The organism is Vibrio sp. J2-4, assembly GCF_021728155.1.
GTDB classification, from domain to species: Bacteria; Pseudomonadota; Gammaproteobacteria; order Enterobacterales; family Vibrionaceae; genus Vibrio; species Vibrio diabolicus.
Map to the genome: position 1 here is coordinate 57,672 of NZ_JAKKCN010000004.1, position 57,671 is coordinate 115,342.

The 57,671-nt window shown below is 45.1% G+C and carries 46 protein-coding genes and 1 other annotated feature (1 of these 47 only partly in view); of the genes, 21 read left to right on the forward strand and 25 right to left on the reverse strand.

Annotated elements, in window-relative coordinates; all coding sequences use genetic code 11:
* The first annotated feature begins 2 nt into the window (after positions 1-2).
* A complete protein-coding gene (fldB, locus tag L3V32_RS14840; protein WP_005397338.1) occupies positions 3-521 on the forward strand; it encodes a flavodoxin FldB in 519 nt (172 codons plus the stop codon).
* Between the two features lie 85 nt (positions 522-606).
* On the opposite strand, the gene brnQ is transcribed toward fldB, so the two are convergent.
* Positions 607-1,917: a branched-chain amino acid transport system II carrier protein gene (gene brnQ / locus L3V32_RS14845; protein WP_006742676.1), complete on the reverse strand. Its 1,311-nt coding sequence runs from the start codon at positions 1,915-1,917 to the stop codon at positions 607-609.
* A 330-nt stretch (positions 1,918-2,247) separates the two neighbouring features.
* Between brnQ and L3V32_RS14850 the strand changes: the two genes are divergently transcribed.
* Together L3V32_RS14850 and srmB are read left to right on the forward strand one after the other, a co-directional pair.
* Positions 2,248-2,967 carry a tRNA1(Val) (adenine(37)-N6)-methyltransferase gene (locus tag L3V32_RS14850; RefSeq protein WP_237284619.1) on the forward strand — a complete coding sequence of 240 codons (720 nt, stop codon included), beginning with the start codon at positions 2,248-2,250 and terminating at the stop codon, positions 2,965-2,967.
* 107 nt (positions 2,968-3,074) lie between these two features.
* Positions 3,075-4,298: an ATP-dependent RNA helicase SrmB gene (srmB, locus tag L3V32_RS14855; protein ID WP_005396291.1), complete on the forward strand. Its 1,224-nt coding sequence runs from the start codon at positions 3,075-3,077 to the stop codon at positions 4,296-4,298.
* Between the two features lie 109 nt (positions 4,299-4,407).
* Here srmB and yaaA read toward each other — a convergent pair whose 3' ends face one another.
* The gene (yaaA, locus tag L3V32_RS14860; protein WP_005396292.1) at positions 4,408-5,184 is read right to left on the reverse strand and encodes a peroxide stress protein YaaA; all 777 of its coding nucleotides are present in this window, start codon (positions 5,182-5,184) and stop codon (positions 4,408-4,410) included.
* 111 nt (positions 5,185-5,295) lie between these two features.
* The gene (locus L3V32_RS14865; protein WP_005396293.1) at positions 5,296-6,729 is read right to left on the reverse strand and encodes a sodium:alanine symporter family protein; all 1,434 of its coding nucleotides are present in this window, start codon (positions 6,727-6,729) and stop codon (positions 5,296-5,298) included.
* A gap of 721 nt (positions 6,730-7,450) precedes the next feature.
* On the opposite strand from L3V32_RS14865, the gene L3V32_RS14870 reads away from it, so the two are divergent.
* On the forward strand, positions 7,451-7,636 hold the full coding sequence (locus L3V32_RS14870) for a DUF3545 family protein (RefSeq protein WP_005396294.1): 186 nt from the start codon (positions 7,451-7,453) through the stop codon (positions 7,634-7,636).
* Positions 7,637-7,871: 235 nt separating this feature from the next.
* Here the strand turns inward: L3V32_RS14870 and L3V32_RS14875 are convergent, their stop codons facing one another.
* From L3V32_RS14875 to nfo, 3 genes are all read right to left on the reverse strand, one after another.
* Positions 7,872-8,423 (reverse strand): hemerythrin domain-containing protein, encoded by a 552-nt coding sequence (locus L3V32_RS14875; protein ID WP_005396296.1) that lies wholly within the window; start codon positions 8,421-8,423, stop codon positions 7,872-7,874.
* Between the two features lie 112 nt (positions 8,424-8,535).
* The gene (gene ung, locus L3V32_RS14880) at positions 8,536-9,216 is read right to left on the reverse strand and encodes a uracil-DNA glycosylase (RefSeq protein WP_005396298.1); all 681 of its coding nucleotides are present in this window, start codon (positions 9,214-9,216) and stop codon (positions 8,536-8,538) included.
* 283 nt (positions 9,217-9,499) lie between these two features.
* Complete coding sequence (gene nfo, locus L3V32_RS14885) at positions 9,500-10,387, reverse strand: deoxyribonuclease IV (protein ID WP_046873969.1); 888 nt, start codon at positions 10,385-10,387, stop codon at positions 9,500-9,502.
* Between the two features lie 326 nt (positions 10,388-10,713).
* Here nfo and grcA point away from each other — a divergent pair, with 326 nt between their 5' ends.
* Positions 10,714-11,091, forward strand: coding sequence for an autonomous glycyl radical cofactor GrcA (gene grcA / locus L3V32_RS14890; RefSeq protein WP_005381814.1), 378 nt, complete (start codon positions 10,714-10,716; stop codon positions 11,089-11,091).
* A 92-nt stretch (positions 11,092-11,183) separates the two neighbouring features.
* Here the strand turns inward: grcA and L3V32_RS14895 are convergent, their stop codons facing one another.
* The 5 genes from L3V32_RS14895 to thrL form a co-directional block, all read right to left on the reverse strand.
* The gene (locus L3V32_RS14895; protein ID WP_237284620.1) at positions 11,184-11,843 is read right to left on the reverse strand and encodes an NADPH-dependent FMN reductase; all 660 of its coding nucleotides are present in this window, start codon (positions 11,841-11,843) and stop codon (positions 11,184-11,186) included.
* Between the two features lie 115 nt (positions 11,844-11,958).
* The gene (gene thrC, locus L3V32_RS14900; RefSeq protein ID WP_006742682.1) at positions 11,959-13,239 is read right to left on the reverse strand and encodes a threonine synthase; all 1,281 of its coding nucleotides are present in this window, start codon (positions 13,237-13,239) and stop codon (positions 11,959-11,961) included.
* The gene (gene thrB, locus L3V32_RS14905; RefSeq protein ID WP_041852994.1) at positions 13,236-14,192 is read right to left on the reverse strand and encodes a homoserine kinase; all 957 of its coding nucleotides are present in this window, start codon (positions 14,190-14,192) and stop codon (positions 13,236-13,238) included. The genes thrC and thrB overlap by 4 nt, the downstream gene beginning before the upstream one ends.
* A gap of 20 nt (positions 14,193-14,212) precedes the next feature.
* On the reverse strand, positions 14,213-16,672 hold the full coding sequence (gene thrA / locus L3V32_RS14910; RefSeq protein ID WP_047009098.1) for a bifunctional aspartate kinase/homoserine dehydrogenase I: 2,460 nt from the start codon (positions 16,670-16,672) through the stop codon (positions 14,213-14,215).
* Positions 16,673-16,725: 53 nt separating this feature from the next.
* Positions 16,726-16,845 (reverse strand) — a sequence feature (Thr leader region).
* Complete coding sequence (gene thrL / locus L3V32_RS14915) at positions 16,781-16,858, reverse strand: thr operon leader peptide (RefSeq protein ID WP_074192076.1); 78 nt, start codon at positions 16,856-16,858, stop codon at positions 16,781-16,783. Its footprint overlaps the feature before it by 65 nt.
* 424 nt (positions 16,859-17,282) lie before the next feature.
* Here thrL and L3V32_RS14920 point away from each other — a divergent pair, with 424 nt between their 5' ends.
* Positions 17,283-17,753, forward strand: a complete 471-nt coding sequence (locus tag L3V32_RS14920) for a ribonuclease regulator (RefSeq protein WP_065645163.1) — start codon at positions 17,283-17,285, stop codon at positions 17,751-17,753.
* Here the strand turns inward: L3V32_RS14920 and L3V32_RS14925 are convergent.
* The gene (locus L3V32_RS14925) at positions 17,750-18,232 is read right to left on the reverse strand and encodes a putative 4-hydroxy-4-methyl-2-oxoglutarate aldolase (protein WP_005396309.1); all 483 of its coding nucleotides are present in this window, start codon (positions 18,230-18,232) and stop codon (positions 17,750-17,752) included. The two genes, L3V32_RS14920 and L3V32_RS14925, sit on opposite strands and share 4 nt — an antisense overlap.
* A gap of 55 nt (positions 18,233-18,287) precedes the next feature.
* Complete coding sequence (locus L3V32_RS14930; RefSeq protein ID WP_046873976.1) at positions 18,288-18,695, reverse strand: DUF3293 domain-containing protein; 408 nt, start codon at positions 18,693-18,695, stop codon at positions 18,288-18,290.
* Between the two features lie 361 nt (positions 18,696-19,056).
* Here L3V32_RS14930 and arcA point away from each other — a divergent pair, with 361 nt between their 5' ends.
* Positions 19,057-19,773, forward strand: coding sequence for a two-component system response regulator ArcA (arcA, locus tag L3V32_RS14935; protein WP_005381824.1), 717 nt, complete (start codon positions 19,057-19,059; stop codon positions 19,771-19,773).
* Positions 19,774-19,856: 83 nt separating this feature from the next.
* Here arcA and L3V32_RS14940 read toward each other — a convergent pair whose 3' ends face one another.
* The 4 genes from L3V32_RS14940 to L3V32_RS14955 all read right to left on the reverse strand — a co-directional run bounded on the left by L3V32_RS14940 (position 19,857) and on the right by L3V32_RS14955 (position 25,647).
* The gene (locus tag L3V32_RS14940) at positions 19,857-20,306 is read right to left on the reverse strand and encodes a hypothetical protein (RefSeq protein ID WP_006742686.1); all 450 of its coding nucleotides are present in this window, start codon (positions 20,304-20,306) and stop codon (positions 19,857-19,859) included.
* Position 20,307: 1 nt separating this feature from the next.
* Positions 20,308-22,662 (reverse strand): aerobic respiration two-component sensor histidine kinase ArcB, encoded by a 2,355-nt coding sequence (gene arcB, locus L3V32_RS14945; protein WP_237284621.1) that lies wholly within the window; start codon positions 22,660-22,662, stop codon positions 20,308-20,310.
* Between the two features lie 241 nt (positions 22,663-22,903).
* The gene (locus tag L3V32_RS14950; protein ID WP_114323158.1) at positions 22,904-24,652 is read right to left on the reverse strand and encodes a diguanylate cyclase domain-containing protein; all 1,749 of its coding nucleotides are present in this window, start codon (positions 24,650-24,652) and stop codon (positions 22,904-22,906) included.
* A 35-nt stretch (positions 24,653-24,687) separates the two neighbouring features.
* On the reverse strand, positions 24,688-25,647 hold the full coding sequence (locus tag L3V32_RS14955) for a TIGR01212 family radical SAM protein (protein ID WP_114323157.1): 960 nt from the start codon (positions 25,645-25,647) through the stop codon (positions 24,688-24,690).
* 552 nt (positions 25,648-26,199) lie between these two features.
* Between L3V32_RS14955 and gltB (L3V32_RS14960) the strand changes: the two genes are divergently transcribed.
* The 10 genes from gltB (L3V32_RS14960) to L3V32_RS15005 all read left to right on the forward strand — a co-directional run bounded on the left by gltB (L3V32_RS14960) (position 26,200) and on the right by L3V32_RS15005 (position 43,309).
* Positions 26,200-30,750, forward strand: a complete 4,551-nt coding sequence (gene gltB / locus L3V32_RS14960) for a glutamate synthase large subunit (protein ID WP_237284622.1) — start codon at positions 26,200-26,202, stop codon at positions 30,748-30,750.
* Positions 30,750-32,219 carry a glutamate synthase subunit beta gene (locus tag L3V32_RS14965; RefSeq protein WP_237284623.1) on the forward strand — a complete coding sequence of 490 codons (1,470 nt, stop codon included), beginning with the start codon at positions 30,750-30,752 and terminating at the stop codon, positions 32,217-32,219. The genes gltB (L3V32_RS14960) and L3V32_RS14965 overlap by 1 nt, the downstream gene beginning before the upstream one ends.
* 451 nt (positions 32,220-32,670) lie before the next feature.
* Complete coding sequence (gltB, locus tag L3V32_RS14970) at positions 32,671-37,134, forward strand: glutamate synthase large subunit (protein ID WP_237284624.1); 4,464 nt, start codon at positions 32,671-32,673, stop codon at positions 37,132-37,134.
* Positions 37,135-37,154: 20 nt separating this feature from the next.
* A complete protein-coding gene (locus L3V32_RS14975) occupies positions 37,155-38,567 on the forward strand; it encodes an FAD-dependent oxidoreductase (RefSeq protein WP_005396322.1) in 1,413 nt (470 codons plus the stop codon).
* A gap of 91 nt (positions 38,568-38,658) precedes the next feature.
* Complete coding sequence (locus L3V32_RS14980) at positions 38,659-39,087, forward strand: DUF1499 domain-containing protein (protein WP_237284625.1); 429 nt, start codon at positions 38,659-38,661, stop codon at positions 39,085-39,087.
* Positions 39,088-39,150: 63 nt separating this feature from the next.
* A complete protein-coding gene (gene mtnN, locus L3V32_RS14985; RefSeq protein ID WP_005396324.1) occupies positions 39,151-39,846 on the forward strand; it encodes a 5'-methylthioadenosine/S-adenosylhomocysteine nucleosidase in 696 nt (231 codons plus the stop codon).
* An 11-nt stretch (positions 39,847-39,857) separates the two neighbouring features.
* A complete protein-coding gene (locus L3V32_RS14990) occupies positions 39,858-40,811 on the forward strand; it encodes a cobalamin biosynthesis family protein (RefSeq protein WP_237284626.1) in 954 nt (317 codons plus the stop codon).
* Entirely contained in the window at positions 40,811-41,635 is an 825-nt protein-coding gene (btuF, locus tag L3V32_RS14995; RefSeq protein ID WP_012842144.1) for a vitamin B12 ABC transporter substrate-binding protein BtuF, read from the forward strand. Before L3V32_RS14990 ends, btuF begins: the two co-directional genes overlap by 1 nt.
* A 69-nt stretch (positions 41,636-41,704) precedes the next feature.
* A complete protein-coding gene (locus L3V32_RS15000; protein WP_054867265.1) occupies positions 41,705-42,325 on the forward strand; it encodes a TRIC cation channel family protein in 621 nt (206 codons plus the stop codon).
* Positions 42,326-42,454: 129 nt separating this feature from the next.
* Positions 42,455-43,309: a LysR family transcriptional regulator gene (locus L3V32_RS15005; RefSeq protein ID WP_006742696.1), complete on the forward strand. Its 855-nt coding sequence runs from the start codon at positions 42,455-42,457 to the stop codon at positions 43,307-43,309.
* Here L3V32_RS15005 and L3V32_RS15010 read toward each other — a convergent pair.
* On the reverse strand, positions 43,251-44,030 hold the full coding sequence (locus tag L3V32_RS15010) for a TSUP family transporter (protein ID WP_005396424.1): 780 nt from the start codon (positions 44,028-44,030) through the stop codon (positions 43,251-43,253). The genes L3V32_RS15005 and L3V32_RS15010 overlap by 59 nt on opposite strands.
* Before the next feature lie 251 nt (positions 44,031-44,281).
* On the opposite strand from L3V32_RS15010, the gene L3V32_RS15015 reads away from it, so the two are divergent.
* Entirely contained in the window at positions 44,282-45,196 is a 915-nt protein-coding gene (locus tag L3V32_RS15015) for a hypothetical protein (protein WP_006742697.1), read from the forward strand.
* Entirely contained in the window at positions 45,186-45,599 is a 414-nt protein-coding gene (locus L3V32_RS15020) for a hypothetical protein (protein WP_154647402.1), read from the forward strand. Before L3V32_RS15015 ends, L3V32_RS15020 begins: the two co-directional genes overlap by 11 nt.
* An 81-nt stretch (positions 45,600-45,680) precedes the next feature.
* Here L3V32_RS15020 and carB read toward each other — a convergent pair whose 3' ends face one another.
* Entirely contained in the window at positions 45,681-48,914 is a 3,234-nt protein-coding gene (carB, locus tag L3V32_RS15025; RefSeq protein WP_005396427.1) for a carbamoyl-phosphate synthase large subunit, read from the reverse strand.
* Positions 48,915-48,930: 16 nt separating this feature from the next.
* Complete coding sequence (gene carA / locus L3V32_RS15030) at positions 48,931-50,070, reverse strand: glutamine-hydrolyzing carbamoyl-phosphate synthase small subunit (RefSeq protein WP_237284627.1); 1,140 nt, start codon at positions 50,068-50,070, stop codon at positions 48,931-48,933.
* A gap of 245 nt (positions 50,071-50,315) precedes the next feature.
* On the opposite strand from carA, the gene L3V32_RS15035 reads away from it, so the two are divergent.
* On the forward strand, positions 50,316-50,543 hold the full coding sequence (locus L3V32_RS15035; protein ID WP_237284628.1) for a hypothetical protein: 228 nt from the start codon (positions 50,316-50,318) through the stop codon (positions 50,541-50,543).
* An 8-nt stretch (positions 50,544-50,551) separates the two neighbouring features.
* On the opposite strand, the gene dapB is transcribed toward L3V32_RS15035, so the two are convergent.
* From dapB to secA, 3 genes are all read right to left on the reverse strand, one after another.
* Positions 50,552-51,361, reverse strand: coding sequence for a 4-hydroxy-tetrahydrodipicolinate reductase (gene dapB, locus L3V32_RS15040; RefSeq protein WP_145473190.1), 810 nt, complete (start codon positions 51,359-51,361; stop codon positions 50,552-50,554).
* A 110-nt stretch (positions 51,362-51,471) separates the two neighbouring features.
* On the reverse strand, positions 51,472-51,870 hold the full coding sequence (mutT, locus tag L3V32_RS15045) for an 8-oxo-dGTP diphosphatase MutT (protein ID WP_005396433.1): 399 nt from the start codon (positions 51,868-51,870) through the stop codon (positions 51,472-51,474).
* 166 nt (positions 51,871-52,036) lie between these two features.
* Positions 52,037-54,766 (reverse strand): preprotein translocase subunit SecA, encoded by a 2,730-nt coding sequence (gene secA / locus L3V32_RS15050; protein ID WP_237284629.1) that lies wholly within the window; start codon positions 54,764-54,766, stop codon positions 52,037-52,039.
* Between the two features lie 408 nt (positions 54,767-55,174).
* Between secA and L3V32_RS15055 the strand changes: the two genes are divergently transcribed.
* Positions 55,175-55,633 carry a DUF721 domain-containing protein gene (locus L3V32_RS15055; protein WP_012842148.1) on the forward strand — a complete coding sequence of 153 codons (459 nt, stop codon included), beginning with the start codon at positions 55,175-55,177 and terminating at the stop codon, positions 55,631-55,633.
* Between the two features lie 113 nt (positions 55,634-55,746).
* Here L3V32_RS15055 and lpxC read toward each other — a convergent pair whose 3' ends face one another.
* Positions 55,747-56,664 carry a UDP-3-O-acyl-N-acetylglucosamine deacetylase gene (gene lpxC / locus L3V32_RS15060; protein ID WP_025768410.1) on the reverse strand — a complete coding sequence of 306 codons (918 nt, stop codon included), beginning with the start codon at positions 56,662-56,664 and terminating at the stop codon, positions 55,747-55,749.
* Positions 56,665-56,765: 101 nt separating this feature from the next.
* Positions 56,766-57,671, reverse strand: the 3' portion of a protein-coding gene (gene ftsZ, locus L3V32_RS15065) for a cell division protein FtsZ (RefSeq protein WP_237284630.1). 333 nt of this gene lie beyond the right edge of the window; the window shows 906 of its 1,239 coding nt (coding positions 334-1,239); its start codon lies beyond the right edge, outside the window — the gene reads right to left on this strand; it ends in the stop codon at positions 56,766-56,768.

Here is a 57,671-nt window from a genome sequence, read left to right on the forward strand (position 1 = left end):
TAATGAAAATCGGACTCTTTTACGGCTCAACGACCTGCTACACCGAAATGGCAGCAGAGAAAATTCGTACCATTATTGGTGAAGACCTTGTCGACATTCACAATGTGAAAGAGACACCGTTATCACTAATGGCGGACTACGACTTATTACTCCTTGGCATCTCAACTTGGGACTTTGGTGAAATTCAAGAAGATTGGAACGCGATTTGGCAAGACATCGCAACAACACCATTAAAAGGTAAAGTTGTCGCGCTGTTTGGTCTGGGTGACCAAGAAGGCTACGGTGAGTGGTATTTGGACGCGATGGGCTTACTTCACGATGAATTACAAGCGACCGGCGCAACCTTTATCGGTTACTGGCCAAATGAAGGCTACGAATTTGAAGCATCGAAAGCACTGATTGAAGATGGCAGCAAGTTTGTTGGACTAGCGTTAGATGAAGACTCGCAGTACGAACTGAGTGATGAGCGCATCGAAAAATGGTGTGAACAAGTTCTTGTAGAGTTCCACGACACACTTTAATAGTGTGAACGCTTCAAAGATAAAAAATAAAAAGCCCGATTAAGTCATTCATCGGGCTTTTTAATATCTTGATAGTGCGAAGTTATTACGCTGTTTCTTGTGCTAGCTCTGGACGAGGTTTCGCGATGAAGAACATGCACACGATAGCCGCAAATGTTGGAAGCACCCAACCCATGCCCACTTCGAATAGTGGCAGCATGTTAAACGCAGAAACATCAACACCCGATACTTTTGCCGCGTCAACCAACGCAAACAGCAGAGATACAAGCAGTACCGCGCGGTAAGCAAAACGTGGATTTGGCAGTTTGCTGCGTACAAATGTTAGTGCAACCAACGCAATCGCCACAGGGTACAGCGCAAACAATACTGGCACTGACAGAGAAATCAGTTGTGCAAGGCCGACATTCGCAACCAACGCACAAACAGAACCGTTAATAAGTACCCATTGCTTGTATGACAGTGGCGTTTTCGAGCTGAAGAAGTCAGAACACGCAGAAATCAAGCCAATAGCCGTTGTCAAACACGCTAGTAATACAATGACAGACAGAACGATTTGACCGTATGGACCAAACAGCGCTTGAACGTATTGGCTAAGTACCAGACCACCGTTATCTGCACCAGCAGCAACAGTTGCACTCGTCGCGCCCAAGTAGAATAGTGAGATGTAAACAAACGCAAGACCGGCAGCGGCAATACAACCTGCATAGATTAGATACTTAGTGGTTGCAGAACGCTCAGTAATGCCTTTACCGCGCAGTGCATCAACCATCAGCATGCCAAACATCAATGACGCGAACGTATCCATTGTGTTGTAGCCTTCTAGGAAGCCTTTGGTCAGTGGTTGCGTTAAGTACTCACCGTGCGCGCCCAGCATGTCACCTTGAGGATCAATAAATACCGCGACAGCAAGAATGATCAAACCCACGAACAATGCCGGCGTTAGTACTTTACCGATAAGATCAATCAAACGGCCTTGGAACCATGAGAACATCATCGCCGCAATAAAGAAGATCACTGAAAATGCAGTGAGATGCGTTTGTGACGCTTCAAGGAAGAAAGGTTTCACCGCCATCTCGTAAGCCACTAGGCCAGTACGAGGCGCAGCAAACGCAGGACCGATGATGATGAAGATCAACGCAGCCATAATAACCGCTGCTTTTTTCGGAAGGTCTTGCGTTAAGTGATCCCAAGAACCACCAGCAACAGCAATAGCAACGATAGTAATAAGAGGTAGACCTACCGCTGTTAGCAAGAAACCAAACATCGCTGGCATTAAGTTTTCACCGGCTAGCTGACCCGCTAGAGGTGGAAAGATGATATTACCAGCACCTAAAAAGAACGCAAATAGCATAAAGCCTACTGCGATAATATCTGTTAGTTTTAACGTCTGCTTCACAGATAACCCTTGTCTTTTAATTAATGAATGTTGTGTATGCTTAGACCACTTTTTGTATACCTAAAGTCAATAAGTACACGTGGTTCAATCTATAAAATTTTCGCCGCATAATGACGAAAGACTCATCATTTGGCAACCTTTAAGAAAAAAACACCATATTAATTTAGCTTTCAAACTTAAAAGCAGTGGATATAACCAGTTCTAAACAACAGACCAGTTCTTTATCTCGATCAATTAACAATACAATTTAATAACCAACAAAACAACAATCTATACAATTAAGAAACAATAGAGAAATTCACTTAATTATTGAGCAAACATAAAACAATCATGAAGAGCAAAAAACTGAAAACTAAAGGCTTCAATTTTAAGCAATTTTGTATTGAGGGCGGCGAGAGTGGTATGCCCGTCAGCACTGATGGGGTCATGCTTGGTGCTTGGATTCAAAGCCCGAACAACACTCAAATTCTCGATATTGGCACTGGCACCGGGTTGCTTGCCCTGATGTGTGCCCAACGCTTTACAGAAGCTCAAATAACCGCGGTCGATATTGAATTAACAGCTATTGAAGCTGCGCAAAAAAATGTAGTTCAGTCGCCTTGGTCAGATCGTGTGAGTGTGCATCATTCCGACATACTAGACTTTACGCCGACGCATCCATTCCAACGCATCATTTGTAATCCGCCCTACTTCAACAGCGGCGAGCAATCGAAACACAGTCAACGTGCAGCCGCGAGGCACACTGATACGCTACGCCACAACGCATTGCTACAACGTTGCTATCAGTTGCTTGATGAACAAGGGAAAGCTAATTTTGTGTTACCAATCACCGAAGGCGAACGGTTTATTGAACTAGCATTACACCAAGGTTGGCATCTATCGCGAGTCTGTCGTGTACAGCCATCAGAAAAGAAATCGGTACATCGACTGTTATTTGAACTGGCGAAGCAGCCTTGCGATACTCAAGAATCACATTTAATAATTCATTCGCATGACGGTTACAGTGACGATTTCGTCCAATTAACCCGCGAGTTTTATCTTAAGATGTGAAATAACATGTGATCCTTATCACCAATCACTTTATAATGTGCGACCTTTTTGTATTCTATGCTGTTGTGGCGAACCATTAACCAAGCTTTGCTTGTGGAGAACTCATTGTGATCAGAACCTTTGCTGAACTTGATCTAGACCAAAACCTACTTGAAGCCATTGAAGAGATGGGTTATGAACGCCCAACAAAAATTCAGGCAGAAGCGATTCCACAAGCGTTGGATGGTCGTGACATTCTAGCGTCAGCGCCAACAGGTACTGGTAAAACGGCAGCCTTCGTTCTGCCAGCATTGCAATACTTGCAAGACTTCCCTCGTCGCAAGCCTGGACCTGCGCGTATTTTGATCCTAACGCCGACGCGCGAATTGGCGATGCAAATTGCCGATCAAGCACGAGCTTTGGCAAAAAACACTAAACTGAACATTTTCACCATCACAGGTGGTGTTCAATACCAAGAGCACGCCGATATCCTTGCGACAACACAAGACATTGTGGTTGCAACGCCTGGCCGTTTAAAAGAATACATTGATGCAGAGCGTTTTGATTGCCGTGCGATTGAATGGTTAATTCTGGATGAAGCAGACCGTATGCTAGACATGGGTTTTGCTCCTACTGTTGATCGTCTATCTAACGAGTGCCGCTGGCGTAAACAAACCCTTCTGTTCTCAGCAACTTTAGAGGGTAAAGGCGTAGAAGGCTTTACCGCTGATCTGTTGAATGACCCAGCAGAAATTGATGCAAAATCGCCACTGCGTGAGCGTAAGAAGATTGCTCAGTGGTACCACCGTGCTGATGATGCAGAACACAAGCTTGAATTACTAAAACACATTATTACTCAGCAAGCAGAACGCACCATCGTCTTCTTGAAGACACGTGAGCGTTTGGCAGAGCTACGAGCGCAGCTTGAGAGCGCACAGATTCCATGTTCTTGGATTCAAGGTGAAATGCCTCAAGATCGTCGTAACAATGCGATTTCTCGCTTCCGCGATGGTACTGTGAACGTGCTGCTCGCGACGGACGTTGCTGCGCGTGGTATCGATCTTCCAGATGTATCACACGTTATCAACTACGACATGCCACGCACGGCTGATGTTTACCTTCACCGTATTGGCCGTACGGCTCGTGCGGGTAAGAAAGGTAACGCTATCTCTATCGTAGAAGCGCACGACCAACCAATGATGGATCGCGTTGCACGTTACGTGAAAGAAGACATCAAAGAGCGTTTCGTAAAAGAGATGCGTCCGAAACACAAAAAACCTGTGTTTAAGAAGAAAAAGAAAAAAGAAGACAAGAAGAAGCCAGCGAAAAAGAAAACCGCTAAGAAGAAGTAATCTTGTTGGGGCGAAATAGCCTAAGCTAAAACATAACAAAGGGTTGGCACTGCCAACCCTTTTTCGTTTGTGTTTATTGAGATTAACGTAGACTACGTCTCAATCAGTTTTAGTTTTGCTCTTCGCGTTTAAATACTAACTCTGTTGGTGTCGATTCATCTTCAACAAAGTAGTAACCCGCCGTATCAAACTTAGTCAGGTCTGCCACACTCTCAATACGGTTTTCGATGATGTAACGCGCCATCATGCCGCGCGCTTTCTTCGCGTAGAAGCTGATGACCTTGTATTGGCCATTCTTACAATCTTTGAATACTGGCGTGATCACTTGCGCATCTAAATTCTTTGGCTTCACCGCTTTAAAGTATTCATTTGATGCAAGGTTGATAAGGACGTTATCACCTTGAGCAGAAATCGCTTCGTTAAGCTTGTCCGTAATAACATTGCCCCAAAACTGGTACAAGTTCGTACCTTTGTCGTTTGCAAGCTTGGTACCCATTTCAAGACGGTATGGCTGCATCAAATCAAGTGGTTTTAGTAAACCATAAAGACCCGATAGCATACGCAGATGATCTTGAGCATATTCGAAGTCCGCTTCAGATAAACTTTCGGCGTCTAGCCCTGTGTAAACGTCACCTTTAAATGCAAGAATGGCTTGTCGTGAGTTTTCCGTGGTAAACGTTTCACTCCACTCTTGGAATCGGCCCACATTTAAATCGGCAATCTTGTCGCTCACTTTCATTAAAGAGGCAACATCAGCAGGAGTCAGTTTGCGGCAAACATCGATAAGCTCTTTTGAGTATTCGACCAACTCAGGTTGAGTAAATTTTTCTGTCGCTAACGGAGACTCGTAATCAAGAGTCTTCGCTGGAGAAACTACGATAAGCATGACTTTCCCTTCTCTAATTTTGTTTTTTAATAGGGTACAAAAAAAGCCATGCATTGTCTGCATGGCTTTTTACATCGTACTAATAGCTTTCAACTATGAGTGATAGCTCACTTAGTCTTTTTTATCGTTGTACCAAATGCCTTCTTCAAGCTGAGATTTCAGCTCAGGGAAGTCATTCGCATCAAACGTTGGTACTTTACCTTCACCAAGTTGGCGGTTGTAATCTTTTGCTAGCTTAATCACGATGCCAGATAGCAAGATGATTGCCACCAAGTTGACTATCGCCATCAGCCCCATCGAAACATCAGCAAGTGACCATACGACTGGGAGCGAAGCAAGTGCACCAAACATCACCATACCAAGAACAACAACGCGGAAAATGCTTAGGCCCGCCTTATGGTTGTGCTCTAGGAAGATTAGGTTCGTTTCAGCGTACGAGTAGTTCGCGATGATTGATGTAAATGCAAAGAAGAAGATTGCCACGGCAACAAAGATGCCACCCCAATCACCAACTTGCGAGCTCAATGCACGCTGAGTTAGCTCGATACCCGTCACTTCTGTTGCTTGACCGACATACTCACCTGACATCAGGATGATAGCCACTGTCGCTGAACAGATAACGATCGTATCCATAAATACACCTAGCATCTGAACATAACCTTGAGATGCAGGGTGTGGTGGGTAAGGCGTTGCTGAAGCCGCCGCGTTTGGCGCAGAACCCATACCCGCTTCGTTCGAGAATAGACCGCGTTTAATACCGTTAATCATTGCCTGTGCAATCGCGTAGCCAAGACCACCAGCCGCCGCTTCTTGCAGACCAAATGCGCTCTTAAAGATAAGCATTAATACATCAGGTAGCTTCTCTAGATTAGAGAACATGATGAACAGTGCTAGAGCCAAGTAAAGCAGCGCCATGATCGGAACGATCATCTCTGCGACTTTTGCGATACGCTTGATACCACCGAAAATTACAATCGCAGACAGTACTACAACCGCGATACCAACGTACAGGTCACTCCAACCAAATGCGGTGCTCATTGCATTTGCAATTGAGTTAGCTTGTACAGCGTTGAATACCAAACCAAAAGCGATGATTAGGAAAACTGAGAACAATACGCCCATCCAACGCATGCCTAGGCCTTTTTCCATGTAGTAGGCAGGACCACCACGGTAGTTGCCATCATCATCTTTGGTTTTGTATAGCTGCGCCAGAGTACTCTCTGCAAACGACGTTGCCATACCAAGCATTGCGATCAGCCACATCCAGAAGATCGCGCCAGGACCACCTGCAGTCAATGCAACTGCAACGCCCGCCATGTTACCTGTACCAACACGTGCAGCAAGACTAGTACAAAGCGCTTGGAAAGAAGAAATACCAGCTTTGTCTGCTTTACGACTGTTCTTAAGAACAGAGAACATGTGGCCGAAATGGCGGAACTGAATGAACCCTAATCGAACGGTGAAGTAAATACCAACACCAACAAGAAGATAAACCAGAATCGAACCCCAAAGGAGATCGTTCATCAAATTGATTAAGTCTGTCATGTGTACCTCAAAGTGAGTTGCGCCGGTCTATGCGTCCAAGCCATCCACCAAATTGCCTGCTAAGTGTCAAAGTGTGCTTAGCTTTTTAAGTAATGTTTATGGGCAATCTAGAATCGTAAACGTCGCTTCATGCATCCATTTTACGTACCAGCGTATTTTTTGACGGGCGGATAATGCAACCTAGGAGCGCAAAAATCAATATGCAATCATGATAATAACATTGTTATTTTTCACTATAAAGTCACCAAAAAATAACATAATTGGAAGACTTAACACCCATAAACCGCAACATTTCAATTACCAAATGCCAACATAAATAATTATCGCCCACCAAACAGAACGGAGACCCATATAATTAAGACCAAGCTAGTATTCACAAGGTGTTACATAAATTTGCTCTAGTGCCTTACCATCTAATTGAACACTATTTCATCAAACTGGTTTTATGCAACTTTGACCTTTGCACTGTCTCCCCACTCGCCAAATCGAATTAACATTGAAAATCTCTCTATTTAATCGTTTTCTTGAGATCGTTTGTGCATTTTTTAGCCACCACATAGCCATGAAAAGTGTGATTTTGAGAATATTTTTGCACGAAAATGTCATGCTACCGACACAAATGCGAAATATATCATGGTTATTCTCACGGCTATTGTGGTACTTAAAAAACTCCACAAGGACTGGTTACAACAGTTTAGCTTAAGAAAGGTAAAGGTGGCTTATGGAAGGCTTTCAACTAGATGACATTTTTAATCTGGATACTACCTCAACAACCAAATCTCGTGCCAAACCAGTAAAGCGAAAGTGGCGTGAAATAGAAGAGATGAACGACAGGCGCAATTTGCTTAAAGAGCTACGCGAACTTGATGCCTGTACCGACTACAACTTGGAAGACATTAAACTCTAATTCAAACAAAAGGCACCTTAAGGGTGCCTTTTGTTTTTGTTTACAGTAACGGGTAAACGACTTGAGTTTAAGCGCCAGGATTTGAGTATGAGTACCGTTATTACTCAATAAGAATTTTCCTGTCTTTGGGTCGAGAAGCGCAAACGATAAATTTACGTCCAATTCTCAATAAATAAGAAATGCAGCTAACAAACCCGAGTGATACTTTCGCTCGCTCAGGTTTTATCGCACACACTTAAACATACTCAGCATCACTTTGACGCACACGTTCAGCTAACTGTTTATAACGATCGGCAATGGTGTCACCAAAAACTGGGTCATCTTCACTGACGCTCCATAAGCTTTCAACATGCTGCCAATCCTCGGTAGTGAACAGCTCCTCAATGAGAGGCAGGATTTTTCGCTCCTCTAACTCCAAGTGGCGTCTTTGTGATTCAATGAAGTCCTCTAGGTGGGCCACAAACATGTCTTGAGGCACAACAGCATCCTGCAGGATCATCTCTATCAAGGAAGCAAACTCTTTGGTTTTACTTGCTAGCTCTTGGTGTTCTTTCTCTAAGTTTTCCATGGTCTGTTGCTTACCATAGTGCTCAAGAAAGTGGTGATAGAGAATATCTTCTTTCGGATGGTGAACTTTTTCTGAATGATTAGAGAGGTAATCAACTATCTCGCTTACTAATGCGTAGTTGATCGCACGTTCTTCTTTTATCTCATTAAGTTTATGGCGCAGTATCGCCAACAGACGAACCATATAGCCGTGTTCGCGTCGAATTCTTTCGATCATCATAGCGTCTCTCCTTAACACCTACTTTTAATAAGTGTACATGAGAAATTTGCCATCAGCCTCGAGCGTGCTCAAAAAAACAGCGATAATGGCAGCATTATCGCTGTCTCTTCTTTTATACAGTTAATGGCAAATGCCAGTTGATTGGTGCTTTTCCTTGCGAGGCAAGTAACTGGTTTGCTTGAGAGAAATGCTTACAACCAAAAAAACCTCGGTGTGCTGAGAGTGGTGATGGATGTGGTGCGGCTAACACATGATGTTTATTGCGATCAATAAAGCGCCCTTTCTTCTGAGCGTGAGAGCCCCACAATAAAAACACCACGCCTTCCTGATGCTGGTTTATCGCTTCAATCACTCGGTCAGTGAACGTTTCCCACCCCGTTTTTGAATGTGAATGCGCTTTACCTTGCTCAACCGTCAATACCGTATTGAGCAACAATACACCTTGCTCTGCCCAACTTTGTAAGAATCCATGCTGAGGGATCTGGAACCCTTCAATATCTTGAGCCAGCTCTTTATACATATTAACGAGTGATGGTGGCGTTTTGATTCCAGGAAGAACGGAAAAGCACAAACCATGCGCCTGATTTGGACCATGGTATGGGTCTTGTCCCAGAATCACTACTTTAACATCGTTAAACTCGGTAAATCGAAACGCATTAAAGACATCTTTCGCTGGCGGAAAAATCGCTTTGCCTGCGGCGCGTTCTGCTTCTACAAAATTCAAAGTGTCTACAAAGTAGCTCTGTTTTTTCTCTTCGCCGATCACATCGTGCCAAGTGGGTGACTGATTCATGGAAAGTTCCTGTCCTAAATTTTGCTTCTATTCTAACGAGCGAAACCCAAACAAACAAAAACTTACCACGAACTTGAGAACAGTAATAAAAGACTAATGCTTCTGTGGCGTTCGAAAATGTCCCTGTCCTGTAATGTGACGATTAGGCATCGGCAAACGAAGCACGCGGCGGCTATATGCGTAAGAAGCAAAAGAGAGTGGTCGAGACATAGTGGCATCCTTCTTTCTTAATTCAAATTGACTTAAGTGGCTAAGAAAGAAAGGTGCCAACTCTGTGATCACATCATTGGTTATCTATCGCCGCTAGATGAAACTGACGCAGTGCGTTGATTTCTTGCTGCCAGATGTCCGGATCAATTGTTTCTAAAATCAGAGGGATACCATCAAATCGAGGGTCTTTAGCGATGTACTCAAAGCAATCCCACCCGATCTCTCCTTTGCCTAATGAGTGGTGGCGATCCACTTTGCTGGCAAACTCAACTTTTGAATCATTTAGATGCATTGCTCTTAAATAGTGCATCCCAACAATACGGTCGAATTCAGCAAAGGTATGCTCACAATCCTCTTTAGTACGCAGATCGTAACCGGCGGTAAACGTGTGGCAAGTATCGAGACATACACCAACACGTTCTTTGTCTTCCACTTGATCGATGATTTCAGCAAGATGCTCAAACTTCCAACCTAGGTTTGTACCCTGACCAGCCGTATTCTCGATTACCGCGATCACATTCGGCACCGCTTTGTGCGCAAGATTGATCGACTCTGCGATCGTCGCTAAACACTCCTGTTCCGAGACTTTCTTTAAGTGGCTCCCAGGGTGAAAGTTCAGCAACGTTAAACCCAATTGATTACAACGCTCCATCTCATCGATGAATGCAGCGCGTGACTTATCCAACTTATCCGCTTCTGGTGCACCTAAGTTAATTAGATAAGAGTCATGGGGAAGAATATGTTCTGCGCCGAAACCCAGCATTTTACAGTTCGCTTTAAACGCACTGATGGTTTTTGCTTCTAAAGGCTTCGCCACCCACTGGCGTTGGTTTTTTGTAAATAGTGCGAACGCATTCGCGCCAATTTCGCGAGCTCTCAACGGCGCTTGGTCGACCCCACCAGCAGCAGAGACATGTGCACCAATGAGTTTATTCCCAAGCTTGTTTTTCATGTTTGTCATTTAATCACTTTAGACTTTCAGTATTGCTACCTAAATACAGATAGTTGCGTTAATCAGTTTAAACTTTAAGCTCAATTTGTAGTAAATTTACAACAAAATGAGTTATTAAATATTTTTTATATTATCAAATAAATTGTAATTAGTTTATTTTCAAAGGTTTTATTGATTTAACTCAACAAAATTACCTTAATAAAAATAATGTTTTTGGTTGTTTTTTGACTTAAATCAATATTAAAATAGTGGATATTAGCTATATAATACTCAGCTCAACGAAAATTCGAAAATTAACACCAATAATCACCACGTAAGTGGTCTAGGAGATAGTGATGATCCAAGGTATCCAAATTACAAAAGCGGCAAACGACGACCTACTAAACTCTATCTGGCTATTAGATAGCGAAAAAAATGAAGCTCGTTGTGTTGCTGCAACTGCTGGCTACGAAGCAGACCAAGTTATCGCAATCAGCGATCTAGGTGAATACGAAAGCCGTGAAGTAGCAATCGAAACAGCTCCTCGCATCGAAGGCGGTCAACACCTAAACGTGAACGTGCTTAAACGCGAAACACTAGAAGATGCAGTTGCACACCCAGAGAAATACCCACAGCTAACAATCCGTGTTTCTGGTTACGCAGTACGTTTCAACTCGCTAACTCCAGAGCAACAACGTGATGTCATCGCTCGTACTTTTACTGAGACGCTATAATCTCAATAAAATCGACTTACTCACATTTAAAAAGCTTGGTCTCAATGGCCAAGCTTTTTTTGTTTTTCCATGCATCTAACCGTTCTGTTCCTTTACGGAGCATTTCTCTGTGACGGATCCTTCTTAAACACTTCAGCCAGTGAGGTTGGGTCAAGCCTTTCTCTTTGTTGTGAAGCGCCTTCTGCCCACCAAATGAGTTGATGTATTGTGCGATTCATATAGCTGTCCCACTGCGTCTGCTGCAATTCATCCGCAACGACACCCTGTTCGTCAAACACTTCTTGCGATTTCGGAATGTGAATCATCGCCGAGACAGGTAAACATCCAAGTTCAGATAAGAAGGTACGCATCGACACAGCAGCTCGAACACCACCCCATTGTCCAGCAGAATAGGTCACGATAGCACTTGGCTTATAAGAAAACAGCGAACTACCAAAATGGTTAAGCATATTAGCCAAGGCAGGACTCATCGAATGGTTATATTCCGGACTGACCATCACGTACCCATCGGCACTTTTAATTTTGTCTGCCAGTTCTCTCAAGTGGGCTGGCACTTTAGCGCGATGGTAAGCAAACTCAGGCTTAAACACGTCGTCAAAGTCGTAGTTCAATGGGTCAATGATTTCGACGGTATGTTGCGAATACTGATTCTTAAACAACGTTTCACAAGCTCTACTCACTCGCATGCCCAAGCGGGCTGGTCGTGGCGGTGTGCTGTCCCTTACTGAGCCTAGAAAAATCAAAAAATGCATGCTTCTATTTCCATCTTTAAGTTCATTTCTCAATCATAAAGAGAGTCGAGACTTACCGACAATAAAAAAGGCGAATGATTGCTCATTCACCTTTCGTCGTTCATCATTTTAATAATTACTGTACGCGGCGCAGTACTTGTTTCAATGCATCAAAGTCTGCGTCTAGCTCTTCCGATAGCAGTTCCATTGCCGCGTGCTTCGCTAGCGGTGCAGGAAGCTCGATGTCAGATTGCAAAATGTCATCCACCACTTCTTTGAACTTCGCTGGGTGCGCAGTACATAGGAACAGACCGGTTTCACCATCTTGCAGTTGCTCTTCAAGAACGCGGTAAGCAATCGCACCGTGCGGTTCACATAGGTAGCCCAATGAGTACAAGTCTTTCACAGATTGTGCACTTTGCTCATCTGAAACCGCGCCTTTACCTAGAGTCTCTAGGCCCCACTCTTTCACTCGGCAGAGCTCTTCGATACGCGGCCAGTTGTTCGGTTGACTCACGTCCATCGCGTTCGATGTCGTTGCAACCGTTGGTTTTGGCTCCCACTTACCTGTTTCTAGGTAGCGCGGAACCGTGTCATTAGCGTTAGTTGCAGCGATAAAGCGTTTGATCGGCAGACCCAGCGCTTTTGCCAGTAGACCAGCAGTTAGGTTACCAAAGTTACCACTTGGTACAGACACGACTAGGTTTTCACGCTCTTGTTTACTCATTTGCGCAGCTGCTTCAAAGTAGTAACAGATTTGCGCCATCAAACGGCTGATGTTGATTGAGTTTGCAGAATTCAGACCGATCTCTTCACGCAGTGCGGAATCATCGAAAGCTTGCTTAACCAGAGCCTGGCACGCATCGAAGTCGCCATCGATCGCGACAGTGTGAATGTTCTTGCCTAGCGTACAGAATAGCTTCTCTTGCAGTGGGCTGATCTTGCCTTTCGGGTAAAGAATCACAACGTTGATGTCTTCCATACCATAGAAAGCGTGCGCAACGGCTGCGCCAGTATCGCCAGAAGTCGCAGTCAGAATGGTGATCTTGCCACCGTCCGATACCGCCGCAAGAGATTGCGCCATAAAGCGACCGCCAAAATCTTTAAATGCCAGCGTTGGACCATGGAAAAGCTCTAACGCGTAAACACCGTCTTTGACTTGATTGATTGGCGCCGGGAATTGGAACGCTGCGTCCACAAGCGCGTTGACTTGCTCTTCCGCCAGCTCATCACCGATAAACGCTGATAAAATCTTAGTGCTACGAGAAACAAAGTCTTCTGCCAGTAGCGCATCAACGTCTTCAAACTTTGGTAATTCCGATGGGAAAAATAGACCTTGGTTACGGCCTAACCCTTGACGAACGGCTTGGCCAAAGGAAACTTGTTCATCATTTTCTTTTATATTGTAAAGCTTCATAGCTCACTTCCTGTTACTTTCGAACCCTGCTTATCTAGACGACAAACGTGGACGAATCCTTCTTCGTTTTGTACGTAGTTCTGTTCTAACCAGCGAGCAACTCGCTCAGCGACATCTTTCTCTTTGCAAATACTGAACAGTGTTGGACCACTGCCAGAAATACCGGTTGCTAACGCACCTGCTGATGCAGCGTATTGACGTGCATTCGCAAAGCCCGGAAGCAGTTTCTCACGATACGGTTCTGCGATCACGTCTTTGATCATTTTTGCAGCTAGCTCTGGCTGACCAGAATGACACGCATGAATAAAGCCCGCAAGGTGACGACCATGAGCGATGATATCTTGTCGGCGGTATTGAGATGGTAGGATCTCACGCGCTTCTGCTGTTGATACTTTGATTCCCGGATACGCCATGACCCAGTACCAATCATCAAAACAAGGCACTTCTTGACTGATGATACCAAGCTCTTCAAGCATCAACTGGACACCACCAAGGTAACACGGCGCGACGTTATCATAGTGAATACCACCAGAGATTTTGCCTTCCATTTCCCCCATCAGTGCTAGCAGCTCAGTCTCATTCAGCGGTTGACCATGGAATCGGTTTAAGGCATCCAGCGCCGCCACGATAGAACATGCACTTGAGCCTAAACCTGAGCCTATTGGCATGTTCTTTTCTAGCGTCATTTCAAGTGGTTTTAGCTCAACACCTTTTTTATCTAGCTCGCGAGAAAACACCAGCCAACAATCGTAAACGATGTTTTCTTTTGGCTCTGTAGGCAACTTAGAGACAAAATTACCCGCAGTTTTCAGACTGAACGGCTCAGTCCCTGCCTTAACTTGCACTCTGTCACCTAGCAAGGTCCCATCCACTGGGGACACCGCCGCCCCCAACACATCAAAACCAACACTTACATTACCAATTGATGCTGGGGCATAAACCACTACATCCATATCACTTGAACTCATTCTTGTTATACCCCTAGTTTCCAACCTAAAGTACGCATCACGTCAGAGAATACACCCGCAGCCGTTACCTCAGTACCTGCGCCATAGCCACGCAACACAAGTGGGATTGGCTGGTAGTAACGGCTGTAAAATGCCAGTGCGTTTTCACCGTCTTTGATTTTATACATCGGATCGTTTTCATCCACCGCAGCAATGCTTACTGTGCACTTGCCCTCGTTAATTTCACCAACGTAACGCAGTACTTTGCCTTCTTTTGCTGCTTTAGCTGATAACTCTTTGAAGTAGGCGTCCGCTTCTGGGAGACGCGCCATAAACTCATCAACACTGCCTGAATCATCAAAACCTGGCGGTAGCGCTTGGTCAACAACAACATCTTCAAGCTCTAGTGACATGCCCGCTTCACGAGCTAGGATCAACAACTTACGCGCGACATCCATACCAGACAGATCATCACGAGGATCTGGTTCAGTAAAGCCATTTTCTTTTGCGATATTCGTCGCTTCACTTAAGCTCATTCCTTCATCTAACTTACCGAAAATATAAGAAAGAGAACCGGAAAGAATACCGCTGAAGCGCTCCAGTTCATCACCTGCAGAAATCAGGTTTTGCAAGTTTTCAATAACCGGTAGGCCTGCACCTACGGTTGTTTCATACATCAATTTACGACGGGAGCTACGAGCCACATCGCGAAGCTGATGGTAGTACGCCATGCTTGCTGTGTTTGCTTTTTTGTTTGGTGTTACAACATGAAAACCTGCCGCTAGAAAATCGGCGTATTGTTTAGCAATGTCTTCACTGGACGTACAATCAACCAATACTGGGTTGATAATATGATTGCGTTGTACCAAAGAAATCAGACGCGCTAGGCTGAACTCTTCTGTGGCTGCTGACATACGATCACGCCAGTGCTCAAGCGGTAAGCCTTCGCTATCAAGCAAAAGACCTTTGCTGTTTGCTAAGCCACAAACTCGAATCACAATGCCTTTCTCAGCCAGTTTGACTTGTTGGCGCTCGATCTGATCCACAAGCTCGCCACCCACACCACCAACACCAACAACGAACACATCGAGGAAGTGTTTCGAGTTGAATAGGTTTTCGTGACACGCTTTGATCGCTTCAGAAATTTTGTCTTCTGGAATAACGGCAGAAATCGCACGTTCTGATGAGCCTTGTGCTATCGCTACGATATTCACGTTCACTTCAGCTAGAGAAGAGAAGAAGCGAGAAGCCACACCACGCGATGTGCGCATACCGTCACCAACAAGCGTAATGATTGAAACATTATCAATAAACTCGACCGGTTCTAGTAAGCCATCTTTCAGTTCTAGCTCGAACGCATCTGCCAGCACTTGCTGCGCTTTCGCTTTATCTTCAGCCTCAATACAGAAGCTGATGCTGTATTCAGAAGAAGACTGAGTGATCAGAACAATAGATACACCAGCAGACGACATCGCACCGAATACACGGCTCGCCATGCCTACCATGCCTTTCATACCAGGGCCTGATACGTTAACCATGGTTAGGTCGTTAAGTGTTGTAATACCTTTGATCGCAAGATTATCTTCACCAGTATCTTGGCCGATAAGAGTACCTGCACCTTGAGGGTTAAAGCTGTTTTTGATCAGACATGGAATGTGGAATTGAGCAATAGGGGCGATGGTTTTCGGGTGCAGAACGGAAGCACCAAAATAAGAAAGCTCCATCGCTTCTTGGTAGCTTAGTGATTTAAGTAGGCGAGCATCTTCGACTAAACGTGGGTCACAGTTATATACACCATCAACGTCGGTCCAGATTTCACAGCAGTCTGCGCGTAAGCAAGCTGCAAGAACCGCTGCCGAGTAGTCAGAGCCATTACGACCCAGCGTGACAAGCTCTCCTTTTTCGTTGCCAGCTGTAAAGCCCGGCATAATGTTCACGTGGCCCTGAGGAAGGGGGTTTTGACGGAAGTTTTGCGTTGAAATATCCACATCAACCATAGCTTCAAGATGATCACCTTGGGCATACAGATACTCGACAGGATCGATCAAGCTCGCTTGTTGTCCCTTCGCCTCCAAGACAGCTTTCATCAACTGAATGGAAACACGCTCACCTTTACTGATAATGCGTGCATTTACGTTGTTTGGGCACATACCTAATAGATTGATGCCGTGAACAAATTGACGTAATTGAGATAGCGAGGTTTTCACTTGGTTATCGAAAGCTGAGCCATCAATATTGGGTAGTACTGCTTGGATTTGAGTGAATAGCGTTTTAAACGATTCATCCAACTCTTTTATTTGCAGCTCTGCTTCACCATTGCGCAACGCGCCTTCAATGACCGCAACCAACTTATTTGTTGTTTTACCTGGGGCTGAAAGAACAACCGCCACTTCTTCTTGTTGAGCGTTATTGGCAATGATGTCTGCCGCTCTTAAAAAGCGATCTGCATCAGCTAGTGATGAACCGCCAAACTTCAATACTCGCATCCCTTCCTCCGGTATATCTTCTCAAACTTGTCTAAATTCTGGATAAAAAAGCATAAAAAAAGGCCTGTATCTTGTTGGATACAGGCCTTTTTTGTGAATTTCTTTCGCTCAGCAGCCTGCCCCAACATGTGTCGTGTCGGTAATAATAATGGTCGTGGTCATTACTACTAGGCTGTTAGATGGCATAAATAAATATTCAACGTTAATTGTGTTTGCTTAACTCTACGTTTACCGAGTTTCCGATTCATAGTCAACAAAAAATTGTTTGTTTTTCAGTCTCACAGCGATTTCTGCTAAGCAACCTTATTGATATTTAAAGCTAATTGGATGTTATTGCTCGTTAGGAAATCTGTAGCTTATTTTTGTAGGGGGCTCATCCCATCGTCATCAGTCTCACTTTTTACTCCATAACTAGTCTGATCTTCGTCATAAAGCGTAAGATCAAATTATGAAAGGGAGTTGTTGACACTTAACAACAACTTAACTGTGACCTATGTTCACAGGATCGAATTATTTAGAAAATAGGTGAGCTAGCTTTCATATTCTATGCTTTAATAGTGAGAAGCTTTGGGCACATACTAATAAAAAGTTGACACAAGGAGTGGTGAGCATGAAAAGAGGGCTTTTTCTGTTGCTTTTTTTTGTGCCTGGCGTTTGTCTAGCAAACGAGCTTCCGCCTCTTCCAGGCAAAACATCCCCTTCTCCTCATAAACTATTTATTTCCAGCGACAGCTATCAATCTGACAGTTTCGATGTTTGGAATATCGACACGGGTTATGCGTACGAACTCTTTGACTCAGTAGACGTTTACGTCGGTGCACGAGTCAACAACTCTCCAACCCAAAACCAAAGCGGTTTTTTGAGTGGGATCAGCTATCACTTCAATGATCGTGTCACACTAAAAAGTACGGTTCGCTCTTACAAGAATGAGACTGCAGAAGGTATTCGCCAAGAAGACAGCAGCCTCGCAGCTGAAGTTTCAAGTCGCGTAAAAATCACCGATAAACTGGATCTTCACGCGACTCTTGATTACCAAGATTGGCAACAAGGTATTGAGGTAGGTTTAGGCTTTCGTTTTTAGAAATCTAATTTTTGCTTTGAAATCAACACACCATTCCAATCAGCGTACACATAATGCTTCGGCTGCACGATTTGGTTTTGCATCGTTAAAGTCACATTGACCTCTCCCATACCTCGCTTCTCTGTCTTAAACGGATTGGTACCAAGTGCTTGCACGCCAATGTCCATCTGAGATATTTGTGCTACGTCGCGTATTGCACCATAGACAATAATGCCTTCCCACCCATTTTCTATTCCGAGTATTGCTAATTGATCGCCAAGCAATGCTTTCTGACACGAACCATGTCCGTCAACAATCAATACTTTCCCCGTTCCATCTTCGCCCAGTACTTCACGTACTTTTGAGTTGTCGTGATAGCAACGCACTGTGACAATTTCTCCGTAAAAAGCGGTGCGTTGACCAAAGTTCTGCAGTGGCAAAGTAAGCAGGGTAACTTGGTCTTCAAATTGGTCACAAATATCGGGTGTAATGTCTCTCATATTTCCTCCGTGAATTTTCTCACCCAAGCAGTGCTTCGGTGAGTAGTATCCTTTCCTATACGAGTCGAGGCTTAAGGGAGCCTAACTTATGCAACACTTTCGGCTGTGAGCACGCAATAAGGTAAAGTTGATCATCAATGACGTAGTAAATCGCGTTTTGTTGAAAGTCATTCGCCAATGCGACCGCCGCCTCTGGTGATAACTCGACGGCAAAGCTTTCCTCATACCATGTAAAAGAGCTGTCACCTACTGTGATAGGCGCGTAATTAACGTGCTGTAGCAGTGTTTCTAATGCTTGATTGCTTATGCAGTTCTCTTCTTTGGACCGCAAATTACTGTATGGGTTCCAAGCGGTTATCACAGCGTAGTTTGAAACGTACCACTCGGCCTCGAATCTGAAAAAAGATTCTGAATAAGCATTCCATAACGATGCGTCTATGTTCGTATTACTTTTTTCTATCATAAGTCTTAAACGATTAATAACAGTTACATTTCATCAATTGATATAAATCAACAAACTGAATGGAATTAACATTTGAGCATTGTTAGCATGCTGTTAACAATATAAAATCCGCTCCATATCTTAGGGTGTTTACGTTTCAGGCCCCACAGAAAGTAGGAAATGAAAGGTAAACAAGCCCTTTAGAATAAACGTCGCCATTGGATACTGGTGAGTTGGCAAAATTCCATGGAGGGCGGATAACTGAAAGAAGTGTTTTTTTGATCAACTTGATTTATTATCAAAATCACATTACCTGTATGTTATATTTTTGCCTAGAATTTATTCTATTAGCACAATTTTGTCACAAATTTAGGTACCGCCAATGCAAACCCCGCAGATTCTTATCGTTGAAGATGAGCAAGTAACTCGTAACACTCTTAAGAGTATTTTTGAAGCAGAGGGATACGCTGTTTTTGAAGCCAGTGACGGTGAAGAGATGCACCAAGTGTTGTCTGACAACTCAGTCAACTTGGTTATTATGGACATTAATCTTCCAGGCAAGAATGGCCTTCTGTTAGCGCGTGAACTACGCGAACAAGCGAACATTGCTTTAATGTTCCTGACAGGCCGTGACAATGAAGTGGACAAGATCCTAGGTCTTGAGATTGGTGCAGATGACTACATCACTAAACCATTCAACCCACGTGAACTGACTATTCGTGCTCGCAACCTACTTAGCCGCTCAATGAGCTCTAACGCGGTGCAAGAAGAGAAACGCTCAGTAGAAAAGTATGAATTCAATGGTTGGGTACTGGACATCAACAGCCGCTCTCTAGTAAGCCCTGCTGGTGATAGCTACAAGCTCCCTCGCTCTGAGTTCCGAGCTCTACTTCACTTCTGTGAAAACCCAGGTAAGATTCAAACTCGTGCCGATCTTCTTAAGAAGATGACTGGCCGTGAACTTAAGCCGCATGACCGTACTGTAGACGTAACGATTCGTCGTATTCGTAAACACTTTGAGTCTGTTTCAGGCACTCCTGAAATCATCGCGACTATCCACGGCGAAGGTTACCGCTTCTGTGGCGATCTAGAAGACTAATTGAATCGCTAATACGCAAAGGGCTTGCTCATTGAGCAAGCCCTTTTATTTTGGGTTTAGCAATTAGCGGACAATCACTGAATCTAATAAACCTTGTTAATCTTCACGTACTTTTCCACTAACCAGCGCTGTTTACCTGCGTCGTCTAAAAGTACCGCGATATCAACCGATTTTTCTGTGTCTGCGTCTACCTGAGACGTGAAGGCTACTTCCCATTGGCTCTCACTATGAGTTCGAGTTTCTAAAGAGTCTTCATCCACCCACCACTCTTTTTCCCCTTGCTTGATGATAAGCGCTTCGGCAGTCAGGTTGGCTGGGAGTAACTGGTCTCCTTCAAGGTAAAGTGATCCTTGAATGCTTTGCTCTTGCACTTCCCCAACGGTCGGCATCAGGTTCACCCATAAGTTACTTTTGAGCTCGACATTCACCTGGTTAATCGTAATCTGACTGTTTTGTTGCCAGTTCACACTTGGAACGGAACTGCAGCCAGCCATCAATGCTATAACCAACGCCAACGGTGCGATTTTTTTCATGTTATTTCCTTTGTTCCAACCAACTTTTGAGGACTTGAATATCGTTTTGGTATTCATTTTTGATCTCTTCAACCCAGTCTGAAATGTTTTCCCACCATGCTGGCATATCGGGAGATTGCGCTTTCTGCGCCACACTTTGGATACGTTTGAGGCCAATCGAACCTGCAGCACCTTTAATTTTATGCGCTTCAGAAACAATCCCATCTTGATCTTTTGCCGTCATGTTTGAGTCTAAGACATCAATATAGTCTGGCATCATGTCTTCAAACATTTTTATGCTGTCGTAGACCGGCTTGGCACCAACAATGTCGACGTAAGACTCTAACATATCCATATCGAGCAAGTGTGTCTCAATCACAGGAGAAGGAGTCGGCTCTTCCACTGTTTCTGGAACGCTCTCAGGTTGCTCTTGCGGCTCTACCTGATGCGCGAAGAACTTATCAATTACAGACTGAATGGCATTCACAGCAAGCGGTTTGCTGATGGCATCATCCATACCGTTATCTAAATATTCACGACGATCTTTCATCACATTAGCTGTTAGGGCGACCAATGGAGGCAGATTGTTATAATGCTCGCGATAATAATTTGCGACATCAAAGCCCGTCATATCAGGCAGCTGAATATCCAACAACGCCAAGTCATATTTTTCTGGCACAAAGTTCGCGAGCGCTTCTTGTCCCGTCATCGCCACGGTAACGGAGTGTCCTAAGCTCTCAAGCAACGATTTGGCCACGGTGACGTTAAGCTCAATGTCTTCGACCATAAAGATGTTGAGATGCATATTGTCGCGTTTTGCATCAATGACAGGTTCTTCGAGTTCCACAATAGGAACGTGAATCGATACGGTAAAAGTACTACCAAAACCCTCTTCACTAGCGACAGTAATGTCACCATCCATCATATTGATCAGCTGTTTTGACACCGCCAAGCCTATACCAGTCCCGACAGCATGTAGGTTGTCTTTACCTGATTTCACTTGGTAATACATGGCGAAGATTTTATCAAGCTCATCTTCCGGTATACCAATACCTGTGTCTTCCACTTCCATAATAATGGTGGCAAAATCGTCTTCGACATCCGCACTCACCGTCATCACAACGCCACCTTCTTTGGTAAACTTCATTGCGTTGCTGACCAAGTTCCAAATTACCTGACGCAAACGGGTCGCATCCACTTCAATTGCTTTTGGTAAATCACTCAAACGTTCTAAGTCAAAACGCAGCCCTTTTTGCTCCGCCATCAAAGCAGAGATGCTTTCAATCTCAGCGACGAAGTCTTCGAAGTTAAGTGGCGCAGGTAATAGTTCTAGCTTGCGGCGATCAAACTTATCCATATCGATAATATCGTTGAAGATGTTACCTAGCGTAATCGCACTCACATTGATGGTCTGCATGTGTTTGCGCTGCTCTTCTGTCAACGGACTATCGAGAAGCATGCGACTTAAGCCCACAATGCCATTTAGTGGCGTTCGCAGTTCATGACTGATGGTTGAGATGAAAGTAGTTTTATCACGGCTTGCTTTCTCTAACGACTCTTCATGACGTTTACGTTCAGTGATATCACGGCCAAAACCTACCAAGCCAAGGTGACGACCATCTTTGCTGTAAAACGGCACTTTACGCAGTTCAAAGTAATGTTTGCGTCCATCAGGATACTCTAGCCACTGCTCGTAAGTGATGGCTTGATTATCGGCGAAGACCTTTTGGTCAGTATCAACGATGTGCTCAGCGATTTCTTTGCTATACACATCCCAAGGGCTTAATCCGACTAACTGGTGCTCTTTCTTGCCCGTTAGCTCTTCCATTGCCCGGTTACAACCGGAGAACACACCATCGGCATTGCGGTAGTAAATTAAGTCTGGCGAGGCATCAATAAATGAACGCAGTAGTGCAGTGCGTTCCGCAAGCTCTAACTGAGTACGCTCTCGTTGGAACACCTCGTTTTCGAGATCTTGCATCGCCTCTTCTCGAGCTTCTTCTGCTTTAATGCGCTCTTCAATTTCTTGGTTGAGCTTTTCGATGTTTTGTTGCAGTTGATAATTCAGTTCTTGGTCTCGCGAGCGCATGTCTTTCAGTTTGGACACCAACTTGGTTAAACGCTGGCGAGACTCTTCTAGCTGATCAACAACAACAGAAAGAAAATAAACCGCCCAAGGTGTAATCAAGAGACCAAAAAACACCGAACGGACAATGTCGATATCGTCGACTCGCCCCTTGAGAGCTAAAGTAATCCCCACCTGCACCACAACGGCTAATGCCACCAGCGCAAGGGCCAGCAAAATCGAGAAACGAACAATCCCCAGTTTGACTAGCAAGTCGACATAATACTGGGCGAGATTTTTCATGGGTTTCATTAACTACTCCATGGTGCTGGCTAGATGTTGCCCTTCAATGATAAAAAACGAGCAGACATATTCGGCCTAACGCAATTTAGGTCTGTGTGATTAGTGAAAAATACGTAGTGCGAACTGCGGCTGCTAAACAAGATAAAAAGATAAGTTAACCAACGAACGCACAGGCTTCGGTAAGTTTAACGTGTTTAATACGGCGATTTAAACAATCAGCTATCAACTTAGAGCAAGCGGTCACAAAGCGTTAGTAAGAACTGGGGTGAATACAGGTGCGATTACGTCCATCCGCTTTGGCTTGGTATAGCGCACTGTCAGCCATGGCAATACCCATTTCCGGTTCATCACCATGTTGAGGAATATAAGAGACAAGACCGATACTGACCGTGAGACGTTCCGATGCTTCTGAGCTGTCGTGCTCCATATCGAGTTGTCGAATTTTTTCATGAATACGCTGCGCTACATTGCTCGCGCCTTCCGTTGTGGTATTCGGCAGGATAAAACCAAACTCCTCACCACCATAACGCGCAACACAATCCGAAGAGCGATTGATGACTTTTGTGAATACGGTAGCAACACTGACCAATGCTTCATCACCTTGCTGATGGCCGTAACAGTCGTTGTAATCTTTGAAAAAGTCGATGTCACACAACATGATAGTGAGCGGCAGCTTTTCGCGGGTATGGTGGTACCATAGTACCTGCAGTTGTTCATCGAAGCGGCGTCGGTTCGATACCTGAGTTAAGCTATCCATAAAGCTCAACTTTTCTAACTCTAAATTGGCTCTCTCCAACTTTTGTTCGGCAAGGTAACGTTCAGAAATATCACGCGCCATGATCAGCACACCATTCGTTCCTGAAGCTTTATCTTTAAAGGGCGATTTCACCACATCAAACCACGTACTTTTGCCATCACTGCTAACGACTTTATCTATGTATCGGACAGGCTCTGACTGACGCAATGCATCTAAATCACTAGCAGCTAAGCGAGCGTACATCTCTTCAGGAATGACATCTTGAAGTCGCTTACCGATCAAATCAGACACGTCTGAAATACCTAATGCATTAACGAACGGTTTATTACACGCTTGATAGACCATATTCTCATTGAATATACCGATAGAGTCAGGGCTAGCGTCAAGAATAGTTTGTAAGATGGTATCCCTTTGCGCCAATGCAACTTCTGTATCTTTACGACGCTCCATTTCATCTCTCAGGTTTTGCTGCATTTTGTGCCACTCGGTCACATCATGACTAATGGATAATGTACCGATCAGCTCACCACTCGGTGACACAAGGGAATTTTGATTCACTTCCAATAAGCAACTGCGACCTTGTGGATCCGTCGTCCACTTGCGCTCACTCTTTCTGCTAGCCTCACCCATGGAAACCTTTGATGCGCAGGCTTCTTCCCTTCGCCCTTCCCAAAATTGATCAAATGCTCGGTTCGTCGTTAATAAATTCCCTTGGCGATCTTGGGTACAAATTAACTCAGAGAGTGAGTCTAGTGCCGAACGAGCAATCGTTAATTGCGCAAGCTCTTGTTGCTGCTCTTGATGAGTGGCTTGATATGGCTGCGCGTAGATGATCCAAACACGGTGATTGCGCAGCAAACTCTTTCTTCCTGACAACTCCACCTTGATAGATTCGCTTTCAGATAAGCGCCAATCAAATACCTGCTGGCTAAAATGACGACTAGAGACACTGTCGAGAAACGACTCAAGCTCACGAATATCGAATAAAGCGGGATACAAATATCCCGTACCTAAAGAGCGAATACCTAATAACTGCATCGCAGCTTGGTTAGATAACAAGATCTGAGCATGGCCACTATCCAGCACTATGACTGGATAGGGTGAATCCGTTACGAGTTGCTTAAGTGATGTTTGAAAGTGCAAATAGATCAGTGCTAACGCGCACACGCTAGCAATTAATAACAAGACGACATAGCCATAACCGCCTTGACCATCCCAAAGCCAATTGAGTAACTGATCCATCGTTTAAACCTTTAAAGAAAACTGGTTAAAATATATCAGTTATTTATTGAGCGATCTGCTATTAATTCCGGTTTAGTATAGATAAAAGCGTTTCCCGTTAGGCTTCCTTGAGCACCATGTTCACTGAGGGCTCGACCAATTTCAGTCATCGCCAGCCAGCGATTTTCACACCACAGTGGCGATAATAAGGTAGGTCTACGAGCTGCTGATGAAACGCGATGGTAAATCACGTCCGGTGGCGTCATACGAATCATCTCACTGGCAATTGCGACATATTCTTCTAGCTCTTGCGCCTCTAATCGTCCTGCACGCCACGCTTTCGCCATGGTGCTGCCTTCCACAATATGCAAGCCATGTAACTTAATGCCATCCGTGCCCACGGCTAACACTTTTTGTAGCGTCTCAATATTATCGTCGCGGCTTTCTTTCGGTAATCCAACAATTAAATGAGTACAGACTTTAATACCTAGCGCACGCGCACGCTTGGTGATCTCGGCATAACATTCGAAATCATGACCGCGATTGATGCGCTTAAGGGTGTCGTTATTAGCGGTTTGAAGCCCTAACTCTAGCCAAATTTCATAACCTTGCTGTACATAGTCAGACAGCAAATCTAATACGGCATCAGGCACGCAATCTGGACGAGTCCCGACACACAATCCCACAATATCAGCCGCTTTTAGTGCTTCTTCATACATATTTTTCAGCACTTGCACTTCCGCATAAGTACTGGTGTAAGCCTGAAAATAAGCGAGATACTTCTTCGCTCGATGAATTTCGCCCGCACGATCTTTCAACTGATCGTGAATACTCTTTATCTGTACTTCTTCATCCGCAAACGAAGCCACATTACAAAAAGTACATCCTCCCCGACCAATCGTGCCATCTCGGTTAGGGCAACTAAATCCACCGTGCAACGTTAGTTTATGGACTTTTTCACCGTATCGACGCTGAAGATCTTGGCCGATTGTATTGACCAACTCATGTAACTGCATAAATTCTCACCAACAATGAACCGTAATCAATCTCACTACGATCTGTGTAAATAAATTACATCCCTGCAAGAAAAAACACACAATACTAGTCAATTCAAACAAACATCATACGGCTCAAAATCAATAAACCTGCATAAATACAGATAAAAAACGTTCATGTTGCGTAAATGTTAAACTAAAAATGCATAATTAAACGAAAAAATTGGGTCACAACGTCGACTTTTTCATTGCATTCTGAAGTGACAAAATTGTAGGATACTTACACAACCCCGTTATTTTTGTGACTTTTATTACAAAGTACACTGCGGGATTTGTCGGTGTTATCCCACTCCTACCTATATAAATCACTAAATAGTGGCAATAAATAAAGGGATACCACCAAGGATTGTTTTTCTCGCAAAACTTTTCCTGCGAGATACGGAAAGGAATCAAGATCGGTCAACCTAGATCGGTGGCGATAATAAATATAAAGGACAAGACGTAATCAATGGTCTAGGTGGCATTTGCCTGCCTGGTGCTTTTGCGTCGACATTGAACTGGAAGGATGTATCTATGGTAGATAGAGAGCAAAATCCACAGGGTCTATATACTCCTGAATTGGAGCATGACGCGTGTGGTATCGGTTTTGTTGCTCACCTTAAAAACCGTAAATCTCATGAAGTAGTGACTCAAGCATTGGATATGCTAGCTCGCATGGAGCACCGTGGTGGTCAAGGTTGTGATCCATGCAGCGGTGATGGTGCGGGTATCTTGCTACAAAAACCTCATGAATTCCTATTAGAAGAGGCCGTTAAGCTCGGCATTAAACTACCTTCATTTGAAAAGTATGGTGTGGGTGTCGTACTTTTCCCGAAAGACGAATACAAACGCGAGCAATGCCGTGACATTCTAGAACGCAACGCTCAGCGTCTAGACCTTGAAGTTATTGGCTACCGCGTTTTGCCAACCGATAACTCGATGATCGGTGCCGACCCGCTAAGCACAGAACCTCAGTTTGAGCATGTGTTTATCTCTGGTGGTCCAGGTATCACACCTGAAGAGCTAGAGCGCAAACTGTACGTACTTCGTAACTACACTGTACGTGTTTGCCTAGAAAGCGTTTCGAACATTGGTGATGACTTCTACATTAACTCAATGTCTTACAAGACATTGGTGTACAAAGGTCAGTTAACGACCGAGCAAGTCCCTCAGTACTTCCTTGATCTGCAAAACCCGACCATGGTGACCGCACTGGCACTGGTACACTCTCGCTTCTCTACCAACACCTTCCCGAAATGGCGTCTTGCACAGCCTTTCCGTTACATTGCCCACAACGGTGAAATCAATACAGTTCGAGGTAACTTGAACTGGATGAAAGCCCGTGAGGCGATCATTGAATCCGATCTATTTACCCAAGCTGAAATCGACATGCTGCTTCCTATTTGTCAAGAAGGCAGTTCGGATTCATCTAACTTTGATATGGCACTTGAGCTCCTAGTTCTTTCTGGTCGCAGCCTGCCACACGCATTGATGATGATGATTCCGGAAGCATGGCAAGAAAACAAAAACATGGATCCTAAGCGTCGCGCGTTCTATCAGTACCATGCGAACATCATGGAACCATGGGATGGCCCTGCTTCAGTATGTTTTACTGATGGCGTTCAAGTTGGTGCAACACTCGACCGTAACGGTTTGCGCCCTTCTCGCTACACAGTGACCAAAGACAACTTCCTAGTGATGGCATCTGAATCTGGTGTTGTGGATATTGAACCAGAGAACGTTGAGTTCCGCGGTCGTCTACAACCAGGTCGCATCTTCGTTGCAGACTTAGAGCAAGGTCGCATCATCTCTGATGAAGAAGTGAAAGACACCATCGCAACGGCACAGCCTTACGAAAAGTGGGTAGAAGAAAACCTACTAAGCTTGAAGAAGCTGCCAGATGCGAGCAACCAATTCAGCCAACCTAAGCCAGAACATCTTCTACACCGCCAACAAGCGTTTGGCGTAAGTACTGAAGAAGTGAACGAAATCATCGTTCCAATGGCAAATGAAGGTAAAGAGCCATTATCAGCCATGGGTGCCGACTGGCCTCTTGCAGTGCTATCTCATCAGTCGCAACATCTTTCAAACTACTTCAAGCAACTGTTTGCACAGGTAACTAACCCACCGATCGATCCGATCCGTGAGCGTATGGTGATGTCGCTGAACACTTACTTGGGTAAAGACCAAAACCTTCTGACTGAAACACCACTTCACTGTCAGAAAGTAGAATTGGAATCGCCTGTTCTGGCGAACTCTGAGCTTGAGAAACTGCGTGCTATTGACAACGAGCATCTTCAGGCGAAGACACTGGATATCGTATTCCAAGCCAGTGAAGACCAAGGCAAGCTTGAGCGCGCACTAAAACGTATCTGCCAATACGCAGAAGATGCGGTTATTGATGGTTACTCAATCATCCTGCTAACTGACCGTGCAGTGAACTCAAACCACGCGGCGATCCCAGCAATGCTGGCAGTTGGCGCAGTACATCACCACCTGATCCGTAAAGGCCTACGTGCGAAGTGTGACATCGTGGTTGAAACCGGTGACGCGCGTGAAACGCACCACTTTGCAACCCTTATTGGCTATGGTGCAAATGCGGTTAACCCTTACCTAGTTATCGAAACTATCATTGAACTACAACGCACGAAGAAGCTGGATCCAGAAGCGAACCCTCGTGATCTGTTCAACAACTACCGTAAAGCGATCAATGGCGGTCTTCTGAAGATCTTCTCGAAGATGGGTATCTCAACCCTGCAGTCGTACCACGGTGCGCAAATCTTCGAAGCCTTAGGTATTCATAAGTCAGTGGTAGACAAGTACTTCACAGGTACAGTTTCTCGTATCCAAGGTCTCACCCTTGACGATATTGCTAAAGAAGTGCTCGTTCGTCACCGCATCGGTTATCCACAACGCGAAATCCCAATTCAAATGCTGGATGTGGGTGGTGTTTACCAATGGAAACAGCGTGGCGAGAAGCACCTCTTCAACCCAGAAACCATTTCTCTACTACAAGAGTCTACGCGCAATAAGAACTACGATCAGTTCAAGCAGTACGCGACAGCAGTCGATAAACAAGGTGACAACGCGGTAACTCTGCGTAGCCAGCTTGAGTTTATTAAGAACCCAGCCGGCTCTGTCTCTATCGACGAAGTCGAGCCAATTGAAAGCATCGTGAAACGCTTCGCGACGGGTGCTATGTCATTCGGTTCTATTTCTTACGAAGCACACTCCACACTAGCTGTTGCGATGAACCGTCTTGGCGCGAAATCCAACTCTGGTGAAGGTGGTGAAGACCCAATGCGTTTCGAGCGCAAAGAGAACGGCGATTGGGAACGCTCTGCAATCAAGCAGGTAGCTTCGGGTCGTTTCGGCGTAACCTCTTACTACCTAACCAACGCTGATGAGCTACAAATCAAGATGGCTCAAGGTGCGAAACCAGGTGAAGGTGGTCAGCTACCAGGCGATAAAGTAGATGACTGGATCGGTGCTACACGTCACTCAACTCCGGGCGTCGGTCTTATCTCGCCGCCACCACACCACGATATCTACTCAATCGAAGATTTGGCTCAGCTTATCTACGATTTGAAGAACGCGAACCGCGCGGGTCGTGTAAACGTGAAGCTGGTATCGGAAGCTGGCGTAGGTACGATCGCTTCTGGTGTTGCTAAAGCGAAAGCGGACGTTGTACTTATCGCAGGTTTCGACGGCGGAACTGGTGCATCACCAATGTCTTCAATCCGTCATACTGGTCTTCCTTGGGAACTTGGCTTGGCAGAAACACACCAAACCCTACTGAAGAACGGTCTACGTAACCGTATCGTGGTTCAAGCGGACGGTCAGATGAAGACACCTCGTGACCTTGCTGTGGCAACACTACTAGGTGCAGAAGAATGGGGCGTAGCAACCGCAGCATTGGTGGTTGAAGGTTGTATCATGATGCGTAAGTGTCATAAGAACACCTGTCCTGTTGGTATCGCAACTCAGAACAAGACGCTTCGCGAGCGCTTTGATGGTCGCGTAGAAGACGTCGTAACCTTCTTCCAATACATGGCACAAGGTCTACGTGAAATCATGGCTGAACTTGGCTTCCGCACTATTGATGAGATGGTCGGTCAAGGTCAGAAGCTGAAGATTCGCCAAGACGTTTCTCACTGGAAATACAAGAACCTAGATCTGTCTCCTGTTCTACACGTTGAACAACCACGTGAGTCAGACGGTATCCATAACCAAACGCAACAGAACCACAATCTGGAATCGGTACTAGACCGTAAGCTGATTCAAGCGGCGATTCCTGCTCTCGAGAAAGGCGAGGCGGTGAATGCCGAATTCCCTATCGTCAACACTGACCGTTCTGCGGGCACCATGCTGTCGAACGAAATCTCGAAAGTGTATAAAGATGCGGGTCTACCTCAGCCAATGAACGTGAAGTTCAAAGGTTCAGCGGGTCAGTCATTCGGCGCATTCCTAGCTAAGGGCGTGAAGTTCGAAGTAGAAGGCGACGCGAACGACTACTGGGGTAAAGGCTTATCTGGCGGTACGTTAGTACTTTACCCAGATGCGAAATCAAGCATTGTCGCAGAAGATAACATCGTGGTTGGTAACGTGTGTTTCTACGGTGCCACTTCGGGTGAGTCTTTCATTCGCGGTATGGCTGGCGAACGTTTCTGTGTTCGTAACTCAGGCGCGAAAGTAGTAGTAGAAGGCGTCGGTGACCACGGTTGTGAATACATGACGGGCGGTGCAGCAATTATCCTTGGTTCAACAGGTCGTAACTTTGCCGCAGGTATGAGTGGCGGCGTGGCTTACGTATGGGATAAATCAGGCGACTTTGAGTCGAAACTGAACCCAGAGTTAGTAGACCTAGATCCAATCGAGCAAGAAGACAGAGATCTATTACTCGACATGCTAACTAAGCATGTTCAATTCACAGGAAGTGAAGTCGCTCAGTCTTTCCTAGACAACTTTGAAGCAAGCCTAGCCTCTATGGTTAAGGTAATGCCGCGTGACTATAAAGCGGTGCTTCAAAAGCGTAAAGCTGAAGCACAGTCTCAAGGAAACGAAACTCAAGTGGAGGCCGTATAATGGGTAAGCCTACTGGATTTTTAGAGCATGGTCGTGAACTACCACAGAAGATCGACCCAGCTGAACGCATCAAGAACAACAAAGAGTTCGTTCTGAACGAGGAGTTTGGTGACAAGATCAATACTCAAGCGTCTCGTTGTATGGATTGTGGTGTGCCGTTTTGTCATAACGGCTGCCCTATCGGTAACATCATCCCAGAGTTTAACGATGCGGTTTATCGTGATAGCTGGGAAGAAGCATGGAACATTCTAAGCTCAACCAATAACTTCCCAGAGTTCACTGGTCGTGTTTGCCCTGCTCCATGTGAAAGTGCTTGTGTACTTGGCATCAACCAAGACCCAATCACTATCTGTAATATCGAGAAAACCATCGTAGAAACGGCGTATCGTGAAGGGTACGCCAAGCCAAAAACGCCACGTTCTCGCACTGGTAAAACGGTGGCGATCATTGGATCTGGACCTGCTGGTCTTGCGGCTGCTGAGCAGCTAAACAGCGCAGGCCATACCGTGACAGTATTCGAGCGAGACGAGAAGGTTGGTGGTCTGCTGCGTTTCGGTATTCCAGATTTTAAACTGAGCATGGAAGTCATTGATCGTAAGATCAATCTAATGGCAGAAGCTGGCGTTGAGTTTAAAGTAAACCAACACGTCGGTGTTGATGTAAATGCTCAGCAACTGCGTCAAGAGTTCGATGTGGTTCTACTGACGGGTGGCTCAACGGTTCCACGTGATTTGCCAGTTCCGGGTCGTGAGCTCAAAGGCGTTCACTTCGCAATGGAATTCCTAGGTCAAAACAACCGACGTGCAAATAACATGGACCTGAAAACGGAAGAGATTCACGCAAAAGGTAAACATGTGGTTGTCATTGGTGGTGGTGATACTGGTTCAGACTGTGTAGGTACGTCAAACCGTCACGGCGCAGCAAGCGTAACTCAAGTGGAAATCATGCCGATTCCACCAGAGAAGCGCCCAGCCAATATGCCTTGGCCTCAATACCCAATGATCCTACGTACTTCGAGCTCTCATGAAGAAGGTGTCGATCGTCACTGGAACATCCTGACCAAAGAGTTCATCGGAAATGACAAAGGTGAAGTCACAGGCCTTCGTCTTGCTGATATCGTTTGGCAAGATGCAAAACCAGGCGAGCGCCCAAGTTTCAAAGAAGTAGAAGGCAGCGAGCGAGTGATCCCATGTGATATGGCATTCCTAGCAATGGGCTTCTTACACCCAGAACCTACAGGCGTGCTTGCTCAACTGGATATCGCGCTAGATGATCGCGGTAACGTAGCAACTCAAGGTTTTGCTACTAACCAAGAAGGCGTATTTGCTGCTGGTGATATGCGAACAGGCCAATCTTTGGTGGTTCGTTGTATCAACGAAGGTCGCGAATGTGCTCGTGCTATCGATGACTACCTAATGGATGGCACAAACCTAGAAGCAAAAGCAGATTCACTGATGCTTTCTGCTTAACGGAAGTATTCACGCTTCCCTCTTTCAATGCCATAAATAGCCATCAGCGATATCGATGGCTATTAGCAAAGAAAGAAAACAATTCCTTCCAATCTTTCTATTTTGACCAGCATTTTATGCTGGTCTTTTTTATTTCCCACAGAATCAAATGTTACTTTTTTGTAACAATCAATTTTCTATCTATTTGAAATCATTAAACTATTTTAGCTTATTAAATGGTAAATCGCATATTCACGTGATTATCCACTAATAACTTGACCTTTTTTACAATAAGCTATAGCTTGTGAAGTTGATGAAAATAAAACACTCAAAAAATGTTAAATATTTCACAGCTTTTATTGAATAAATACACATAAAACCATAAAAGATGATGCATATTTAGTCATCACGATCAACGTAAGCAGTGTTGATATATCTGTCGGGATGACGGATAAGCAAAGGGAGAATTGCAATGGCTCTTTATGATCCAAGTCTTGAGAAAGACAACTGTGGATTTGGCTTGATCGCGCATATGGAAGGCGAACAAAGCCACAAGCTGGTTCGTACAGCAATTTCTGCACTTGACCGAATGACCCACCGTGGTGGTATTGCCGCCGATGGTAAAACCGGTGATGGTTGTGGTCTTCTATTACAAAAGCCCGATTCCTATTTACGTCTTATTGCCGAAGAAAATGGTTTCAACCTTGGCAAGCAATACGCCGTAGGGATGATTTTCTTCAACCAAGATCCGGTCAAAGCTCAACTCGCTAAAGACATCGTCAACAGAGAACTTGCGCAAGAGACGCTAACAGTGGCCGGTTGGCGTGAAGTACCAACTAATTCAGAAGTACTCGGCCCAATCGCCGCCGATTCACTTCCAGACATTCAACAAGTCTTTATCTCTGCTCCGGCAGGTTGGCGCGAACGTGACATTGAGCGTCGTCTCTACATCGCACGTCGTCGCATCGAGAAACAAATCACCGAAGACCCTGACTTCTACATCTGTAGCTTGTCGACACAAGTTTTGGTGTATAAAGGCTTGTGCATGCCTGCGGACTTACCGCGCTTCTATCTTGATCTTGCTGATCTACGCATGGAATCTGCTATCTGCCTTTTCCACCAGCGTTTTTCTACCAACACTCAACCGCGTTGGCCATTGGCTCAGCCGTTCCGCTATCTTGCTCATAACGGTGAGATCAACACCATTGAAGGTAACCGCCAATGGGCGCGCGCGCGCGCTTACAAGTTCTCGTCACCACTGCTGCCCGATCTTCAAACTGCAGCACCATTTGTGAACGAGACCGGTTCAGACTCCTCCAGCTTAGATAATATGCTGGATCTCTTCTTAGCTGGCGGCATGGATATCTTCCGTGCCATGCGTATGCTTGTGCCGCCTGCATGGCAAAACCACCCAGATATGGATCCGGATCTGCGGGCGTTTTACGACTTCAACTCCAAACACATGGAACCATGGGATGGTCCTGCAGGTATCGTACTGTCCGATGGTCGTTATGCTGCTTGTAACCTAGACCGAAATGGTCTGCGTCCTGCACGTTATGTAATTACCAAAGACAAGTTGATCACTCTGGCATCTGAGGTAGGGATTTGGAATTACGCCCCAGATGAAGTTGCCGAAAAAGGGCGTGTAGGGCCGGGTGAATTGCTCGTCATCGACACTCGTAAAGGTAAGCTTTGGCAGTCTAGCGAGATCGATAATGATCTGAAATCTCGTCACCCTTATCGCGAATGGATGGAAAACAACGTTCGCAAACTCACACCATTTTCTCAGCTACCTGAGGATCAAGTAGGCGAGCGCAGCTTTGATGAAGACTTACTTAAGACTTATCAAAAGCAATTCGCGATGACGAACGAAGAAGTCGACCAAGTTCTGCGTGTACTCGGAGAAATGGGCCAAGAAGCCGTTGGTTCTATGGGTGACGATACTCCAATGGCAGTGCTCTCCTCAAAAGAGCGCTTGGTAACTGACTACTTCCGCCAGAAGTTCGCTCAGGTCACCAATCCACCGATCGATCCACTGCGTGAAAAACACGTGATGTCACTGGCAACCAGTATCGGTAAGGAAATGAATGTCTTCTGTGAAACCGATGGCCACGCGCATCGCGTAACATTTGATTCGCCTGTACTGCTTTATTCAGACATGCAGCAACTGCTCGAGCTTGGTGACGATCACTACCGTAATACCATTCTAGATATCAACTACGACCCACAAGAGAAAGATCTTAAACAAGCCATTAATGATCTCTGTGAGCAAGCAGAGCAAGTCGTACGTGAAGGCACGGTTTTAGTGGTACTTTCAGATCGCGCTTTGGTCAAAGGCAAGTTACCAATTCCAGCGGCAATGGCAGTCGGCGCCGTTCAAACTCGTTTGATTGATGCGAACTTACGTTGCGATGCCAACATTGTAGTCGAAACCGCAACTGCACGTGACCCACACCAATTTGCTGTCTTGCTTGGCTTTGGCGCCACTGCAATTTACCCATACCTAGCTTATGAAGCACTAGGCAAACTGATTGATGATAAAGCGCTAGAAAAAGACTATCGCGATGTGATGCAAAATTACCAATACGGCATCAACAAAGGCCTGTACAAGATCATGTCGAAAATGGGGATCTCAACCATCGCCTCTTACCGCTGCTCACAACTGTTTGAAGCAGTTGGCTTGAGCCAAGATGTGGTCGACCAGTGTTTTAAAGGCGTCACAACTCGTATTGAAGGCGCAAATTTTGACGACTTCCAGCAAGATCTTACAAACTTATCTCGCAAAGCATGGGCGAAACGTAAATCGATTGATCATGGCGGCTTGTTAAAGTATGTCCATGGAGGTGAGTATCATGCTTACAACCCGGATGTTGTCGGCACGCTGCAACAGGCCGTTAAATCTGGCGAAAGTAACGACTATCAGAGCTTTGCTAAGCAGGTAAACCAACGCCCTGTTGCCATGCTGCGTGACTTAATGTCGCTGAAAAAATCAGACTCACCGCTGCCACTTGAGCAAATAGAGCCGAAAACCGAACTGTTCAAACGCTTCGACTCTGCGGCCATGTCCATTGGCGCACTTAGCCCTGAAGCGCATGAAGCACTCGCGACTGCGATGAACCGTCTTGGTGGCTATTCAAACTCCGGTGAAGGCGGTGAAGATCCTCGCCGTTTCGGCACTGAACGTAACTCGCGCATCAAGCAAATTGCTTCAGGCCGATTTGGTGTAACACCTCATTACCTGACGAATGCGGATGTACTACAAATCAAGGTAGCGCAAGGAGCTAAACCAGGTGAAGGTGGTCAGCTACCAGGACACAAAGTCACCGCTGAAATCGCAAAGCTGCGTTATTCGGTACAAGGCGTGACTCTGATCTCCCCTCCTCCGCACCACGATATTTATTCAATTGAAGATTTGGCCCAGCTGATCTTCGACCTTAAACAAGTCAACCCGAATGCGCTGGTTTCGGTAAAACTCGTCTCCGAGCCAGGTGTCGGCACCATCGCAACGGGCGTAGCCAAGGCTTACGCTGATCTTATTACCATTTCGGGTTACGACGGTGGTACCGCAGCAAGCCCATTAACTTCGGTAAAATACGCTGGTAGCCCTTGGGAGTTGGGGTTGGCAGAGACACAACAAGCACTGGTTGCTAATGGTCTGCGTCATAAGATCCGCCTACAGGTAGACGGTGGTCTAAAGACTGGTTTAGACGTGGTTAAAGCCGCAATTTTAGGTGCAGAAAGCTTCGGATTTGGTACCGCGCCAATGGTTGCTATGGGTTGTAAGTTCCTGCGAATTTGTCACCTCAACAACTGTGCAACAGGGGTTGCGACTCAAGACGAAACGCTGCGTAAAGAGTACTTCAAAGGCTTACCTGAAATGGTGATGAACTACTTCACCGGGCTGGCAGAAGAAGTGCGCGAGCTGCTTTCTGAGCTAGGCGTTGAAAAACTGACGGACTTGATTGGTCGTACCGATTTACTTGAAGCAGTAGAAGGCTTTACCGCGAAGCAAACCAAATTGGATCTATCCAACATTCTAGAAGCTCCCGTCTCGCCTGAAGGTCATCCGCTGTTTTGGACGGAACCAAATAAACCGTTTGATAAAGCTGAGCTCAATCAAAAGATCATTGATGATGCCATGCATGCAGTAGAAAACAGCCAATCGGCAAGTTTCTTCTACAATGTCATCAACACTGATCGTTCTGTGGGTGCACGCTTATCTGGAGAAATAGCGAAGCGCTATGGCAACCAAGGTTTGGCGGCTTCCCCTATCAAAATCTATCTTGACGGCACTGCCGGCCAGTCGTTTGGCGTTTGGAATGCGGGTGGCGTAGAGCTTTACCTCACAGGTGATGCGAATGACTACGTAGGGAAAGGCATGGCAGGCGGCAAGATCGCCATTAAGCCTCACTTAGGTACAGCGTTCAAGTGTCATGAAGCCACCATTATTGGTAACACGTGTTTGTACGGCGCAACGGGCGGTAAACTGTTCGCAGCAGGTAAAGCGGGTGAGCGTTTTGGGGTACGTAACTCAGGTACGATTGCCGTCATTGAAGGAGCTGGCGATAACGCTTGTGAGTACATGACAGGCGGTATTGTTGCCATTCTAGGCGCAACAGGCGTGAACTTTGGTGCAGGTATGACCGGAGGCTTTGCCTATGTTCTGGATGAAAACCAGAGCTTTGAAGGTCGAGTCAATACTGAATCTGTCGAAGCCATTTCATTGTCCGATCTATACATCCACCAAGAGCATTTGCGCGGGCTGATTGCGGAACACCTTGAAGAAACAGGGTCGAGCCACGCAGAAAATATTTTGGCGAACTTTGATGAATGGATTCCAAAGTTCTATTTGGTGAAACCACAAGCGGCAGATCTTCGCACGCTACTTGGTCACCAGAGCCGCAGTGCTGCAGAGCTGCGTGTTCAAGCACAGTAATCATGGAGGATGTTTGAATCATGAGCCAGAACGTTTATCAATTTATCGATGTGCAGCGTGTAGATCCTGCGAAAAAGCCTATCAAAGTTCGTAAGATCGAGTTCGTTGAAATCTATGAACCGTTTACTAAGCAGCAGGCGACTGCACAAGCGGATCGCTGCTTAGATTGTGGCAACCCATATTGTGAATGGAAATGCCCAGTCCACAACTACATCCCTCAATGGTTAAAACTTGCCAATGAAGGTCGTATTCTTGAAGCGGTTGAACTATCGCATCAAACCAATAGTTTACCTGAAGTATGTGGACGCGTTTGTCCTCAAGACCGTCTATGTGAAGGTTCATGCACGCTTAATGATGACTTTGGTGCCGTCACCATCGGTAATATAGAAAAGTACATTACCGACAAAGCCTTTGAAATGGGCTGGAAGCCAGATATGTCCAAGGTGGAGTGGACCGATAAAAAGGTCGCAATCATTGGAGCTGGCCCAGCAGGCTTGGCAGCCGCTGATATCCTAGTGCGCAATGGCGTTAAGCCAGTCGTGTTTGACCGCTACCCGGAAATCGGCGGACTACTGACTTTCGGTATCCCTTCGTTCAAGCTTGAAAAAGGGGTAATGGAAAATCGTCGCCGTGTGTTCACTGAAATGGGCGTCGAGTTCCGCATGAACGTGGAAGTCGGTAAAGATGTACAAATGCAAGATCTAATCGATGAGTACGATGCCATTTTCTTAGGCGTTGGCACCTATAAATACATGCGTGCAGGACTAGAAAATGAGGATGCGCCGGGTGTGTATGACGCGCTGCCATTTTTAATTTCGAATACCTACAAAGTCATGGAGCTTGAGAACAACCAACCTTTTATCGACATGGCAGGAAAGAAAGTGGTCGTGCTTGGTGGTGGCGATACCGCAATGGACTGTGTACGAACCTCTATTCGCCAAGGAGCCTCCAACGTGATTTGTGCTTATCGTCGTGACGAAGCCAACATGCCAGGTTCACGTCGAGAAGTAAAAAACGCTAAAGAGGAAGGCGTGAAGTTCATGTTTAACCTGCAACCACTCGGTGTGGAGGTCGACGCCTCAGGTAACGTATCGGGCGTTAAAGTGGTAAAAACTGCTTTAGGTGAGCCCGATGATGCAGGTCGTCGCAGACCAGAACCAGTGGAAGGCAGTGAACATGTATTGCCTGCGGATGCCGTGATCATGGCATTTGGTTTCCAGCCACACAAAATGGACTGGTTGGAACCGTATGGTGTCGATCTAGACCAATGGGGACGTATCAAAGCACCTGTTGAGCAAGCGTTCATGTACCAAACCAGCAATGCGAAAATCTTCGCTGGCGGTGATGCGGTCCGTGGCTCAGACCTCGTCGTAACCGCCATTGATGAAGGGCGAAAAGCGGCAGAAGGCATTCTTGATTACCTAGAAGTCTAATCACAGCTAACATCACAAAAAGGATCCTATTATTGGATCCTTTTTCTTTTGTATCCATATAATTAGAAGCAAAATTATAAGAGTAAATACAATGAAAAAAGCCGCTCTCCTTTCCATCGCTTTACTCAGCCTTACAGCCTGCAGCCAAGGAGTCACCAGTATGCCAGATCGTTCTCAATCACCTTGTGGTGACAAACCAAATTGCGTTTCAACTCAGGACTCAAGAGACAAGTTTCAATTAGCACCTTTTTTGCTCACTGAGTCCGCAACGTTAGATGCCATTGAGCAAGCCGCGCTTCAACTTCCTGGCACCAAAACCGCGGTAAAAGAGGGTGATTACCTTCGGATAGAATGCACATCTAAAATCATGCGCTTCGTGGATGACCTCGAATTAAAAGTAGCAGGAGACAAACTGATTGTTCGCTCAGAGTCACGTGTGGGCTATTCTGACTTTGGCGTAAACAGAAAGCGCGCCGAACAATTACGAGAAAAGCTCACTCAAGCTAAGCTCATCAAATAGAAAACTGCTCACGGGGAGTGCTATACTCTCGGCCAACTAAAATATTTACCGAAAGAGAGTGTTATGAAAGTTGGTATCATCGGTGCGATGGAACAAGAAGTGACCATCCTGAAAGAAGCAATCACAAACTGCAAAACCGTAAATAAAGCAGGTTGTACGTTTTTCTCTGGTCAAATTAATGATGTAGAAGTAGTCGTACTACAATCAGGTATCGGTAAAGTTGCAGCTGCAGTAGGCACTACCATTCTTCTTGATGAATACCAGCCAGATGTTGTGATTAACACAGGCTCTGCTGGTGGCTTCGATTCAAGCCTAAATCTAGGTGATGTTGTTATCTCAACAGAAGTTCGTCATCACGATGCAGACGTGACCGCTTTTGGTTATGAAATTGGCCAAATGGCTGGCCAGCCTGCTGCATTCAAAGCGGATGAAAAGCTAATGGATTTAGCAGAAAAGGCACTAGCGCAAATGGAAAACACTCATGCAGTTCGCGGCCTGATCTGTACTGGTGATGCATTTGTTTGCACCGCTGAACGCCAAGAGTTTATTCGTAAGCACTTCCCATCCGTTATCGCGGTAGAAATGGAAGCATCTGCTATCGCTCAGACTTGTCACCAATTCAACACGCCGTTTGTTGTTGTGCGCGCAATCTCTGATGTCGCTGATAAAGAGTCACCAATGAGCTTTGATGAGTTCCTACCGCTAGCAGCAAAAAGCTCTTCTGAAATGGTATTCAAAATGCTGGAACTCATTAAGTAAACGACTCATTCATGGAAGATGTTTTTCAGTCATTTTATGCCAACGGTGCGCTCCTTATTATGTGGGGCGCACTGCTCTTTCACCTTATTTTACCAATCCCCCGTTCATCGCATCCCATCACTTTATGGCGAAAGTTAGCTGAGAACCTCGCCAACAAAGTAAACAATAATCATAGTTACTCACAGAGCCTGACCTCCGGCAGTCTTGCATTGGGCTTGATGCTATTGCCTTGCTTGATCTTGCTGATTGCCGTGGAGCCATTCGTTTGGCAAGTGCCTTTATACGAACTAGTGCTATTGATCATTGCTTTGGACTGGCGCAACAGCGAAGCCTTAACGAAACAACTCGTCACAAGTATGTCGAGAGAAGACAAAGCTCAGTGCCGACAATTACTAAGACCATACCTTAATCGCGATACTGACAGCCTCTCGAGCATCGGCATAGGTAAAGCAAGCTCAGAAGCTGTGATTATGGGATACAGCCGCAACGTAATCGGTGTGTTATTTTGGTACGCACTAGCAGGTGGTATTGGTGCGTTAATGTATCGACTAGCCACAGAGTTAGCTCGAGTTTGGTCCCCTAGCCGACGCCAATATTTGCCCTTTGGTAAACCTGCCGTTCAGCTGGTTGCCGCTCTGGATATTATTCCACTTCGTCTCTTTGCCATACTTTTAGCTGTAGGAAAGAACGTAAGCAATGTGCTTTCTGGTGTACAGCAACAAGCGAAGTCTTGGCCACTACCCGGGCCCGCCTGGGTGTTGTGTACCATCGGACACAAACTACAACTCTCTTTATGCGGCCCTGCTATCTATCAAGGTATACGTGCGGAACGCGCAAAAATCGGTGGACGAATCGCCCCATCGGCTATTCACCTTTCACAAATACATACGCTGCTCGTTTGGCGAGTCTTCGTTTGGATAGCTATCCAAAGTCTGCTTTTAGGAATGATTTATCAAGGATTATGATGAATAAACTATGCTTCGCATTAACGCTGTTTGTTTCGACAGCGACCTTCGCCCAAACACCAGCGCAACGCATTGTAAGTTTAGCTCCGCATGCCACTGAAATTGCCTTTGCGGCAGGGCTAGGAGACAAGCTTGTTGCTGTCAGCGAAATGAGTGATTATCCAGAGCAGGCAAAGCAGCTGGAAAGAGTCTCTAATTACCAAGGAATTAAATTAGAGCGCATTATTGCTCTTCAACCGGATTTAGTCATTGCTTGGCCGGCAGGAAACCCGGCAAAAGAGCTGGAGAAAATTAAACAGTTCGGCATTCCTATCTATTATTCCACTACAGGCTCACTGGAAGATATCGCCAATAATATCGAGCAGCTAAGCCAATACAGCGAAACCCCGCAAATAGGACAAAAGGCCGCTGAAGATTTTAGAACGCAACTGAATACACTAAAAGAGAAGTACAACACGCACGAGAAAGTTCGTTACTTTTATCAGTTGAGTGAAAAGCCTATCATCACTGTCGCCGGGAAGAACTGGCCAAGTGAAGTCTTTACTTTTTGCGGTGGTGAAAACATTTTCGCAGCATCCAGCGCGCCTTATCCTCAGGTCAGCATCGAGCAGGTCATCACTCGCCAACCAGAGGTTATTTTTACTTCTCGTCACGCAATGAGTAATGATGGTATGTGGGCAGAGTGGAGCAATGAGCTTCCCGCACTTAGAAATAAACACATCTGGTCTCTAAACTCAGATTGGATTAACCGCCCAACCCCACGCACACTAAATGCGATCACAGAAGTGTGTGAGCACTTTAAAAGCGTTCGTCAAAAACGCTAACGATTTCGTGGCAAATACCGTACAATTTCCGCCCATTTTTTCTCACACTATATAAAGGTACTAAGTAACATGGACTCCATGCTGCTTTATATGATCGATTTGTTCGGTACCGCTGTTTTCGCTATCTCTGGCGTGTTACTGGCGGGCCGTTTAAAAATGGATCCATTCGGCGTTATCGTTCTCGGCAGTGTGACTGCTATTGGTGGCGGAACAATCCGAGACATGGCGCTAGGTGCCACTCCTGTATTTTGGATAACAGATACTACGTACTTATGGGTGATATTTGTTACGTGTCTACTAACCATGCTCGTTGTACGCAGACCAAAACGGCTGTCATGGTGGGTATTACCCGTCTGTGATGCGATCGGCCTTGCAGTATTTGTAGGAATAGGTGTAGAGAAAGCCCTCGCTTACAACGCGTCTGGGATGGTCGCCGTGATCATGGGAGTCATTACTGGTTGTGGTGGTGGTATTATACGTGATGTGCTGGCTCGCGAAGTTCCTATGGTATTAAGAAGCGAAGTCTACGCTACGGCATGTATTATTGGCGGCATCTTCCATACGATGGCGGTAAACATGGGTTATGACCACTCAACGGCTTTACTCGCTGGTGTAATCTCAACGCTCATTATACGTCTCGGTGCTATTCGTTGGCATCTATCCCTGCCAACTTTCGCAATTAATCGTTAAACACAAATTACATGATTCGGTCATGGAGTCGACTGAGTGTCGGCTCCTCTCATTTATACTCATTTGATTCGCCAATTCTTGTACAATTCGCTAAATTATTTCAACCATTCCTAACTTTCATTAATTATTATGTTGCTTGAAGGTATTGAGACGTTACTTGTGCTCAGTAAAGAAAAAACCATGAGCCGTACGGGCAGCCAACTCTATATTAGTCAATCTGCGGTGAGTAAGCGCATTTCGAATCTAGAGAAGAAGTTAGGAAAAAAATTGATTGAGCCAAGTGGTCGGCACATAAAGCTGACCTCCGATGGCCTTGCGCTCATCAACACGATCGAGCCAACGTTCAATGAGTTAAGAGGTCAGATCTATGATCAGCAAGAAATAGAAGATACTTCTTTGATCAAGATAGACTGCTCTGAAACCTTAGTCGCTGGATACCTTAGTGTGATCATGGCAGAACGCTTTGCCCATGACCAGTACATACGAATATCGACCAATCATACACCACGCATTATTGAGAACGTCAAATCAGGTAAAGCGACACTGGGATTCTGTGCTGGTTATTTACCGCCTCATCATGGATTAATGAGCCTTCACCTCGCTGATGAACCTTTTTCAATCGTCAGTAGATACCCACTTTCGCAACTACCCAAAGCCATTTTGACCAATGACTTAACCAATCCTGCCAACACTTACCAACAAGCTATTTTGTCAAAATACGGAATTGAGCCTTTGATGGAAATGGATTCATACACTGCGGCAGCACAACTGGCTTTGGGCGGAATGGCTCCCGCTTTAATTCCTAAATCTATCCTGAAGACACTTAATATCACACCCAAATTCTGCTATGACTTTGAAGAACTAGGACAGTTAATTCGACCAATACATATCTGCTTGCGCCACAGCACATATCGCAGCAAACGAGTTAAAGCACTGACAAAATCCATTGCTGATGTTGTTGCCAAAGAAGTTTCGTTGCCATGAGCATCGACATCACAATAACTAGAGGACGAATCCATTTTTGCCCTTTACTTACCACGACCTTCGCCCCTAACTGAGCACCAAGAAAACCGCCAACAGCCATGGTTAAGCCAAGCTTCCACACTGGCAACCCGGCTAAGATAAAAAAGAGTAGTGCCGCTATGTTTGACGTGAAATTGAGGATTTTTGTTCTAGCAGTGGCTTCGACCAAAGAAAAGTGACCCAGTGCAACAAAACAAACAGTAAAAATAGATCCAGTCCCAGGGCCAAAAAAGCCATCATAGAAACCGATCCCCCCACCAATGCATAGCGCAAACATCGCTTCAGATAACTTTGGTTCGCCATCGATTTTTCGCGTACTTGGCGCGAGTAAAAAATAGAGGGAAATGGCTATCAAAAGAACAGGGATCAAACTGGTGAGTACGCTAGCATCAATAAACTGCACAGCCTCGGCACCGATCGCTGCACCGATAAAAGTACAGAGTATCGCGAAACGCATTTCCTTTAGGCTGACAATACCGTTACGCACGAAATACCAGCTAGCAGAGAAACTGCCAAACGAACTTTGTAACTTGTTGGTTGCTAGAGCTTGAGTCGGACTCAACCCCGCTGCCAAAAGCGCAGGGAGCGTAATGAGCCCTCCCCCACCAGCCATCGCATCAATAAAGCCTGCGGCAGTCGCAACAAAAAATAGAGCCAACAAAATCTCAACCGTGATTTCCACTACACATCCTTTTTATTTAAAGAGGCATCAAAGAGGAAAAACGGTAGCACTTATTCACAAAACCACCAATGGAAAGTCAAGACATCAATCTATTCCTAATTTTCATCAGTCAGTAAATCTAGAAAATGATACATTAAAAATATCAATTACATCCAAATATAGAGCCTCACCTCAAGAGCCTCTTAATATTTTGATAGAAAGAGAAAATGCTGTCTTAATAGGAAATATTTAATCTGATAAAAACGAAAATAATGGAAGCCTTACTGACTCGACCATCAATAAAAGAAAAGCAATTACGCTTAAAAATCGAACAAATAGTGAATGTTAATCAGCTATTCAACGTTATTGACGCTAAACCAGAGACTAGCGGTGCGGGTGTAATTTATATTGATAACAAATTCACCGTTGTACGCTTAAGAGACTTTAAATCCACATGCCATATCAATCCTACCTTTATCATTCTACGAGAACCGATAAAATTACAATCATCTCAAGAATTTGCAAAAAAAATAAAACAGGAAGAATCAAAATCAAGATTCAATCAAGAGCTTCTATCAGCGAGCATTAGCTGTATTGGTGCAGCGATTGGCTGGATTGGAGTAGTTGGTTCGGGGCTAACAATACCAGTAAGTGGTCCTGTGGGCGTAACTATGTCCTATATCTCACACGCCGCTACTGTTGCTGCCACAGCTCAATGTGCTATTGGAGTAGCAAGAACCCGTATGGTATCTAAATCACCAGATAAATTATCGGATATAGACAGTAATGAGTGGTATCAAAATACAACTAAAGCTTTAGATTATATCTCCTTAGCTGGAGCGGGCGCTAGCGGATATCAAACGATAAAAATGGTTCAATCTCTTAAGCAAACCACTAAGAAAGGCGTTCCCGAGATTCTAAAAGGCTTAAACAGACAAGAAAGAACAAGATTAACTAAAGAAATCATCCGTAAAAACCTTCCGAGCATTTCGAATAAAGCTCGTAAACAGCTAATGTTGTCAGGAGAAATTCCTAAAAGGTATTCACAAGCAACAATATCCGCATCCATTTCTCATCAGCTTCTAGATGCAATTGGAGGCTCAATTAGCATAGTAGGAAGCGGTTATTCGGGAGAGTTAAGAAATCTTGCAATTGGAATCTATGAGGAATTGAAAGTTGAATACTAAATCAATTAGCATAGCAAACATCTCACTAAGTATATGTTTATACTTGGCATTGACTATTGGTCTGGCTATTAGCTTAAGCATTTGGAATGACTGGTTTTCCTTCACTCAACACATTGCTCTAGATACTTACCTTCTTACATTGGGAGCTATTACGGTTGTTGTTGTATGCATTCCAAACATCCTGACAATAAGCAAAGGATTAAGTATTGCTGCAAAAATAAACTTAATCACTATCTCTTTTATCATTCTTACCTGCAGTATCAACTTTGTTGTAGCAAGTGGTAGTACTATTTCTTCATCTTTAGGAACATTGCTTGCCATAATTAGCTTGATGATCTTCAAAAGCGAAGCATACCAATCGTTCCTAGCACATTTTAATACTCTTCATTTTAGAAAAACCTAGATATAAAAAAGCCCGCTCAAATGAGCGGGCAATGAGGTTGTCATATAAGCCCTATTTTTCGGGCTTACTGATTTTTATCTATTACGCTTCTAGGCTAGCTTTCACTTTTGCGTGTAGCTCTTGAACCGAAGTTACTGACGCTTTTGCATCTGCAGTGTGAGACATACATGTAGCGAACGCTGCGTTCAGTGTCGTTGTGTAGTTCACTTTTTCTGCCAGTGCACCGCGGCGTAGAACTTTCGAATCTTCAATCGCTTGACGACCAGCTGCCGTGTTTACGATGTAGGTGTATTCGTTGTTCTTGATGCGGTCAAGAATGTGTGGACGACCTTCGTGTACTTTGTTTACCAAGCGTGGGTTGATACCCGCTTCGCCCAGAATCACAGCAGTACCGTGTGTCGCATCCAACTGGTAACCCAGTTTCACTAGCTTAGAAGCCAGGTCAACAACACGCTCTTTATCGCCTTCACGTACTGACAGTAGCGCACGACCACCTTCAGGGTAAACCGCACCACAACCTAGCTCTGCTTTCGCGTAAGCTTCTGCGAATGTTGCGCCAACGCCCATTACTTCACCTGTTGAGCGCATTTCTGGGCCCAATAGCGGGTCAACGCCAGGAAACTTGTTGAACGGCAGAACCACTTCTTTCACTGAGTAGTAAGGAGGGATAATCTCTTTAGTAAAGCCTTGTGACTCTAGAGATTGACCCGCCATTACACGTGCAGCGATTTTCGCTAGAGGTGCACCTGTCGCTTTCGATACGAATGGTACCGTACGAGCAGCACGAGGGTTCACTTCGATTAGGTAAACGTCGTTGTCTTTCACAGCAAACTGCGTGTTCATCAAACCGCGTACACCGAGTTCGAACGCCAGCTTCTCAACTTGCTCACGCATCTTGTCTTGAATTTCCTGACTTAGCGTGTATGCAGGCAGTGAACATGCAGAGTCACCAGAGTGAACACCCGCTTGTTCGATGTGTTCCATGATACCGCCGATAACGACGCGTTCACCGTCACAGATAGCATCAATATCAACTTCGGTTGCATCATCCAAGAAACGGTCTAGTAGAACTGGAGACTCGTTCGATACGCTTACTGCTTCGTTGAAGTAGCGACGCAGGTCTTGCTCGTCGTATACGATTTCCATCGCACGACCACCGAGTACATAAGATGGACGAACAACTAATGGGAAGCCAATTTCTTTCGATTTTTCAACCGCCTGTTCCATCGTTGTTACTGTCGCGTTTTCTGGCTGAAGTAGACCTAGACGGTCAACAGCTGCCTGGAAGCGTTCACGGTCTTCCGCACGGTCGATAGCATCTGGGCTCGTACCAATGATTGGAACACCAGCCGCTTCTAGAGCACGAGCCAGTTTAAGTGGCGTTTGACCACCGTACTGAACAATCACACCTTTTGGTTTTTCAACGCGAGCGATAGACAGTACATCTTCCAGAGTTACTGGTTCGAAGTACAGACGATCAGACGTATCGTAGTCAGTAGATACCGTTTCTGGGTTACAGTTAACCATAATGGTTTCGTAACCGTCTTCACGCAGCGCAAGTGATGCGTGTACACAACAGTAGTCGAATTCAATGCCTTGGCCGATACGGTTTGGACCACCACCAAGAACCATGATCTTGTCTTTGTCTGTTGGGTTGGCTTCACACTCTTCATCGTAAGATGAGTACATGTAAGCCGTGTCAGAAGAAAACTCTGCGGCACACGTATCCACACGTTTGTAAACCGGGTGAATATCAAACTGCTCACGAGCACGGCGAATTTCACTTTCAGCGACACCAAGCAGTTTAGACAAGCGCGCATCAGAGAAGCCTTTACGTTTCATCTGGCGAAGCACTTCTTTGGTTAAACCTGCGTAGCCGCCCGCCTTGACTTGCTCTTCGAGTTTTACGATTTCTTCGATTTGAACCAGGAACCAACGGTCGATTTGAGTCAAGTTGAACACGCCGTCAACTGACATGCCAGCTCGGAATGCATCGGCGATGTACCAGATACGCTCAGCGCCTGCTTCTTTAAGTTCGTGACGAATCTTAGTCAGTGCATCTGGTGCTTCTAAATCGACCATCTCGTCAAAACCAGTTGCGCCAACTTCTAGGCCACGAAGTGCTTTGTGAAGAGATTCTTGTTGGTTACGACCAATTGCCATTACCTCACCAACCGATTTCATCTGAGTAGTCAGACGGTCGTTTGCGCCAGCAAATTTCTCGAAGTTAAAGCGAGGAATCTTAGTTACGACGTAGTCGATAGTTGGCTCGAATGATGCAGGTGTTGCACCGCCCGTGATGTCGTTTTGTAGTTCGTCCAGAGTAAAGCCAACAGCCAGTTTCGCGGCAATCTTAGCGATTGGGAAACCTGTTGCTTTTGACGCTAACGCAGAAGAGCGAGATACACGTGGGTTCATCTCGATGATAACCATACGGCCATCTTTCGGGTTGATACCAAACTGTACGTTTGAACCACCTGTTTCAACACCAATTTCACGTAGAACGGCTAGCGATGCATTACGCATTAGCTGGTATTCTTTGTCGGTCAGTGTCTGTGCTGGTGCTACTGTGATTGAGTCACCCGTGTGGATGCCCATTGGATCAAAGTTTTCGATTGAACATACGATGATACAGTTGTCCGCTTTGTCACGAACTACTTCCATTTCGTACTCTTTCCAGCCGATTAGTGACTCATCGATAAGAAGTTCGTTGGTCGGAGATAAGTCCAGACCGCGACGACAGATTTCTTCGAACTCTTCTTTGTTGTACGCGATACCACCACCAGTGCCACCCATGGTGAACGATGGACGGATGATACAAGGGAAGCCAACCATATCTAAAACTTTGTAAGCTTCTTCCATGCTCTTCGCTGTATCTGCGCGAGGACACTCAAGGCCGATAGACTTCATCGCTTTATCAAAACGAGAACGGTCTTCCGCTTTGTCGATTGCATCTGCAGTTGCGCCGATCATCTCTACGCCGAATTCTTCTAGTACGCCGTGTTTCTCTAAGTCTAACGCACAGTTAAGTGCAGTCTGGCCACCCATGGTTGGCAAAACTGCATCTGGACGTTCTTTCTCGATGATCTTACGTACTACTTCCCATTGAATTGGCTCGATGTAAGTTGCATCTGCCATTTCAGGATCAGTCATGATGGTTGCTGGGTTAGAGTTAACTAGGATAACTCGATAGCCTTCTTCTCGAAGAGCTTTACACGCTTGTGCGCCAGAGTAGTCAAACTCACATGCCTGACCGATAACAATCGGACCAGCACCAAGAATTAGAATACTTTGAATGTCAGTACGTTTTGGCATTATCTACTACTCCGAATTAAGCGCTGTGTTTTTTGATTAGTTCGATAAAGTGGTCAAATAGCGGTGCCGCGTCATGTGGACCTGGGCTCGCTTCTGGGTGACCTTGGAAGCTAAATGCTGGCTTGTCTGTGCGGTGAATACCTTGCAAAGAGCCATCAAATAACGATACGTGAGTAGCACGTAAGTTTTCCGGTAACGTTGCTTCATCTGCCGCAAAGCCGTGGTTTTGCGAAGTGATCATAACAACGTTACGCTCTAAATCTTTTACTGGGTGGTTTGCACCATGGTGACCAAACTTCATTTTCACGGTTTGTGCACCTGACGCTAACGCAAGGATTTGGTGACCTAAACAGATACCGAAGATAGGTAAGCCTTTTTCTAGGAACACTTTTGTCGCTTCAATCGCGTAAGTACATGGTTCTGGATCACCAGGGCCATTTGATAGGAAAACACCGTCCGGGTTCATCGCAAGCACTTCTTCCGCTGACGTTTCAGCAGGAACAACCGTTAAGCGGCAACCGCGGTCAACCAACATTCGCAGGATGTTGCGTTTTGCGCCGAAGTCGTAAGCAACGACGTGGTATGGCAGCTCGCTGTCATCTTTCGCCTCTGGAAGTCCACCTTCAAGCGTCCACGAACCTTGTTTCCATTGATACGCTTCTTTCGTTGTAACTTCTTTCGCAAGGTCCATTCCTTTTAAGCCTGGGAATTCTTTTGCTTTCGCTAGAGCCAAAGCTTCATCTAGGTTATTACCCGCAACAATACAACCGTTTTGAGCACCTTTTTCACGCAAGATACGAGTGAGCTTTCGCGTATCAATATCAGCGATGCCAACGATATTTTGAGACTTAAGGTAATCAGAGAGGGATTGTTCATTACGGAAGTTAGAAGCGATAAGAGGAAGGTCGCGAATCACAAGGCCTTGTGCATGAATGGAAGAGGATTCTTCATCTTCGGAAGTGGTTCCGGTATTGCCAATGTGAGGATAAGTAAGGGTGACGATTTGCTGAGAATAGGAAGGATCAGTGAGGATTTCTTGATACCCCGTCATCGAGGTATTAAAAACGACTTCACCAACGGAAATACCATCTGCCCCTATGGACACTCCGTGGAACACTGTCCCACCTTCTAGGACTAACAGTGCTAATTTACCCAAGACAACCTCCAGAATAAAAATGCAAAAAAAATAAATCAAACTGCAAACATGCCTTCCTTTACCTATAAAATCTACATAAATAGGTATTTCAGACAAATTGGCGGTATTCTAAAGTTGGACTGGAAACCTGTCAACCTACAATCAAAAATAAATCATCAATTTCTAGCGAGTAAGGTCATTTCGAATCAGTAAGGCTCAAAAAGACAACTTTTGAATGCTATTACATAGGGAGGGATAGAGGTTTAATGAATTTTACAAATTTGAACTTTTTAGGGATCACAAAAAATTATGAGTTTTTAACGCAAACGTTCACTAAGACAAAAACAGGAACACTTTTAACGGTTACACCCAAAAACAAAGCCAAAACAGACAAAAATACAACAAAAGTAAGTGCTAAAATCTTCTCTATCAGAATCATTTTATTTACAAATAATTCTATAGATATAAAAAAGCCGGCTAGCGCCGGCGAATAATTATGTATTTAGAGTTCATTCAATCCCAAAACATCTGTCATGGTATAAAAGCCCGCAGGTTTAGCACTCAACCAAACGGCGGCCTTTACGGCCCCATTAGCAAACGTCATGCGATCAGTCGCTTTGTGCGTTATTTCCACTCGTTCCCCGATATCAGCAAACATAGCTGTATGCTCACCGACGATATCGCCAGCGCGAATCGTAGCAAAGCCGATCTCATCTTTTGTCCTTTCACCAGTAATGCCTTCTCGGGCATAGACAGCTACATCATTCAGCTTATTACCCATCGCACCAGCAATAGCTTCTCCCATTCCGACAGCGGTACCAGAGGGGGCATCAACTTTATGGCGATGGTGTGCTTCAACAATCTCGATATCACAGTAATCCCCCATCACTTTGGCCGCTTTCTCAAGAAGCTTAAAGACAAGGTTTACGCCTACAGAATAATTTGGCGCCATCACAACAGGCACTTGCTTGGCTGCTTCATCGATAAGATCACGCTCTGCATCGCTGAAGCCAGTCGTCCCAATCACAATGCTCTTACCGTATTTCTTACACAACTCGAGATTCGCTAATGTGCTTACTGGAGCGGTGAAATCGATGATTACATCAAAATTATCGACGTCTTTAGCAAGATCATCTGTTAAGAGCACATCGAATTTACCTTCACCACAAAGTTCACCGATATCGACGCCGACGAGTGAAGACTCAGGTCGTTCTGATCCCGCGCTCACTGTCGCTTCAGGATTAAGGTGTGAAGCTTTAACCAAATTGCGGCCCATTCGGCCAGCTGCTCCTGCGATTGCAATACGAACCATTGCGCTTTCTCTCCTTCTCTGGATAACGAGGTTTGCTCTCGTTCTCTCGTTTCGCTTAATCTGTTTAAACTAACAACATACCGTGGTTACCACAAGCAAGTTCATCGAGCTTAAGCAAACTCTTTTACAACACGCTCCAAGATAGGTACGTTCGCTTCAGGAAAGGTGTAGTCGCCCAATTCGCTGATCTCAACCCAGCATCCTTCTTGACCTTCTCGACCGTAAGGCTCATTACTGAATTGAGATACTGTAATAAAATCAAACTTGAGTGATTTGTCTGGATAGTCGTATTCCAAGTGTTCAAAAGGGGCTTGCTCAATAACTTCAATTCCCACTTCTTCTTCGAGTTCTCTTGTAATAGCAAGCTCAATACTTTCTCCCGGCTCGACTTTGCCACCCGGAAACTCCCAAAACCCGCCTTTGTGCTTATCATCAGGACGCTTTGTAATAAAGATCTTTGATTTGTCTTGGTTAAAAATAATTGCCGCGACTATGTGAATTCTTTTCATGGGGATTCCTAACTCTCAAGACCGTTGTACTTTACTATTGTGACAACGAGCTTCTACATCTCAAAAACTTTCTGACCTATCAAACTTATGGAATTTGATAGCCAAAGAATTTATTTAAAAAAAGAGTCGCCTAAGCGACTCTTTGATAAATAATCCGACTAACAGATTAGTCGATTTTGCCGTGGCACTGTTTGTACTTCTTGCCACTGCCACAAGGGCAAGGTTCATTACGACCTACTTTACGTTCATCACGTACCATTGGTTGATTTGAACCTTCTTCAGATTCTTCGCCTTCAGAAAGCGGATTTTGTGCTGTAGCGTGTTGCGCTTGCGCACGACGAGCGGCTTCTTCAGCTTGCGCACGACGCTGTTCTTCCATACGTTCAACTTCTTCTTGTTGCTGAACGCGAACACGAGATAGAACAGTAATAACGTCTGTTTTCAGCGCTTCTAGTAGACCCTCAAACAGTTCAAACGACTCACGTTTGTATTCTTGTTTTGGGTTCTTCTGTGCGTAACCGCGTAAATGGATACCTTGACGCAAGTGATCCATCGCAGCCAAATGCTCTTTCCAAAGCGTATCCAGAGTCTGAAGCATGACCGATTTTTCGAAGTTGCGAAGCACTTGTGCACCCACCACTTCCTCTTTCTCTTTGTACACTTCAACGGCTAGGTTGATGATCTTTTCACGTAATGCTTCTTCGTAAAGCTTGTCGTCTTCTTCAAGCCATTGCTTCACTGGCGCATCAAGATCGAAGTCCGCTTTCAAGCGCTCTTGTAGACCTTCAACATCCCACATATCTTCTAGTGACTGTGGTGGAATGTACTCATCAATAACCGCTGTTAGCACATCTTCACGGTTTTGCTCGATCATGCCGCTGATGTCTTCAACGTTCATTAACTCGTCACGCAGTTCGTAGACAACCTTACGTTGATCGTTCGCTACATCATCGTATTCAAGCAGCTGCTTACGGATATCAAAGTTCCGACCTTCCACTTTGCGCTGTGCTTTTTCAATTGAGCGAGAAAGCATTTTCGATTCAATAGCTTCACCTTCTTCCATACCACTTTGAATAAGGCTCGCCATACGATCAGAAGTGAAAATACGTAGCAAAGAGTCTTCCATAGATAGGTAGAAGCGCGATGAACCCGCATCACCTTGACGACCGGAACGACCACGTAGCTGGTTATCAATACGGCGAGATTCGTGGCGCTCAGTACCGATGATATGTAGACCACCAGCTTCTAGCACTTGGTCGTGCACCACTTTCCACTCTGCTTTAATCGCATCGATTTGCTCTTGAGTTGGGTTCTCTAAAGCTTCAACTTTTGATTGCCAGCTACCGCCAAGCACAATGTCCGTACCACGACCGGCCATGTTGGTCGCGATAGTTACCGCACCAGGCATGCCCGCTTCAGCAACAATTTCCGCTTCTTTCTCATGGAATTTCGCGTTCAATACGTTGTGTTTGATCTTAGCCTTCTTCAATGCGTTAGAAAGAAGTTCTGACTTTTCAATCGACACAGTACCAACAAGCGTTGGCTGCCCTTTGGCAACACGCTCTTTAATATCTTCAATGATTGCCGCAAACTTCTCTGCTTCAGTACGGTAAACCACATCTGGCATATCGTTACGAATCATCGGCTTGTTGGTTGGGATAACCACCGTTTCCAAACCATAGATAGACTGGAATTCGAACGCTTCAGTATCCGCTGTACCTGTCATACCTGACAGTTTTTCGTATAAACGGAAGTAGTTCTGGAAGGTAATAGAAGCCAAAGTTTGGTTTTCGTTTTGGATCTTAACGCCTTCTTTCGCTTCTACTGCTTGATGAAGACCTTCAGACCAACGACGACCTGGCATTGTACGACCAGTGTGTTCATCAACGATGACCACTTCACCTTCATCAGTAACAATGTAATCAACGTTACGCTCGAATAACACATGAGCACGCAAAGCAGCATTCACGTGATGCAACATGCTGATGTTAGCCGGAGAGTAAAGTGTATCACCTTCCTCCATCAGACCGTTTTTCACCAACAGTTCTTCAACGTATTCTTGACCCGTTTCAGTTAGGTATACTTGCTTTGATTTTTCATCAACAGTGTAGTGACCATCACCACGATATTCTTCAGAGTCTTCTTTATCTTGCTTTTTCAGATGCGGGATCAAAAGGTTGATTCGAGTGTATAGCTCAGAGCTATCTTCAGCAGGACCAGAAATTATCAAAGGAGTACGAGCTTCATCAATTAGGATTGAGTCCACCTCATCGACAACAGCAAAGAAGCGATCACGCTGTACACGGTCTTCGCTACGGAAAGCCATATTGTCACGAAGGTAGTCAAAACCAAATTCATTGTTGGTTCCGTATAGAATGTCAGCTTGGTACGCTTCTTTTTTCTCTTGAGGAGGCATGTTTGGCACGTTTACGCCAACGGTCATACCTAAAAATTCAAATAGAGGGCGGTTCGTCTCAGCATCACGTTTAGCTAGATAATCGTTCACTGTTACGATGTGAACGCCTTTACCAGCAAGAGCATTTAAGTAAGCTGGAAGCGTTGCAGTCAGCGTTTTACCTTCACCTGTACGCATCTCCGCAATTTGACCCGCATTTAGAACCATACCACCGATAAGCTGAACGTCGAAGTGACGCATGCCGTAGACACGCTTAGATGCTTCACGAACCGTAGCAAAAGCTTCAGGAAGTAGTTTATCAAGAGTTTCACCTTTCTCTAGGCGCTCACGGAACTCAACCGTCTTTGCTTTTAACTCTTCATCACTTAGAGCTTCGAATGTTGGCTCGTAGTTATTAATTTCTTTTACAATTTTTCTAAGGCGGCGCAGTGTTCGGTCGTTGCGACTGCCAATCACTTTTGTCAGTAGCTTAGTTATCATTTTTCGTGAATCTCTCTTTAATCAGACCGTTCCCGATCTACTCATAATGCCTTCAGTCTCTGCCAGTTTGGAACTAAGAATACTGAGATAAATCATTTATCAAAGATATTGAGTTCAAACATCCATATTTCAAGGCTAAGTTTCGAAACAATGTGGCTTAGTGTAAGGATTTTTCATCGATACAACCATAAATAGACGTATTTGTTTGAAGCACTCTGAAGTTTTTACTTAAAGTGGTGACTGATTAGACGATATTGCATACCACAATATGTGTAATCTATTCAGAGCAGACTTTGCTTTTTACCTTGCTACATTGTAAAACTGAAGCGAAAGACGTTAATGTAAACTATACCTTGATAGAAAGCTGCTCTAGAATAGCTGATATCTCAACAAAATTAGATTTTACCTATGCGTGATCACCGTCCAACCTCGACTGAAGATGTTATTGCTGAATCACAGTTCAAGCAGATTCAAGAACATGCTGGAGAAATCTTACAGCTTAACCAAGCTTTGCAAGAGATCTTACCCACTGGGACGGCCGATCATTGCCGGGTGGCGAATGTTCGTAACGGCCACCTATTGATCGATGTTTCTAGTGCCGCGATCAAAATGAAGATCGATTACGATCGCCTCATGATCCTAAATAAACTTCGTACTCAAGGCTTTGCCAAACTGATGAGCGTTGAAGTGAGGATCAATCCATCATTATACAGAAATCGTTTCGAACAAGACGACAGACCTAAACGTCCACCATTAACAGAATCTGCAGCAAAGTCATTGATGACGATTGCCGACATGGCACCGCCTAAAATTCAAGAGCGTTTAAAGCGATTGGCCGATATGGCAGAAAAGAAAGACCGTAAGTAACCGTTATTTCAATATGCTGAAAGCTCGAATGCTATTAATAAGCCCAAGATTAAAGCCAAATAGCAAAAAACCAGGCATAAGCCTGGTTTTTTATTAATTTTAATGCCGAGTATTTACGCAAGCACCATATTTGGTTCAGCGAATGCTACTGGTGAGCCGACTTCTTCTTCGAATGTAGTCCACTCCCACGCTTCCTGATCAGCAAGAACAGCTCGCAAAAGTTGGTTGTTCAAACCGTGACCCGATTTAAAGGCGCGAAATTCACCGATGATTGGGTGACCACACATGTAAAGATCACCAATCGCATCCAACACTTTGTGAGTCACAAACTCATTTTCAAAGCGTAGACCTTCTTCGTTAAGAATACGGTAATCATCCAATACGATAGCATTGTCGAAACTACCACCCAAAACTAGGTTTTGAGACTGTAGATATTCGATATCACGCATAAAGCCAAACGTACGTGCACGAGAAATTTCACGAACGAAGCCTTTTGAGGAGAAATCAAACAGCAAGCGCTGTTCGTCTGACTCAATAGCAGGGTGATTAAATTCAATTTCGAAGTCCATGCGGAAGCCGTTAAATGGTACAAACTCTGCCCATTTATCGCCATCTTCAAAACGAACTGGCTTTTTAATACGGATGAAACGTTTTGGCGCATTTTGCGTTTCGATACCTGCTTGTTGTAGCAAGTATACAAATGGGCTAGCACTACCATCCATAATTGGAATTTCAGGTGCGTCTACTTCGACAATAATGTTGTCGATGCCCATACCAGCAAGTGCCGCATTCAAGTGCTCTACAGTTGAAATACGCACACCTTCGTCGTTTACCAAAGCAGTACATAGCATGGTGTCACGAACAGAAGCTGGATCAGCTGGAAAATCTACAGGTGGGTTTACATCTGTACGACGGTAAATGATACCTGTATTTGCAGCAGCCGGGCGCAGAGTAAGCGTGACTTTACGACCAGAGTGGAGGCCCACACCAGTTGTTTTCACTATTTCTTTCAGAGTACGTTGTCTGATCATCTGCTTGCCTCTCAAAAATTTGCTACAAAACACGGCCGTCTGTAACGTCGACCGTGAATGCTACCATAATTTTGAGCCATGTCAAATTTATGGATTAAAGATTAATCAGCCTGACGACGCAAAAATGCCGGGATATCTAAATAACCACTTTCCTTCTCTTGCTTCGGAGCCGCAGAGCTTTGGCTCGACGATGCTGGAGAAGAAGAAACTGTATTTGTCGGCTGAGGAGTTACCTGTGGCTTCTCTTGCACTTGATTATTCTGCAAGGTTTGTGCCGGTTTCTCTTCAGCTTGCGTTACCGCAGCTTGCTGTTGTGGTTGAGCCTGCGGCGTCGGAGCCACTTTCGCTTTACCACCCGCAACTAGCGTGATATCTGGCTTTTTCTCATTACCAATACCTGTCGCTACAACTGTTACGCGTATTTCATCAGTCATATCTGGGTCTAGAGAAGTACCGATAACAACAGTTGCATTGTCAGAAGCAAATGCTTTCACTGTATTACCAACCGTCTCAAACTCGTCAAGACGCATATCCAGACCTGCAGTAATATTGACAAGAACACCACGAGCGCCCGCTAGATCGATGTCTTCCAGAAGTGGGCTAGAAATTGCCATTTCAGCCGCTTCTTCAGCACGATCTTCGCCTTTAGCAATACCGCTGCCCATCATCGCGTGACCCATTTCAGACATTACTGTTCTTACGTCCGCAAAGTCGACGTTGATCATGCCAGGTCGAGTAATCAGCTCTGCAATGCCTTGAACTGCGTTCTTAAGAACGTCGTTCGCACTTGCAAAAGCTTCTAGTAGCGTGACACCACGGCCAAGTACTTTAAGCAGCTTTTCGTTTGGAATCGTAATCAAAGAGTCAACGTGCTTAGACAGCTCATCGATACCTTGCTCAGCGAACGCCAAACGCTTTTTGCCTTCAAAGCTGAACGGTTTTGTCACTACCGCGACAGTTAGAATGCCAAGCTCTTTAGCTACTTCAGCAATAACAGGTGCTGCGCC

Bases quoted from the DNA above. Each gene is read 5' to 3' on its own strand.
- L3V32_RS15005 (WP_006742696.1), top strand. From the start codon at position 42,455: ATGTTGCTTGAAGGTATTGAGACGTTACTTGTGCTCAGTAAAGAAAAA.
- carB (WP_005396427.1), bottom strand. From the start codon at position 48,914: ATGCCAAAACGTACTGACATTCAAAGTATTCTAATTCTTGGTGCTGGT.
- L3V32_RS14950 (WP_114323158.1), bottom strand. From the start codon at position 24,652: ATGGATCAGTTACTCAATTGGCTTTGGGATGGTCAAGGCGGTTATGGC.
- L3V32_RS14975 (WP_005396322.1), top strand. From the start codon at position 37,155: ATGAGCCAGAACGTTTATCAATTTATCGATGTGCAGCGTGTAGATCCT.
- L3V32_RS14920 (WP_065645163.1), top strand. From the start codon at position 17,283: ATGAAAAGAGGGCTTTTTCTGTTGCTTTTTTTTGTGCCTGGCGTTTGT.
- gltB (WP_237284622.1), top strand. From the start codon at position 26,200: ATGGTAGATAGAGAGCAAAATCCACAGGGTCTATATACTCCTGAATTG.
- L3V32_RS14925 (WP_005396309.1), bottom strand. From the start codon at position 18,232: ATGAGAGACATTACACCCGATATTTGTGACCAATTTGAAGACCAAGTT.
- L3V32_RS14965 (WP_237284623.1), top strand. From the start codon at position 30,750: ATGGGTAAGCCTACTGGATTTTTAGAGCATGGTCGTGAACTACCACAG.
- ung (WP_005396298.1), bottom strand. From the start codon at position 9,216: ATGAATCAGTCACCCACTTGGCACGATGTGATCGGCGAAGAGAAAAAA.
- L3V32_RS14930 (WP_046873976.1), bottom strand. From the start codon at position 18,695: ATGATAGAAAAAAGTAATACGAACATAGACGCATCGTTATGGAATGCT.
- L3V32_RS14870 (WP_005396294.1), top strand. From the start codon at position 7,451: ATGGAAGGCTTTCAACTAGATGACATTTTTAATCTGGATACTACCTCA.
- thrB (WP_041852994.1), bottom strand. From the start codon at position 14,192: ATGGATGTAGTGGTTTATGCCCCAGCATCAATTGGTAATGTAAGTGTT.
- L3V32_RS14940 (WP_006742686.1), bottom strand. From the start codon at position 20,306: ATGAAAAAAATCGCACCGTTGGCGTTGGTTATAGCATTGATGGCTGGC.
- L3V32_RS15015 (WP_006742697.1), top strand. From the start codon at position 44,282: ATGGAAGCCTTACTGACTCGACCATCAATAAAAGAAAAGCAATTACGC.
- thrA (WP_047009098.1), bottom strand. From the start codon at position 16,672: ATGCGAGTATTGAAGTTTGGCGGTTCATCACTAGCTGATGCAGATCGC.
- L3V32_RS14980 (WP_237284625.1), top strand. From the start codon at position 38,659: ATGAAAAAAGCCGCTCTCCTTTCCATCGCTTTACTCAGCCTTACAGCC.
- yaaA (WP_005396292.1), bottom strand. From the start codon at position 5,184: ATGCTTATCGTAGTTTCTCCAGCGAAGACTCTTGATTACGAGTCTCCG.
- thrC (WP_006742682.1), bottom strand. From the start codon at position 13,239: ATGAAGCTTTACAATATAAAAGAAAATGATGAACAAGTTTCCTTTGGC.
- L3V32_RS14895 (WP_237284620.1), bottom strand. From the start codon at position 11,843: ATGCATTTTTTGATTTTTCTAGGCTCAGTAAGGGACAGCACACCGCCA.
- lpxC (WP_025768410.1), bottom strand. From the start codon at position 56,664: ATGATCAGACAACGTACTCTGAAAGAAATAGTGAAAACAACTGGTGTG.
- arcA (WP_005381824.1), top strand. From the start codon at position 19,057: ATGCAAACCCCGCAGATTCTTATCGTTGAAGATGAGCAAGTAACTCGT.
- btuF (WP_012842144.1), top strand. From the start codon at position 40,811: ATGAATAAACTATGCTTCGCATTAACGCTGTTTGTTTCGACAGCGACC.
- L3V32_RS14875 (WP_005396296.1), bottom strand. From the start codon at position 8,423: ATGATGATCGAAAGAATTCGACGCGAACACGGCTATATGGTTCGTCTG.
- L3V32_RS15055 (WP_012842148.1), top strand. From the start codon at position 55,175: ATGCGTGATCACCGTCCAACCTCGACTGAAGATGTTATTGCTGAATCA.
- L3V32_RS14990 (WP_237284626.1), top strand. From the start codon at position 39,858: ATGGAAGATGTTTTTCAGTCATTTTATGCCAACGGTGCGCTCCTTATT.
- mutT (WP_005396433.1), bottom strand. From the start codon at position 51,870: ATGAAAAGAATTCACATAGTCGCGGCAATTATTTTTAACCAAGACAAA.
- L3V32_RS14850 (WP_237284619.1), top strand. From the start codon at position 2,248: ATGAAGAGCAAAAAACTGAAAACTAAAGGCTTCAATTTTAAGCAATTT.
- fldB (WP_005397338.1), top strand. From the start codon at position 3: ATGAAAATCGGACTCTTTTACGGCTCAACGACCTGCTACACCGAAATG.
- dapB (WP_145473190.1), bottom strand. From the start codon at position 51,361: ATGGTTCGTATTGCAATCGCAGGAGCAGCTGGCCGAATGGGCCGCAAT.
- L3V32_RS15035 (WP_237284628.1), top strand. From the start codon at position 50,316: ATGAATTTTACAAATTTGAACTTTTTAGGGATCACAAAAAATTATGAG.
- L3V32_RS14955 (WP_114323157.1), bottom strand. From the start codon at position 25,647: ATGCAGTTACATGAGTTGGTCAATACAATCGGCCAAGATCTTCAGCGT.
- arcB (WP_237284621.1), bottom strand. From the start codon at position 22,662: ATGAAACCCATGAAAAATCTCGCCCAGTATTATGTCGACTTGCTAGTC.
- gltB (WP_237284624.1), top strand. From the start codon at position 32,671: ATGGCTCTTTATGATCCAAGTCTTGAGAAAGACAACTGTGGATTTGGC.
- nfo (WP_046873969.1), bottom strand. From the start codon at position 10,387: ATGACAAACATGAAAAACAAGCTTGGGAATAAACTCATTGGTGCACAT.
- mtnN (WP_005396324.1), top strand. From the start codon at position 39,151: ATGAAAGTTGGTATCATCGGTGCGATGGAACAAGAAGTGACCATCCTG.
- L3V32_RS14865 (WP_005396293.1), bottom strand. From the start codon at position 6,729: ATGACAGACTTAATCAATTTGATGAACGATCTCCTTTGGGGTTCGATT.
- L3V32_RS15000 (WP_054867265.1), top strand. From the start codon at position 41,705: ATGGACTCCATGCTGCTTTATATGATCGATTTGTTCGGTACCGCTGTT.
- secA (WP_237284629.1), bottom strand. From the start codon at position 54,766: ATGATAACTAAGCTACTGACAAAAGTGATTGGCAGTCGCAACGACCGA.
- grcA (WP_005381814.1), top strand. From the start codon at position 10,714: ATGATCCAAGGTATCCAAATTACAAAAGCGGCAAACGACGACCTACTA.
- thrL (WP_074192076.1), bottom strand. From the start codon at position 16,858: ATGCCATCTAACAGCCTAGTAGTAATGACCACGACCATTATTATTACC.